General features: G+C 36.5%; 52 protein-coding genes, 4 tRNA genes, 3 rRNA genes and 1 riboswitch (2 of these 60 running past the window's edge). Of the genes, 2 read left to right on the plus strand and 57 right to left on the minus strand.

Annotated elements, in window-relative coordinates; genetic code table 11:
• The 19 genes from JC2156_RS06265 to JC2156_RS06355 all read right to left on the minus strand — a co-directional run.
• A protein-coding gene (locus JC2156_RS06265; RefSeq protein WP_006845794.1) for a DUF1002 domain-containing protein crosses the window boundary here: on the minus strand, positions 1–554 show its 5' portion. The gene continues 394 nt to the left of window position 1, outside the view; 554 of the gene's 948 nt are visible here — the first part of the coding sequence; the start codon lies at positions 552–554; its stop codon lies off the left edge, out of view.
• Between the two features lie 225 nt (positions 555–779).
• The gene (gene pyk, locus JC2156_RS06270) at positions 780–2198 is read right to left on the minus strand and encodes a pyruvate kinase (RefSeq protein WP_006845795.1); all 1419 of its coding nucleotides are present in this window, start codon (positions 2196–2198) and stop codon (positions 780–782) included.
• 289 nt (positions 2199–2487) lie between these two features.
• Entirely contained in the window at positions 2488–3267 is a 780-nt protein-coding gene (locus JC2156_RS06275) for an ABC transporter ATP-binding protein (protein ID WP_006845796.1), read from the minus strand.
• Positions 3264–4163 (minus strand): ABC transporter permease, encoded by a 900-nt coding sequence (locus JC2156_RS06280; RefSeq protein ID WP_006845797.1) that lies wholly within the window; start codon positions 4161–4163, stop codon positions 3264–3266. The genes JC2156_RS06275 and JC2156_RS06280 overlap by 4 nt, the downstream gene beginning before the upstream one ends.
• A 4-nt stretch (positions 4164–4167) precedes the next feature.
• Positions 4168–5166, minus strand: a complete 999-nt coding sequence (gene trpX, locus JC2156_RS06285; protein ID WP_006845798.1) for a tryptophan ABC transporter substrate-binding protein — start codon at positions 5164–5166, stop codon at positions 4168–4170.
• Between the two features lie 272 nt (positions 5167–5438).
• On the minus strand, positions 5439–5999 hold the full coding sequence (locus JC2156_RS06290) for a folate family ECF transporter S component (RefSeq protein WP_006845799.1): 561 nt from the start codon (positions 5997–5999) through the stop codon (positions 5439–5441).
• A gap of 39 nt (positions 6000–6038) precedes the next feature.
• Positions 6039–6166: riboswitch (THF riboswitch) on the minus strand.
• A 281-nt stretch (positions 6167–6447) separates the two neighbouring features.
• On the minus strand, positions 6448–7071 hold the full coding sequence (locus tag JC2156_RS06295) for a DUF4811 domain-containing protein (protein ID WP_006845800.1): 624 nt from the start codon (positions 7069–7071) through the stop codon (positions 6448–6450).
• A 2-nt stretch (positions 7072–7073) separates the two neighbouring features.
• Positions 7074–8609, minus strand: coding sequence for an MDR family MFS transporter (locus tag JC2156_RS06300; protein WP_006845801.1), 1536 nt, complete (start codon positions 8607–8609; stop codon positions 7074–7076).
• A gap of 215 nt (positions 8610–8824) precedes the next feature.
• Positions 8825–9604: a CAP domain-containing protein gene (locus tag JC2156_RS06305; protein WP_006845802.1), complete on the minus strand. Its 780-nt coding sequence runs from the start codon at positions 9602–9604 to the stop codon at positions 8825–8827.
• A gap of 151 nt (positions 9605–9755) precedes the next feature.
• Positions 9756–10118: a fluoride efflux transporter FluC gene (locus JC2156_RS06310; RefSeq protein WP_006845803.1), complete on the minus strand. Its 363-nt coding sequence runs from the start codon at positions 10116–10118 to the stop codon at positions 9756–9758.
• Positions 10115–10501, minus strand: coding sequence for a fluoride efflux transporter FluC (locus JC2156_RS06315; RefSeq protein WP_006845804.1), 387 nt, complete (start codon positions 10499–10501; stop codon positions 10115–10117). The genes JC2156_RS06310 and JC2156_RS06315 overlap by 4 nt, the downstream gene beginning before the upstream one ends.
• Positions 10502–10524: 23 nt before the next feature.
• Positions 10525–11421 carry a cation diffusion facilitator family transporter gene (locus tag JC2156_RS06320; RefSeq protein WP_006845805.1) on the minus strand — a complete coding sequence of 299 codons (897 nt, stop codon included), beginning with the start codon at positions 11419–11421 and terminating at the stop codon, positions 10525–10527.
• A 133-nt stretch (positions 11422–11554) separates the two neighbouring features.
• Positions 11555–12280: a LysM peptidoglycan-binding domain-containing protein gene (locus tag JC2156_RS06325; protein ID WP_006845806.1), complete on the minus strand. Its 726-nt coding sequence runs from the start codon at positions 12278–12280 to the stop codon at positions 11555–11557.
• A gap of 367 nt (positions 12281–12647) precedes the next feature.
• Entirely contained in the window at positions 12648–13592 is a 945-nt protein-coding gene (coaA, locus tag JC2156_RS06330) for a type I pantothenate kinase (RefSeq protein ID WP_006845807.1), read from the minus strand.
• 12 nt (positions 13593–13604) lie between these two features.
• Complete coding sequence (gene helD, locus JC2156_RS06335; RefSeq protein ID WP_006845808.1) at positions 13605–15884, minus strand: RNA polymerase recycling motor HelD; 2280 nt, start codon at positions 15882–15884, stop codon at positions 13605–13607.
• 213 nt (positions 15885–16097) lie between these two features.
• Positions 16098–16475 carry a DUF956 family protein gene (locus JC2156_RS06340; protein WP_006845809.1) on the minus strand — a complete coding sequence of 126 codons (378 nt, stop codon included), beginning with the start codon at positions 16473–16475 and terminating at the stop codon, positions 16098–16100.
• Positions 16476–16608: 133 nt separating this feature from the next.
• A complete protein-coding gene (locus tag JC2156_RS06345; RefSeq protein WP_006845810.1) occupies positions 16609–17523 on the minus strand; it encodes a PTS system mannose/fructose/sorbose family transporter subunit IID in 915 nt (304 codons plus the stop codon).
• Between the two features lie 16 nt (positions 17524–17539).
• Positions 17540–18349: a PTS mannose/fructose/sorbose transporter subunit IIC gene (locus tag JC2156_RS06350; RefSeq protein WP_006845811.1), complete on the minus strand. Its 810-nt coding sequence runs from the start codon at positions 18347–18349 to the stop codon at positions 17540–17542.
• Positions 18350–18380: 31 nt separating this feature from the next.
• Positions 18381–19340, minus strand: a complete 960-nt coding sequence (locus JC2156_RS06355) for a mannose/fructose/sorbose PTS transporter subunit IIA (RefSeq protein ID WP_006845812.1) — start codon at positions 19338–19340, stop codon at positions 18381–18383.
• A 259-nt stretch (positions 19341–19599) separates the two neighbouring features.
• Between JC2156_RS06355 and JC2156_RS06360 the strand changes: the two genes are divergently transcribed.
• Positions 19600–22383 carry a YfhO family protein gene (locus JC2156_RS06360; RefSeq protein ID WP_038241221.1) on the plus strand — a complete coding sequence of 928 codons (2784 nt, stop codon included), beginning with the start codon at positions 19600–19602 and terminating at the stop codon, positions 22381–22383.
• Positions 22384–22435: 52 nt separating this feature from the next.
• Here JC2156_RS06360 and JC2156_RS06365 read toward each other — a convergent pair whose 3' ends face one another.
• The 35 genes from JC2156_RS06365 to JC2156_RS06535 form a co-directional block, all read right to left on the minus strand.
• Positions 22436–22750 (minus strand): hypothetical protein, encoded by a 315-nt coding sequence (locus JC2156_RS06365; RefSeq protein ID WP_006845814.1) that lies wholly within the window; start codon positions 22748–22750, stop codon positions 22436–22438.
• A 70-nt stretch (positions 22751–22820) separates the two neighbouring features.
• A tRNA-Pro gene (locus JC2156_RS06370) sits at positions 22821–22894 on the minus strand.
• Between the two features lie 84 nt (positions 22895–22978).
• Positions 22979–23614, minus strand: a complete 636-nt coding sequence (locus JC2156_RS06375) for a copper homeostasis protein CutC (protein WP_006845815.1) — start codon at positions 23612–23614, stop codon at positions 22979–22981.
• A gap of 230 nt (positions 23615–23844) precedes the next feature.
• On the minus strand, positions 23845–24201 hold the full coding sequence (locus tag JC2156_RS06380) for a hypothetical protein (protein ID WP_006845816.1): 357 nt from the start codon (positions 24199–24201) through the stop codon (positions 23845–23847).
• Between the two features lie 11 nt (positions 24202–24212).
• Entirely contained in the window at positions 24213–24584 is a 372-nt protein-coding gene (locus JC2156_RS06385) for a 6-carboxytetrahydropterin synthase (RefSeq protein WP_006845817.1), read from the minus strand.
• Positions 24585–24619: 35 nt separating this feature from the next.
• Positions 24620–26149, minus strand: coding sequence for a TIGR03766 family XrtG-associated glycosyltransferase (locus tag JC2156_RS06390; RefSeq protein ID WP_006845818.1), 1530 nt, complete (start codon positions 26147–26149; stop codon positions 24620–24622).
• Positions 26150–26175: 26 nt separating this feature from the next.
• Positions 26176–27567 carry a TIGR03111 family XrtG-associated glycosyltransferase gene (locus tag JC2156_RS06395; RefSeq protein ID WP_006845819.1) on the minus strand — a complete coding sequence of 464 codons (1392 nt, stop codon included), beginning with the start codon at positions 27565–27567 and terminating at the stop codon, positions 26176–26178.
• The gene (gene xrtG, locus JC2156_RS06400) at positions 27567–28166 is read right to left on the minus strand and encodes an exosortase family protein XrtG (protein WP_013989264.1); all 600 of its coding nucleotides are present in this window, start codon (positions 28164–28166) and stop codon (positions 27567–27569) included. The genes JC2156_RS06395 and xrtG overlap by 1 nt, the downstream gene beginning before the upstream one ends.
• 1 nt (position 28167) lies before the next feature.
• On the minus strand, positions 28168–28740 hold the full coding sequence (locus JC2156_RS06405; RefSeq protein WP_238530593.1) for a Firmicu-CTERM sorting domain-containing protein: 573 nt from the start codon (positions 28738–28740) through the stop codon (positions 28168–28170).
• Positions 28741–28985: 245 nt separating this feature from the next.
• Complete coding sequence (locus tag JC2156_RS06410; RefSeq protein ID WP_155815930.1) at positions 28986–29987, minus strand: family 20 glycosylhydrolase; 1002 nt, start codon at positions 29985–29987, stop codon at positions 28986–28988.
• 115 nt (positions 29988–30102) lie between these two features.
• Positions 30103–30915 (minus strand): hypothetical protein, encoded by an 813-nt coding sequence (locus JC2156_RS06415; protein WP_006845823.1) that lies wholly within the window; start codon positions 30913–30915, stop codon positions 30103–30105.
• Between the two features lie 19 nt (positions 30916–30934).
• Entirely contained in the window at positions 30935–32260 is a 1326-nt protein-coding gene (locus JC2156_RS06420) for a glycosyltransferase family 2 protein (protein WP_038241224.1), read from the minus strand.
• Between the two features lie 24 nt (positions 32261–32284).
• Positions 32285–33151 (minus strand): hypothetical protein, encoded by an 867-nt coding sequence (locus JC2156_RS09100; protein WP_238530594.1) that lies wholly within the window; start codon positions 33149–33151, stop codon positions 32285–32287.
• Between the two features lie 398 nt (positions 33152–33549).
• Positions 33550–33633 (minus strand) — tRNA-Leu (locus tag JC2156_RS06430).
• A 20-nt stretch (positions 33634–33653) separates the two neighbouring features.
• A tRNA-Val gene (locus JC2156_RS06435) sits at positions 33654–33726 on the minus strand.
• Positions 33727–33732: 6 nt separating this feature from the next.
• Positions 33733–33849 (minus strand): 5S ribosomal RNA (gene rrf / locus JC2156_RS06440).
• A 95-nt stretch (positions 33850–33944) separates the two neighbouring features.
• Positions 33945–36859 (minus strand): 23S ribosomal RNA (locus tag JC2156_RS06445).
• Positions 36860–37115: 256 nt separating this feature from the next.
• Positions 37116–37188: transfer RNA gene (locus JC2156_RS06450), tRNA-Ala, on the minus strand.
• A gap of 78 nt (positions 37189–37266) precedes the next feature.
• Positions 37267–38847: ribosomal RNA gene (locus JC2156_RS06455) — 16S ribosomal RNA — on the minus strand.
• The 16S, 23S and 5S rRNA genes sit together here with 3 tRNA genes alongside, the layout of an rRNA operon.
• Before the next feature lie 611 nt (positions 38848–39458).
• Complete coding sequence (locus JC2156_RS06460; protein ID WP_006845824.1) at positions 39459–41630, minus strand: LTA synthase family protein; 2172 nt, start codon at positions 41628–41630, stop codon at positions 39459–39461.
• Between the two features lie 75 nt (positions 41631–41705).
• On the minus strand, positions 41706–41957 hold the full coding sequence (locus tag JC2156_RS06465; protein ID WP_006845825.1) for a YkuJ family protein: 252 nt from the start codon (positions 41955–41957) through the stop codon (positions 41706–41708).
• On the minus strand, positions 41954–42964 hold the full coding sequence (locus JC2156_RS06470) for a lysylphosphatidylglycerol synthase transmembrane domain-containing protein (protein ID WP_006845826.1): 1011 nt from the start codon (positions 42962–42964) through the stop codon (positions 41954–41956). Before JC2156_RS06470 ends, JC2156_RS06465 begins: the two co-directional genes overlap by 4 nt.
• 1 nt (position 42965) lies before the next feature.
• Complete coding sequence (locus tag JC2156_RS06475; RefSeq protein WP_006845827.1) at positions 42966–43988, minus strand: glycosyltransferase family 4 protein; 1023 nt, start codon at positions 43986–43988, stop codon at positions 42966–42968.
• The gene (locus JC2156_RS06480; RefSeq protein ID WP_006845828.1) at positions 43988–45232 is read right to left on the minus strand and encodes a glycosyltransferase family 4 protein; all 1245 of its coding nucleotides are present in this window, start codon (positions 45230–45232) and stop codon (positions 43988–43990) included. Before JC2156_RS06480 ends, JC2156_RS06475 begins: the two co-directional genes overlap by 1 nt.
• 334 nt (positions 45233–45566) lie before the next feature.
• Positions 45567–45878 carry a hypothetical protein gene (locus JC2156_RS06485; RefSeq protein WP_006845829.1) on the minus strand — a complete coding sequence of 104 codons (312 nt, stop codon included), beginning with the start codon at positions 45876–45878 and terminating at the stop codon, positions 45567–45569.
• 2 nt (positions 45879–45880) lie between these two features.
• Entirely contained in the window at positions 45881–47242 is a 1362-nt protein-coding gene (gene glmM, locus JC2156_RS06490; RefSeq protein WP_006845830.1) for a phosphoglucosamine mutase, read from the minus strand.
• 38 nt (positions 47243–47280) lie between these two features.
• Positions 47281–48246 carry a CdaR family protein gene (locus tag JC2156_RS06495; protein ID WP_006845831.1) on the minus strand — a complete coding sequence of 322 codons (966 nt, stop codon included), beginning with the start codon at positions 48244–48246 and terminating at the stop codon, positions 47281–47283.
• Position 48247: 1 nt separating this feature from the next.
• The gene (gene cdaA / locus JC2156_RS06500; RefSeq protein WP_006845832.1) at positions 48248–49072 is read right to left on the minus strand and encodes a diadenylate cyclase CdaA; all 825 of its coding nucleotides are present in this window, start codon (positions 49070–49072) and stop codon (positions 48248–48250) included.
• A gap of 12 nt (positions 49073–49084) precedes the next feature.
• Entirely contained in the window at positions 49085–51145 is a 2061-nt protein-coding gene (locus JC2156_RS06505; protein WP_006845833.1) for a Na+/H+ antiporter, read from the minus strand.
• A gap of 38 nt (positions 51146–51183) precedes the next feature.
• Positions 51184–52074 (minus strand): UDP-N-acetylmuramate dehydrogenase, encoded by an 891-nt coding sequence (gene murB, locus JC2156_RS06510; protein WP_006845834.1) that lies wholly within the window; start codon positions 52072–52074, stop codon positions 51184–51186.
• An 11-nt stretch (positions 52075–52085) separates the two neighbouring features.
• Complete coding sequence (locus JC2156_RS06515; protein ID WP_006845835.1) at positions 52086–52619, minus strand: 3'-5' exonuclease; 534 nt, start codon at positions 52617–52619, stop codon at positions 52086–52088.
• A gap of 2 nt (positions 52620–52621) precedes the next feature.
• Positions 52622–53125 carry a GNAT family N-acetyltransferase gene (locus JC2156_RS06520; RefSeq protein WP_006845836.1) on the minus strand — a complete coding sequence of 168 codons (504 nt, stop codon included), beginning with the start codon at positions 53123–53125 and terminating at the stop codon, positions 52622–52624.
• Position 53126: 1 nt separating this feature from the next.
• Entirely contained in the window at positions 53127–53594 is a 468-nt protein-coding gene (gene tsaE / locus JC2156_RS06525; protein ID WP_013989277.1) for a tRNA (adenosine(37)-N6)-threonylcarbamoyltransferase complex ATPase subunit type 1 TsaE, read from the minus strand.
• A 166-nt stretch (positions 53595–53760) separates the two neighbouring features.
• Positions 53761–54744: a phosphate acetyltransferase gene (gene pta / locus JC2156_RS06530; protein ID WP_006845838.1), complete on the minus strand. Its 984-nt coding sequence runs from the start codon at positions 54742–54744 to the stop codon at positions 53761–53763.
• Between the two features lie 110 nt (positions 54745–54854).
• The gene (locus JC2156_RS06535) at positions 54855–55544 is read right to left on the minus strand and encodes a uracil-DNA glycosylase (RefSeq protein WP_006845839.1); all 690 of its coding nucleotides are present in this window, start codon (positions 55542–55544) and stop codon (positions 54855–54857) included.
• Between the two features lie 35 nt (positions 55545–55579).
• On the opposite strand from JC2156_RS06535, the gene JC2156_RS06540 reads away from it, so the two are divergent.
• The gene (locus tag JC2156_RS06540; RefSeq protein ID WP_006845840.1) at positions 55580–56152 is read left to right on the plus strand and encodes an LURP-one-related/scramblase family protein; all 573 of its coding nucleotides are present in this window, start codon (positions 55580–55582) and stop codon (positions 56150–56152) included.
• Between the two features lie 106 nt (positions 56153–56258).
• On the opposite strand, the gene JC2156_RS06545 is transcribed toward JC2156_RS06540, so the two are convergent.
• The 3 genes in view from JC2156_RS06545 to JC2156_RS06555 are tightly spaced (at most 15 nt apart) and all read right to left on the minus strand, a layout consistent with a single transcriptional unit that may run on beyond the window.
• Complete coding sequence (locus JC2156_RS06545) at positions 56259–56459, minus strand: PspC domain-containing protein (RefSeq protein ID WP_006845841.1); 201 nt, start codon at positions 56457–56459, stop codon at positions 56259–56261.
• Positions 56460–56474: 15 nt separating this feature from the next.
• Positions 56475–57551, minus strand: a complete 1077-nt coding sequence (locus JC2156_RS06550) for a DUF4097 family beta strand repeat-containing protein (protein WP_006845842.1) — start codon at positions 57549–57551, stop codon at positions 56475–56477.
• On the minus strand, positions 57548–57671 hold the 3' portion of the coding sequence (locus JC2156_RS06555; RefSeq protein ID WP_006845843.1) for a PadR family transcriptional regulator. 215 nt of this gene lie beyond the right edge of the window; 124 of the gene's 339 nt are visible here — the last part of the coding sequence; its start codon lies off the right edge, out of view; its stop codon occupies positions 57548–57550. The genes JC2156_RS06550 and JC2156_RS06555 overlap by 4 nt, the downstream gene beginning before the upstream one ends.

A 57671-nucleotide genomic window follows, 5' to 3' on the forward strand; every position in this document is an offset into this window, starting at 1 on the left:
TCTTCTTGTGCCTTGCTAGTAGCTGACAACAAGTTATTAGCTGCAGAAGTATTATCAGCATCCAAATTAGTACCATCACTAGCTAACGCCTTATAAACTCCAGCTAGAGCTGATTCACCTGAGACCGATTGATTAGAAGAAACCGTAATAATTACATCATTAACTCCCGCCATGGTAGCTGCCATGGCATATTGTTGAGAGGTTACCTTAGTAATATTGTTGTTACCATCATATTTTTCAATATTAACCAAAGTTCCAGAACCCGGTTCAGCTGGCGCCACTGAGACTGAACTGATCATGGCACTATCACTGACACCTTGTAAATTCAAATATTGATCACCATCGGCTCCGTTCACCGTCAATTGCTTAGCCTTGCTATTTGGATCCAATAGATCTAACATACCAGACTTATCAGAATTTCCTGAACCAATGACTACATACGGTTGACTTAATTGTTTAGTTTGAGTTTGTGTAGCTGCACTAATCGGCATGCTAGTTGCTCCAAGCAAGACTGTCCCAATGATCAATGAACTAGTTAATTTTATAAATTTCATCTTTTTCCTCCATGCAACTTGATAGTCACGTGATTCTTACCTATTAATTTATAGTAACCTAATTGAAATGTATTTGCAACATTTACGAATAATATAAAATATATTTGGGTTATCATTTTAACATTTAATTTTAACTATTTAAAAAATATATACAAAAACAGGCTGTCAAATTTGACAGCCTGCTTATTTTAAATTTTACCAAAAATGGTAATCTTTAAATTTAAATTAGATAGTTTGGATAGTCATCAAGTTAGTTGATCCAGCTTCAGCAGCTACACCAGCAACAACGATGATTGAATCACCCTTTTGGGCCAAACCTTGCTCAACAGCAGCCTTCTTTGATGCTTCGATAATAGCATCAGTGTTAGCTGGAGTTTCAGCAATAACTGGTTGAACTCCCCAGTAAACTTTCAAAGCACGTTCAACGCGTTCGTCATAAGTCAATGCCAAGATGTCTGCATTTGGACGATACTTTGAGATCAACTTAGCAGTGTAACCTGACTTAGTTGAGGCAACGATAGCCTTGATATCCAACTTGCTTGCTGCTTCAGCAACAGCAGCAGCGATTGATTCAGTGTTATCATCTGAAGTTACAAAGTTGTTAACATGACGACCATTCAATGCCAAAGCAGTTTCTGCCTTTTCATCGATACGAGCCATAGTTTGAACAGCTTCAACTGGGTAATCACCATTAGCTGATTCTCCAGAAAGCATAGTTGCATCTGTACCGTCAAAGACAGCATTGGCAACGTCAGAAGCTTCGGCACGTGTAGGACGTGGGTTTTCTTGCATTGAATCCAACATGTCAGTAGCAGTAATAACTGGCTTACCAGCAGCGTTCATCTTACGGATCAAATCCTTTTGTACCAATGGTACATTTTCGGCAGGAATTTCAACTCCCATGTCTCCACGAGCAACCATTAATCCATCTGAAACTTCCAAGATAGCATCGAAGTTATCGATACCTTCTTGTGATTCGATCTTAGGGAAGATCATAACGTCTTCTTTTCCGGCTTCCTTCAACAAAGCGCGGATATCGTTAACGTCTTCAGGCTTACGAACGAATGAAGCAGCGATAAAGTTGATATCATGTTGCAAACCGAAACGGATATCATCAGCATCCTTTTCAGTAATTCCAGGTAAGTTAATTGAAACACCAGGGGCGTTAACACCCTTACGTGATCCCAACAAACCATGGTTTTGAACAGTTGTGATCAATTCTTTGTTAGCTTCGTCCTTGTCAGTGATCAAGAAGTCAAGCTTCCCGTCATCAAACAAAACGTGTCCGCCAACCAAAACGTCATCAAACAAACCAGGATAAGTTACAGCAACCTTTTCCTTAGTTCCTTCTAATGAATCATCCATTGAGATACGAACAACATCCCCGATGTTGAATTCGATCTTATTAGTTGATTGAACCGTAGTACGGATCTCGGCACCCTTGGTATCAAGCAAAAATCCAACTTTAATTCCAGTAAGCTTTTCAGCTTCGTGGACAGCATTCATACGTCCCAAATGTTCTTCGTGATCTCCATGTGAGAAGTTGAAGCGCACAACGTTTGCTCCACCTTGAATCAATTTAGAAATTGTCTCGACATCGCTTGAGGCGGGGCCAAGAGTTGATACGATTTTAGTCTTCTTCATTGTAAGAAAAATCTCCTTTTGTTAACTAGGTTCTATTACTTAATTCTTCTATATTTTAACCGTTTTAGATTTAATTGTAAAATCAATTTACACCCTATAATTTGCATTAAAACTGTTTTTTGCGGTTATGTGACATTAAACACAAAACCCTAAAAATTAATGCAATTCTAAGAAAGCGATTACATTTACATTAGATCAACACTTGTCTAGAATCATTTTACTATAATTATACGAATATATATTTTATATGAACAAATATTACATTTATGTTGTATTTACATTACAATGATTAATATTTCTTAAAATGATCTAAAAGATCATTCAAATGTAATCGTTCTTTATCCTGATCACGTGCCTCAAATTCAATTCGACCAGCATTAATAATAATTAACCGATTCCCAAATTTCAAAGCATCTTCTAAATTATGAGTTATCATCAATGCAGTTAATTGGTCTACATGAATTCGTTCATTTGTGACTTTTAATAATTGTGCACTAGTTTTTGGATCTAAGGCAGCTGTATGCTCATCTAACAATAATAGCGCTGGTTTTGTAATAGTTGCCATTACAAAGCTTAACGCTTGACGTTGACCACCAGAAAGTTGACCAGTCGCCACATCCAACCGTTGTCCTAATCCATTTCCCATTTGATCAACTAGAGTTTTAAATTGATCTTTTTTAGCCTTCGTTAACTTTCTTGAAACAAGCCGATGACGTTTTCCTCTTCGAGCTGATAACAATAAATTTTCAGCCACAGTCATCCGTGGAGCAGTTCCCATTTTAGGGTCTTGAAAGACTCGAGAAATTAAATGTGTTCGTTTAATCTCATTTAATTTAGTAACATCTTGCCCATTAATTAAAACTTGTCCGGACGACAAAGGCAAAGACCCCGCAATAACATTTAAAAAGGTTGATTTACCTGCTCCATTTGAGCCCAGTACGGTTACAAAATCACCGGCCTGCATTACAAAATTAACATGATCTAAAATTGTTTTTTCATTGGGTGTCCCCTGATTTACGATCACAGTGGCATCAATTAATTCTAAAATAGGTGAACTTGATTCTGTCATTCCTTTGATCCTTTCATATTAAATAGTGTTGCCAAATGCAATGACTGTCGCAATTTAGGTAATAGTAATGCTAATCCTAAAATAATAGCGCTAAATAAATTTAAATCATTCGCATCAAAACCTAATGCCAAGACAGCTACCAAAACAAAACGATACAAAATAGATCCGATCACCACCGTCACCAAACGTTCCATTAAGGTTAACTGATCTGTATAAACAACTTCACCAATAATAATGGATGCTAAAGCTACAACAATAATTCCAATTCCCATGTTCACGTCAGCAAACCCATTATTTTGCGCCACTAGAGCGCCCCCTAATGCAATTAAAGCATTAGAAATAATTAATCCAAGGGTAATCATTGCATCCGAATCAATTCCCATTGCTCGGGCCATATTTTGATTATCTCCTGTTGCGATGAAAGCTTGTCCTAATTCAGTTTGTAAAAACCAAGCTACACTAGCAACAACCACTATTGTAATAATCAAACCCACTACAATCGTAGAAAAATTACTAGGTAGCCAATTAAATAGTGAGTTATTAAAGAGTGTTTTGACCCCTAATAATGACTTATTTGCCTGACCCATAATTCTTAAATTAATCGAATAAGTGGCCGTCATAGTCAAAATTCCAGCCAATAAAATTGGGATTTGACCTTTTGTGTACAACAATCCCGTTACTAATCCGGCGACACCACCAATAATACCGGCAATTATAATAGTCAAAAATGGATTAACCCCTTGCGCTACTAATGTAACCGAAACTGCAGCCCCTAGCGGAAAAGTCCCCTCCACTGTCATATCTGGGAAATTTAAAATACGAAATGATAAATATAGACCAATTCCCAACAAGGACCAGATAATTCCTTGCCCAATCGCTGATACAATTACTCCCATGTGCTTACTCCTTTGAGTTAATAATTTTTGCTTTTTGCATTAATTCATTAGGAATTGATATCCCTAATTTTTCGGCTTGTTTTTGATTAATCACCAAATGTCCTTGTTGCATAAATTCAACCGATTGATCTTGTACTGACTTACCAGACAAGATCCGTCCAATCATACGTCCTGTCTTAATTCCAATTTCTTTCTGATTGATTGCTTCAGCAGCAAGTCCACCTTGTTGTACCATCGTATCAACCGTTGGAAAAACAGGAACTTTAGCAGCATTAGTATTTTTAATGACCGTATTCATAGCTCCTGCAATATTATTATCAGTGGGAATAAACAATGCATCAACTTGATGATTACTAATCAATTGTAAAACCGTTTGATTAATATCATTTGAAGATGCAACTGAAGCCACTTTAGTTGCCAATCCCTTTTGTTGAGCTAATTTTTGAAATTTATGTGCCTCAATGGTTGCCGAATCATCTGAGGAGGTATATAAAACTCCCACAGTATTCAAATTAGGTAGTATTTTTTTCATCATTTCAATTTGATCGGATAACGGTGCCTGATCTGAAACCCCAGTCACATTCCCCGTGGGATGGTCATAATTTGTTACTAATTTGGACCCAATGGGATTGGTAGACCCCGCAAATATAACCGGTTGCTTTTGTATTGTATTCGCTAAACTAATCGCAGCAGGTGTCGCAATTCCAACCGCTAAATCAACTTTTTTACTAGCAAAACGAGTCGACATGGTTTTTAAGTTCGACTGATCGCCTTGTGCATTTTGAAAATCTATTTTAATATTTTTCCCATCCTGATAACCTTCATCAGCTAGCCCCTCTTCAATCCCTGTATAAATTTGGTGTAATGCTGGATGTGTCATAAATTGCAAAACTCCTACAGTTGGAATTGTTTTTTTAGTATCGGCCTTATAATGTTCTTGAATGGCCGTTCCTCCTAAGAAAAGAGCCAAGCCTAATATTGTTAATTTAATTTTTATATTCATAATTTAATCCATTCCTCATGTTAAATTCCAAAAAAAATCTACCTAGGCAAACAAACCCAGGTAGATTTCCTCATTTTTTGAGAAATACATTCCACGGATTCGGTTGCACTAGAAAAGTGCACGTCCGAATCCGCAAAATAATGCAATTCGGTCGCGTTAGAAACGCCACCAACTATTTGATTGTAAACTATTAAAATGCATTTTATTTCTCCATCTACTAATTAATAATATTTATTTTATCAAAATTAAATTACAAAGACAAGTGATCATTTTTAATTGAAAATTTGTTTAGCCATCTTAACTAACTGCTTATTGTTTAAAATCAGATAACTAATAATAACTTCAATCGGCCACATGACAAGGCTTTTAAGAGCCCGCGCCCACACAATTGGTGAATTTAAAGCGGCTTGAATAGAATGGACCGGAATAAAGTTATACATTCCCAATAAAGCCGTATTAAGAATCACATTCGCCAATAGTAGTTGTAATCCAATCGCAATCGTCAAACGCCACCATGATAGATATTCCCGCTGATAATAAGCATATCCAAAGATAAATGCGGATAGCAATTTAACTAAGGCAAAGGCAATAATATATGGCTGACCTCCTAATAAATTAGTCAAAAAATCAATCAAAAACGCCACTGGTAAGCCCCACATTGGCCCATACCATTTAGCAATTAGCCCACCGGTAATAAAAGTAAAACCGATTTGAAAAAACGAATTTCCAATAGTAAATCGGGAAATAATAATATCAAGAGCCATTAAGACTCCTAATAATGCCAACGTTTGGGTCCGCAACCTGGGTGCCCGAAAATATTCTAATGTCTTCATTTGAAAACACCTCCTTAATTAATGGAGGGTTTCACTGATGTCAGTGAATGCGAAACCTACATCGCAAACTTATTCTTTAATAACTCCAAAGAGCTTTTGAATAAATTTTTCAATCACAACCCACATTCCGTTTTTGTGATCCTTAACGCATAGACTTCTACCCTGTGAAATTCATTATCTGAACTCAATTTTTAATTATAGTCTTTCCTAGTCATTGTGTACATAGAAAAGGTAGTGCTCTTTATTTTAATTTCAGTTAAGCAAAGCATTATAAATAAACTAAAATATAAAAGAGCTGGGACAAAAATTGTCCCAGCCCTTTTATAAAACATGTACCAAAATTCAAAAAGCCTAATTTAAATAGCTTTATTTTGTAATATTCCAAAATAAGATGTGTTAAAATTCATAAATTATGACATTCTATATAATCAGATTTGTTGTATTAATGTTAGTTTTGTCCTTGAGCTTGTGCCAAAGCAGCTTGCTGTTTTTGCATTGCAGCTAACTTTTTAGCCGTTGCTTGAGCTTCCTCAGGAGTCATTGCTTTCCAACCATTCTTAGGAACGGTAACAATAGCTTCCTTCTTTTGTAAGCTACCATCCATACCTGCAAAGTTAAACAATAGCTTTGCTAGGTCTGAATCCCAACGCCAACGAGTTTCTTTAATTGTAACTGTGGCTTGATCAGTATCCTTCACTTGGTACTTAGCAGTACTGTGAATAAAGCTATTGATCTTCTTTTGGTTTGGTACAAAGTGTGCTGATGCTTCTTTATCGTTTTCATGATCACGATAAATAAACACATAATCGTCAGCTTTAGTTCCAATTTGCTTGGTAATAACCAACTTAACTGGTGACTCTGCTGGTCCAGCTGAGTAAATCTTTTTAGTTGTTGTAGTTGTAACTTTCTTCATTCCCCAGTGTTGATGGAAATTCAATGTAGTTAAGGCCACAGCACCAATTAACAAGATGATACCAATAAGACCGAATACCAAACGAGCCATTGGCTTTTTTAATACAACAAATGCATAAAATACAAATATTGCTAAAATAATTAAAATGAAAATCATCATAATTACTTCACCCCTTTCGTATAGTCTACATCAATATCTTTCTTTTCGTGCTTTCCAGCTAAGAAATTAGCAACAATAAATCCAGCGATCGCAAACATCATTCCAATTCCAAATGAAACATGGAATCCCTGAAGAGAAGCGTCAGCCATCTTAGATGCATACTGAATTGGATTTTCAGTCATAAGATGATGAGCTGGAGTATTATTGTTAATAATATTTTGAGTAACTGAAGTCAAAAGTGCAACAACTACCGCTGAAGCAACTTGACGTGCCGTATTATTAGCTGCAGTTCCGTCGGCAGCATCTTTAACTGGTAATGCTGACATAGCTGATGCTGTCAAAGGCATCATAACCATGGCGATTCCGAACATACGTAGAGCATACAAAACAGTTACATAGTGAATTGGTGTATCAATTCCCAAGAAGATGAATGGGAAGGTTGCGATCGTTAAGATAGCAAATCCGATTCGTGACAAACGCTTTGCCCCAACCTTGTCGTAAGCAATTCCAGAAATTGGTGACATAAGTCCCATCATCAAAGCTCCTGGTAACAAGGCTAATCCTGAATCCAATGGTGAAAGTCCGTGCACATTTTGCATGTACAAAGGCAACATCATTTCAACACCCATCATCGCCATCATTGCTAAGGCAACCAAAATGGTTGTAATTGTAAATTGCTTATTCTTAAAGACCCGCACATTCAAGAATGGTCGGTCCAACTTCAATTGGCGATAACCAAATAATAGAATAAAGGCAATCCCTATAACGATTGGTAAGATAACATTCATCATGTCACCCCATCCATCAGTGGCAACATTAGTGAAGCCCCAAAGGAATGAACCAAATCCAATTGTAGAAAGAATTAATGATAACCATTCTAGATTAGCTTTACGATTAGGAATAACGTCCTTAAAGAAGAAAAGTCCTAAGACAATTGAAATTCCCAAAACAATCATTGGGAATACGAAGATTGAACGCCATGAATCACTTAACGTCAATCCTAAGATGACGTGGTCTTTTTCCAAAATCCAACCTGAAAGGGTTGGACCAATGGCTGGTGCCATTCCAACGACCAGACCACTCAATCCCATAGCAATTCCACGTTGCTTTTCAGGGAAAATATTAACCATTACCAATTGCATCAAGGGCATGGTAATTCCAACTGACAGAGCTTGTAATGCTCGTCCAGCGATGAATAATGGCCAAAATTCAGACTTGGCTGGAGTAACAGCAGTTAACAACATTCCTAAAAATAGTAGGATATATGCTACTTCGTACAACCACTTAGTTCGAAAGCGGGTCATTAAGTAAGCTGACACAGGAATCATAATTCCGTTCACTAACAAGAACCAAGTTGTGGCCTGTTGTGCAGTTGCCATTGAAATGTCAAAGTCCTTCATTAAAGTTGGAATTGCTGTTCCTAATGACGTTTGGTTTAACGTACCGGCGAAAGTTGTGAATAAAATAATAAGTACTAATGCAACACGCGAATACGGCTTACCATGAATATCTAATGCTTTTGTTTGATCAGTTTCCATTTTTTCCTCCTTAACATCTCGATAGATGTTTTAATCATGTTGACTATTGTAAAGTTTCTTAACAAAAAAATCAACATATTTTATTTGACTTTTTTTGTGCAAACGATACCAAGTTAAACAGCTAGCCATTAAAAATTTCAAATTAAAAAGTCCAAAACAAAAATGTTTCAGACTTTTTTATAAGTTTTTATAGGTTAGATCGAGAACATTTAAAATTAATAAGCTTCACCAACGATAACACCGTTAACATAACCAAAACCAACATGAGTATATGAAGAATTCATTTCCCAATTACGATGACCATTAGCTGCCCCAACCATGTTAGTTTCATTATACCAAGCGGAAACAACTGTTGATCCAGCTCCAAATCCAATAGCAATAACTTCACCCTGTGTATGGAAGTGATCAGAAGGAATTCCTGAAGCGGCAACAATTGCAGCTCGTCCTTGAGCCTTAGCTGCCAAACCTGAATCCCAATTCAACTTACTCAAACCAGCACTAGCACGCATAGCGTTCAAGGCTGCCAAAGTTGCATCATTTGATGAAACTGCAGTTGAAGCAGTACTATTGGCTACATTAGCTTTTTGATTTGTAGCAGTTGAACGACTGGTTTTGCTGCTAGCTGCACTAGTAGAACTTGCTTGCTCACTGCTATCAGCATTAACTGATTCATCTTTTGCTTCAGCTGTATCGTCCCCAGATAATTTCAATTGTGATCCATTGATAATTACACTTGAACTATTCAAGTTATTGTATTTTTGTAAATCATCCGTTGAAACACCAGTAACATCAGAGATTGATGATAACGTATCTCCAGCTTGGACAGTATACATTGGTGTATTTTTAGCTTCATCTGCATTTTTTTGAACATCATCAACTGATGCATCCCGGAAAGTTTTAGTAGCTTGATCAGCAGAAGCATGCCCCCCCATAAATGGGATTGCTGAAGCGGCAGCTGCGATTGCGGTTCCAATAATTTTCTTCGTATTACTCATATTAATTAATCTCTCACCTTCACTTATTTTTATAATTTTTATTTGTATTTACATTAACCTTAAACAATATAACAAAAATACGTAACGAGAATATTACGAACAATCGAAATATTACATCTATTTCTTTACAAAACCTTTAAGTAGACCATTTTTATGCCAAATACATCCCTAAAATTAAAATCGGCAACCCTAAAATAAACATAATCCCAGTTTTAAGCAAAACTAAGTCAATCTGTTTTCGATTATCTTGATTCAACGATTGTGCTAATTCATTCATGGGTGTCGAAAAAGTTGAAAAACCTCCCATAATCCCTGATGTGACTAAGGTATGCCATGGGTAAGATAGGCTTAATCCACTTAAATATCCCATCCCAAAAGCCGCTAATAAATTAATTATCACAACCATCCAACTATTTGAAAGATTACTTACTTTCGTTAACCGATCAAGCATATAAAAACGTAACATTGATCCAATTGCCGCACCCATTCCAACTATTAATATTTTTAGAATCATTTTTGAATAACCTTTCCCCCAACCCACTCAGCTGCATAGACCATCAAAACACCGCCGATGATACTAATAGACCAATAAAGGAGCGCTGGAAAAATCGTTAATTTGGTTAATTCTAACATTAACGTAGAATAAGTTGTATAGGCTCCCATAATACCAACAAAAATAAAATCACTTTGAATTTGATTTAATAAGCTTAACTTTTTGATTAAAATTTCCGTTAGTAAAACTGTCAAAAATGTTCCCGTTAAATTAATCACAAGAGTTCCTAACGGATTCATATTCTGAAAAATTAGTTCTACACTTTCGCGCAGTGCGCCACCGATGAATCCCCCAATACCAATCATCGCTATTTGACCAAGCCAATGATTTTGATCCTGTTTCATTTTCTAATTACTCCCCCTCTATGTCAATTTTCTGACTGACATTCATTTAGATCGACTATTTGATCATTAAGATGATTAACTTCAGGTTGAACCGTTACATGATCAATTTGATAATTTTCCAAAATAACCTGTTGAATTTCATGAATACTTTGTTCCACTTGAATTAATGGCTGATTTTCCATTGTCACATGAAAGGTTAACAACGTCTGATCTTCGTCTATTTGCCAAATATGAAAATGATGTGCGCCTTTCACGTAAGGGCATTCCAAAATCAATTTTCTAACATCGTTTAAATCTACATTTGGATTTGATTCCATTAAAATATTTGTAGCTTCTTTTAGTACCGACCAAGTTTCATGCATAATATAGATTGCCACCACCAAAGTAATAAGCGGATCCAACCATAACCAGTTTACCCAAGTAATCATCACTGCTGCAAAAATAACACCAACTGACGATAACGCATCTCCAATCACATGCAACAAGGCAGCCCGTTGATTTAAATTACCTTCTCCTTGCGCTAATACCATTCCGGTTATAACATTAGCGATCAATCCGATCACCGAAATGATCAACATTAAATTTCCTTGAATTGGATGAGGATTAAAAAAGCCTTTTATGGATTCAAAAATTAAGAACAATGAAACCATAATCATAAAAGTAGAATTGACAAAAGCTGCTATAATCTGAGCACGACGATAGCCAAAAGTATTTTTAGCATTCATTCCTCGACCAGAAATTAATTGTGCCATCCATGCAATCACTAAAGAAACCACATCTGTTAAATTATGTATTGCATCAGAAACTAGTGCTAACGAACCAGAAATTAATCCGCCCATTAATTCTGCCACCGTTATAATAATATTCATTATGGTCGAAATTAAATAACGTCGATTATTCATATTATGTTCATGCTTCATATTAATCCACACTCCTTATCCCTTCATTTTAGCATAGACTAGTCAGGGTATAAATCAAATATACAAACAAAAGGTTGATGGTTGATATCTAAATATCAACCATCAACCTTTTGTTTTAATTTAAGATTTAATCTTACCACCAACCATGTGATGAACGGAATGCAATTGCACTATCAATAGATCCGTAACGAGAAACTGCATAGCTAATCATTCCAGAAGTTTGATTTGCAACTGAGCCATAACCCCATGAGTTCATAGTTTGACCCAAACCGTGATACCCATTTGGTGAAACGGCATTAGGATTACCACCAGATTCAGGCATAACAACACTTTGCCATAGTGAGGCAGTTCCACCAGCAGCAATAAATTGATCGTAAACTGATCCAGAACCAGTAGCTGCAGTAGCTACGGCAGCAGGTGATGATGCAGCTACTTGCTTAGTATCAGTATTAGCAGCTGTTGATGCAACAGCTGAAGCTGATGATGCAGCGGCTTCGGAAGCTGCGGCTGATGATGCAGCGGCCTCTGAGGCTGAAGCTGATGATTCAGCAGCAAGTGATGTAGTTGCATCGTCAGCTGCTTGAGCAGCAACGTCAGTAGCAGTAGCTGTTGATGCAGCTACTTGAGTATCATCATCTGATACTACTAATTCTTGATCTTTAATGATCAAGTTAGCATCTTTTAAATTATTAGCTTGTACTAAATCGTTAACGGTTGTATTGAACTTTGTTGCAATATCGCTCAAAGTATCTCCACCTTCAACGGTATAAGTAGTAGCGGCGTGAATAGCAGTTTGACCAGCCCCAAATACGGCAGTCAATCCAGCAACTGTTAAAGCTGTTTCTTTTACTTTATTCATTATTTAAAACTCTCCTAGACTTCAGAAATCCATCTACTGCGCTCCAAGCATTATTACTGGGCGCTTCTTTACGACGTATCCGCCGTAATCAACATATATAAGTTTACCAAGCTGAGCCGATTTTATATTAAGTTAGCTTTACAATCTGTTACCAGGTTCCAAAATACATTCAGTTTAATGTCACACTTCTGTAATAAAATCTCTTTTTAGGCTATTCAAGGCTGATATACAGCCATTTTAATTCAATTTAATTGATTTGATTTTTTCTTTACTAATGTAATTTAAAATCTTTTTTTTTATAAATATGCTTATGATTTATAGATATACAGCCATTTGTAATATTATCGTAACATTGATAAGTTACATTTTAGAAATTACGTAACCAAACTTCAGTGATTTGATGCCCTTTTTCCTTCTTCAAAACTATATCAGCCCGACTTCTAGTTGGCAAAATATACTGTTCTAAGTTAGGTATATTAACACTTTGCCAAATTGTACGACCAATTTTGATCGCCTCATCTTTTGATAAACTCGTCCATTGCCAAAAGTAATTAGTAATATCATGCTCGCGTTTAGTTTTTTCCAGCAGCGCTAAGAAGCGATCTAAATACCAAGTTTCTATTAACAACTTTGGAGCATCTACATAAATCGAAAGATCAAAAAAATCAGATAACGAAACCGAGAATTGTTCTGAAAACTGTAAAGTATTGACGCCTTCAACAATTAAAATACTAGGTTGTTGAAATTCTTCATAGCTATCTGGAACCACATCAGATAATTCATGTGAATATATAGGTACCTTCAAACTGTTTTCTCCTGCTTTGACCGTATTTAAAAATTTGATCATATCAGCCGTATTATATGATTCTGGGAATCCTTTACGTTTCATCAGATGGCGTTGTTCTAATTCTAAGTTTGAATACAGGAAACCATCCGTCGTAGTTAACGCCACCTGTTCTTCACCATATTCCACCTGCAACATATTTTGAAGTAATCTTGCTGTTGTTGATTTGCCTACTGCCACCGAACCCGCAATTCCAACAATAAAAGGAATTTTTCTAGTAACTTGTTGCGAAAACTGTTGCCGTTCAACTAAATCTAAATCATATTGTCTTTTTCTTAAAATAATATAATTTACCAATGGTTCATAAATTTTACTGACATCATCCATCGATATTTCATCATTAAAGGCCTTAATTTGATTCAATAATTGAGGTGTAATTAATTCTCCAGCTCGTTGAGCAACCGAAGTATTCAACTTTTGCCAAGCTTCTCGGGGATATTTAGAAAATATTCTTTCATTATCTTCCATGATTAATAGCCATTACTTTCTATCGTAAAGATTAGGATCCACATTTAACAATGGGCTAAGTTGTTGTTTAGCCACAATTGTTAATTGATGCATAGCTCTTGAAGCAATCGTATAAACCAATTGACGCTCATCATCACCATTATAATTAATAGCTGAAGCATCCCACATAATGACAGCATCAAATTCAAGCCCCTTAGCTAAGTAAGCCGGAACAATTATTACGCCTGGCACTAATCGCTGGTTTTCCGTGCGTATTACTGTCACAGGATGGCTTTCATTTAAGTAAACATAAACTTGTTCTGCCTCTTTGAGTGTTTTCGTAATAATCGCCGTTGTCTCATCAATTTGATCATTTTGTGTTAATTGCGTCAAGACTGCTTCTGTCATCGCTGTGTCATTTGGCAAAATTTCAATCGTTGGCTTAGCACCAGTTCGTTCAAATGCATCAATTTGAACCCCATTGATTAGGGTAGCTTTAGCAAAATCAGTAATCTGCTGTGTTGAACGATATGTTTGTGTTAATTGAATAAATTCAGTCTTTTCGGCTCCAAATAGCTCTTTTAACTCATCTTGTAAGGTGACTGCATTCGCCTTGGTAAAGATAGCTTGATTCAAATCACCTAACATCGTAAAGCGAGCTTTTGGAAAACTGAATTTCAAAAATGCTAACTGGAAAGGAGTATAATCTTGAATTTCATCAATAAAGACAAATCTAATATCACGCTCCCCATGACTTCCTTTAATTACATCAAATAAGTACATAAATGGTGTCATATCAGCCAAATTTAATTCTTTTTGTTTTAACTCCTCAATTGTGAGCGCTAAACTCTTTTCCCATTCCTCATCATTAATCCCAACTTGAGTTAAATCAGTTAATTTAGGAACAAATCGTAATAAGTCCAAAAATTGGGCGTTAATATTCAAGAACCGAGTCCGACTAATTTGTTGCAAAACTGGGCGCATTTCGTTTTGTACAATAATTTTGGCTAGTGCGTTATACTCAGCTTTTTCATCTTTAAATTCACGAACTTGATCACCTAAAATTGAATCATATTCTTCCTTTGAAAGATTTTGAATGGCATATTCCACCCAATCAGCCTTCATTTCGGCCCCAATTATCCCTCTAACTTTACTTAATAAACGTTCCTTGGTCACTTCCAAACGTTGCCCTAATTTATAGTTTTCATTGAATGAATAATAAATATCAGCAATTTGTTCTTTGGAAATCATCTCCTTACCTCGGAATTTAATTGATCGGAAGCGAATTCCTGTCTGATTTAATTGATCAGTATAAACTTTAATAAGATCGAAATATAATTTAGTTCCTTTAAATTGATTAATTTTTTGGCGCCAAGCAGGTTGACTCTCTTCAAATCGGGCTTGTAGCGTCTCTAACTTCAATTTTGGTAGTCGTCGTGAAGCATACTGATAGAAGGTCATCTGAATCATATTTTGCTCACCCATTTCGGGTAGCACTTGATCAATATAATCATTAAACAATTGATTTGGTGAGAACATTACCACCTGACCAGCTGTTAAATTACCTCGATAACGATACAAAAGATATGCCACTCGTTGTAAGACAGCTGAAGTTTTACCTGATCCGGCTGCCCCTTGAACAAACAATAGTTCAGCATGAGTATTCCGGATAATTTTATTTTGTTCTCGTTGAATCGTTGTTACAATCGATTTCATCTTCGTTGATGATTCACCAGCAACGGCATCTAACAACATTTGATCACCAACAACTTCATCTGTGTCAAATAGGGTTACAATTTTTTTATCTTCAATTTGAAATTGTCGTTTTAAACTGACATTTGCCGCCTGTGGTCCAACAGGTGTCTCATATGTAACAGATCCTAACCCTGCATCATAATAAATAGATGAAATTGGCGCCCGCCAATCATATACCAAAAAATTATCGGGTTGATCTGAAAAAGAAGCCAAACCAATATAAATGGGTTCTATTTTATCAGATCCTTCATCTTGGACATCAATTCGTGCAAAATAAGGATTTTTTGCCAAACGGGCTAAAGTTTGAGCTTGATGTTGAGCTGAAGTTTGGGCCATTTCCCGTTCTTGTAACATCTGTTGTTGTTGTCGAACTGACATCGCGGTTTCGAATAATCCCGAATAAGTGGATGATTTAAATCGAACATCATTCCACCCTTTTTCTACTTCTACTTGGCCCTCCTCAGCACGAACCAGTTGAGCATTATTATCTTGTTGGGCTTGTTCAATCTTGTCTAAAACATGATCTAGACGTTTTTGTTCATATTCAAATTCATTCATCGATGAGCCTGCTTTCAAAAAATTGGTTATTCTATATTATCATATATATCATTAATATTAAAGTTTCTAACAAATTCTTTATATTTTCCTACCTATAATATATGCAACATTTTCAATTATAACTTTTAACTTATCTCCTATGCACTAGAATCTATTGTTATCGTAACTAAAAAGCGTCTGGCTCAATAATTATTGAGCCAGACGTTTTTTAGTTTATTTATTTTTAGTGAAAAATGATTTAAATGTAAGAGTCATTTGCTTCCAAAAACTTTGTCGCCTTAGAACTTTTTCATTCCCAATATGCTGGCGAATTGTTTTTAAAACAGCACCAACCTCTTTGGATGAAAAATCAAGATCACCAATTGAAGTAATAACCTTAAAGCGACGACCTAATTTTTTATTATAATGTAATTGAGCATAAACAACTTTCATTTCTTCCCACGGTATCTGAATAAAATCATTAACATTATTCGTATTAAAGAATTCAAAGCCATTATCACCAATTAAAAAATCACCATATTTAGCCCCAATTCCTAAATATGAAATTCCTGGTGCTTTCAATTCCACTCGTGTATTAATTGATTCAACCATTTGCTATCCCCCTAAATTTTATAAAATTTTTCGCAAAAGTCTCGAAATTTGATTGCTTTGTAGCATTATAATATTTTCTAATAAAAAGAGTCCGGACTAAAAATCTGGTCCAGACCCGCCTGTGATAATCTTTTTACATAATGTGTAGGACGTGTAATACAATTCCAATTACGAAAAGTCCAATAATCAAAACAATTGGTGAAACCTTCTTCTTAAGTAACCACATGCAAGCAAATGTCAAAAGCAATCCCATCAAACCAGGAATCAACAAATCAATATTGTTTTGCAAAGTATTTGGTGCTTCCTTAACAAGGCTAAGGCCATCAGCTTGTTGGCTCAAAATTTGTTGCAACTTTGATCCAGTAACATCTCCCTTAGGGAAGTTAATATAGGCACCTTCAGCTAATTTATTAGATGGTAGTTCAAGGGTGAACTTAACGTTAACCCATCGCTCAACCAAGACTGCTAAGATGAACATTCCTAAGATTGAAGCACCTTTTGTAATGTCTTTTAGCAAACCACCAGATAAGTCTTTAGTGATTTCATTTCCAGCACGATATCCAAATTCTTGTGTATACCACATAAAGGCCCAACGAATTATATTCCAAGCCACGAAGAACAAAATTGGCCCCAAAATATTTCCGCTCATGGCTAGTGATGCACCTAGAGCTCCCAAAATTGGTCGAACCGTGAACCAGAAGACTGGATCTCCGACCCCAGCAAGTGGTCCCATCATTCCAATCTTAACACCTTGGATGGCCGCATCATCAATTGCAGCCCCATTAGCTCGTTCTTCTTCCAAAGCCAATGTAACTCCCAAAACAGGCGAAGCTAAATATGGATGAGTATTAAAGAACTCCATGTGCCGCTTCAAAGCTTGCGCACGATCGTCTTTTTTCGGATAAAGCTTTTTGATGGCTGGCATCAATGAATAAGCGAACCCCAAATTCTGCATTCGCTCATAATTCCATGAACCTTGCAAAATTGTTGAACGAAGGGCAACAGAAAATCGATCTTTTTTAGTAAGTGTAATTCTTTCTTCAGTCATAATTTCGTTCCCCTTCCTAATACTCATTCAAAATGTCGCCAACCGGATCGCCTGATCCACCACCGTTGGAACCATTATTAGATCCACCACCCATCTTTGATAGGTTAAGATAAATCAATGCGATTGCAACTCCAATTGCACCCATGGCAATCAAAGTTAATTGTGTGACAGCTGCTAAAGCAAACCCAATGGCAAAGAATGGCCATACTTCACGTGTTGCCATCATGTTAATAACCATAGCGTAACCAACGGCAACCACCATTCCACCACCGATTGCCATTCCATCTGACAACCAAGTTGGGACAGCATTCAAAGCGTCTTGAACAGCTGATGTAGGGATCAAAAGTAACAAAACAGCTGGGATGGCAATTCGCAATCCTTGCATCATCAATGTTGTGACATGAATTCGCTCCATCGCCTTCATGTCACCCTTTTCAGCGGCTTTATCAGCTCCGTGAACCATGGCGACCGCCAAGGTACGAACGATCATTGTTAAGAACAAACCAGCAACGGCCAACGGAATTGCAGCTCCGTATGCCAAAGTGATGTGAGCTGAATCAAAATGCCCACTTTTAACTAAAATAATAGCTGAAGCAACTGATGCCAAGGCCACATCGGGAGCCACAGCGGCCCCAATATTAGCCCAACCTAAGGCCATCATCTGTAAAGTTCCTCCCAAAATAACACATGGGATTAAGTGGCCAGTAACCAGCCCAATTAACGTACAAGCAATCAGCGGTTGGTGAATTTCGAATTGATCCAAAATCCCTTCCATCCCGGCGAAGAATGCCACTACAACTACCAATACCATTGAAATTATTGTCATGATATTCTACCTTTCCAAATTTAAATAATAGCTACTTAACGTCGGCTTTTTTAATTAAATTAAATAAATCAGCCTTTGAATCTGATGGTACCTTACGGACATCAAATTTAACCCCTAAATCACTCATTTTTTCAAAAGTTTGAACATCATTTTTGTCCATTGACAAAACCTTGTTCACCATTGTCTTACCAGTTGAATGAGCCATTGAACCAACGTTAATTGATGTCAAGGGAACTCCTCCTTCAACGGCACGGAGTGCATCTTGAGGATTTTCAAATAGTAAGAAGGCTTCTACGCCACCCATCCGATCATCCTTCATTACTTCAATCATCTTATCGACCGGAATAACATTAGCGTTTATTCCATTAGGTGCGGCTTGAATGATCAAATTCTTACGCATATCATCCTTAGCAACATTATCTGATACTACGATAATACGATTGGCTTTTGAATCAGGTGTCCATGCTGTTGCAACTTGACCGTGCAACAAACGTGTATCGATTCGGGCTAAATTAATTTTCATCTTACCCTTTTTCAAGCCTTGCATGGAATCATTCCCTGCTTTTTTAACTGAATTAGTTTCCAATTCGGCTTCTGGAATGGATCTAACTCCTTCACGAGCCGTTGGTACTAATGACTTTGCAATATCAGCTGCTTTATCCTGAGTAAATCTAGCACTGTAGGCCTCAATCAACATTGGCAAATTCAAACCTGCTATCATTGCCATATTTTCTGGATGTTCTGCAACAATTAAATTAGCTTGATTAAATGGTGATCCCCCCCACAAATCAACAAGGAATAATACTTGACTCTTATCCCCATCTTCAAAGCGATTAATTGCATCAACAAATTTTTGATGCAAATCATCTGGACCTTCATTTGGCATAAAGGTTATAACTTCGACATTTTCCTGGTCGCCAAAGATCATCTGTCCCGACATCTTAATTCCGGAAGCAAACTCACCGTGACTGGCAATAATAAAATTAACCATTTCGCGGAGCTCCTTTTTAATTTATTCATACCCTTATTAATCTAAGTACTTTATTATAATAACCCACGTTGATACAAAAGTAAACGTTTTCATTAGCCAAAGGGCAATCTTTGTAAAATTTTTACTATTTATTGTAATTTATTTAAAATATATACATTCCTGATGTATAATTCCTAACACGATTAAGATTAAAAGCAAAATTTCCATCATGTTATAATAAGGAAAATTATTAACACTAAATTAAAGGATCAAAAATTCAATGAAACGGTTAATCAAGCATCCCCTAAGTATCTATACCATTCTATTCTTCATCATTATACTCATCGTTTTCGTCCCATTTCTCATTGGTGGTGGTTCATTAATTTGGAACGCTGATGGTATCACCCAGCATTTTCCTGCCTTGATCCAATGGCATCATGATTTAAGAAATCTATTTTTAAATCATAAATTACCGTCCGCATGGGATTGGAATATAAGTCTAGGACAAGACTACTTACAGACTTTTTCCTACTATGTTATGGGTGATATTTTTACTTATCCATTAATATTAGTAAAATCAACTCACCTGATTGAATATTATAATCTAATGATTTTAATTAGACTCTGGTTGGCAGGAGCTGCTTTAATTTTTGTAGCACCTCGTTTAACTAAGCATACTTTTTCTAACTGGGTTTTAAGTGCCGGAGGAATAATTTATACTTTTTCCGGTTTTACAGCCTTTATCGCCTTTGAACACCCTTTCTTTATTAACCCTCTGATCATTTTTCCATTGCTTTGCTGGAGTTTAATCCGTTTTATTCGGACTGGTCGTTGGAAATTATTAACCATCATGGTCGCTTGGACCCTTTGGAATAATTTTTATTTTGCTTTTATGCTGGCTTTAGCCACATTTCTCATTTGGTTATGGTTCCTATTAACCCAACCTCAACTAAGAAAAAGGACACTTCAAGTCTTCGGACCCGTTATTATCGGGGCTTTAATCAGTGCCCCGCTCTTTTTACCTTCAGTACTAGCCACGATGAATGCCGTTCGAACCAATACGGTCATTGCTAATGGTATGTGGTTATATCCGATCAACTATTATTTAGCGCTTCCAGGTAATATCATCGGAAATGAATCACTTCCGCTATTTTGGCTCAACGGTGGTATGAGTTTCATTAGCGTTACCGCTATTATTTTTAGTTTTCGTCGTTTTAAAAAATATATAAATTACAACTTAATTTGGATCATCACGATGGTAGGACTATGTTTTCCAATCTTTTCTGCCGTCTTTAATGGAGGAACTTCTCCATCAAATCGCTGGTTATTACTAATTTGTCTCCCAGTCGCATTAATCTCAATGGAACTATTAGAAAACCTGGATCAATTAGCGATTCGTGACTTACAAATTACCGGAATATTAGGAGGAATTGCTACCTTATCTCTTTTTATTAGCCATAATCTAAATGTTAACCTGAATTTCGGATTACTAATTGCTGCTTTTTTTAGTGGATTGTTAACCCTTGCCTTGCTCATTAATCATCCCTTACAAAAAAAGACTAAAATTTGGCTCTTAATAATTATCAGCTTAGGTCTTAGTATTTTGATGATCCGTAACCATTCCAAGGATTATAATCCCGATTCAACCAGCCTAGTACCAAAACAAACTATTCAAGCATTACTTAAAAATCAAAAAACATTCAAAACGCTAGATCAAGATCAACCTCGAATCTACGTTGATCAACAGCTAGGTAATATTAATGGTATTGCACCTGCTAGCAATTTACCCATAGCTGCTGGTTTAAACAACATTGAAAGCTACTGGTCTCTTCAAAATAAAAGTACTAATCAATTTCTAGCCGGTTTGCAAATTCAAAGCTCTAACCCTAATGATGTCATCGGTAATTTAGATCATCGTAATTTAATCTTTAATATTTTAGGCGTTAAAAATATTTGGACCAATACTGAACAAAATGTACCTAAATCATATTTAGTCAATGAACAAGCGACTACCAAGGGGCTAATAAAAGGCGAAACGCAAAATAGTTATCCTCGTTTATACTTACCAAAATATTCGGTCAACCCTAAGACATATCAGAAACTCTCACCTACCGAAAAAGAAGCGACATTAGTCGACTCTGTAGTAGTTAAAGGTGGAACTCAACATTCTGATTTTGCTAAAAAGGTACAAACAATACCTATTGCATTAAATGGGAGTGAAAACTGGAAATCATCAATTACAACGACCTATAAAACCCATCCTAGCCTATTACCAGATGGGATTAATATAAAAGCTAATCCAAAACTAAAAGGAATGGAATTACATTTAGAAATTACTAATCTATCCTATAAAGCGGCAACATGGGGCCAAAGAAAGCAAATTGCATATACCAATTATGTTTTCAATAATCATCAAAATCATCAAAATCCACAAAAAGATTCTGATTTAAGAATTAACCCCACAGGATTTAAATTAAATTGGTACAAAAATAATCTTAACAATTTTGGACGAAAAGTTGGTGGTTACAATATCGACACAACTTACCAAAAACAAATTAATTCAGTCTACCAATCAGGCGCTAATAACCTCTCTTTCTATCAACATCGTTCAGCATTGACTATTAATTTAGGCCCTGCTAAACAATATAAAAAAGATCAATTTATTCCCTTGGAGTTTTCACAGGATGGAACCTATCACTACACAATCACAATGAAGGCAGTCCCGATTGATAATCGATTTGATCAAGTTGCTAAACAAATTCAAAAAAATGCTCCTATTATTTCATACAAAGATAATCAGTTAACTAGCAAAATCACAGTTTCAAAAAGTCAATGGTTAACAAGTACCATTCCTTGGAGCAATGGTTGGACCAGCTCTACGCATAAGATTAAAGCTGTGAACCAAGGTATGATTGGAATTAAACTCCATCAAGGTGTTAACTATATCAAGTTAGAGTACAAAACTCCTGGCTTAAACATTGGGATCATTCTTGGTATAATTGGAACAATTAGCTTAATAATATTAATCATTTTCACTGCTTTCTTTCATAATAAAAAGGCGTAGAAATTATTTTAGCATATAATAAAAAAGGTCGATGAATCCTCGACCTTTTTTATTAATTTTCAGTATCAGTGTCCTGCATGTACCACTCAATAATAGGAATCCAATTTTCATTAATTAAAATTTCAAAATCAGTCACATTATAAACCGTTTTACGATCACCATCTAGTGGTGACCAATATGATTCATCTGCGCGACGTAAAATATCCCAATATGGCAATTGATACTCTACTTGCTGTTTTGGATCACGGACTTTAAACCCAGGTTCCGTATGCATCGTTTTCTCACCAACAATCGGACTTTTAAATCCTAATTGATTAATTAAATCAATAAAAGTTGATGCTGTAATTTTTTCCATTTCACCTGACATCAGATCCCTCCTATGTTAATTTTATTAAAAAATAAAAAGGCAATAACATTAAGTCATTGCCTTTTTTGAATCGGGACGACAGGATTCGAACCTGCGACCCCCTGGTCCCAAACCAGGTGCTCTACCAAGCTGAGCTACGTCCCGTTAAGATTAGTTTGCTAACCCAACAAAGATTAATTATACAGTTTCCTCAGCCATTTTGCAAGACTTTATATTTAAATATAATAATTATTCAACCACATTTAACTTAATAATCTGACTACCATGTACTTGCTCAACTCCTAATTGTCGAGCAATCTGCTCATAATTTTGATAATTAATTCCACCACCAGGTAAAATTTCAATCTTACCCTGAGCTTGTTCAATTGTAATCTTAATTTGTTTTAAACTTTGTTCAATCGGCTGATTCAACGGACCACCATGCGTTAAAATTCGCTCTACCTGGTGTTGGGATAACCAATTAATTGCTGCTGCTTGATGATCCAACGGAATTGAATCAAATGCCATATGCATCACTACTCGCATAGGTGAAGCTACTTTAATTAAGCGTTCCATGACTATCGTATCCAGTTGTTTTTGCGCCGTTAGCACTCCAAAGGTAACGATTTTGATCCCATCATTTTTTAACGCAATTAGGGTCCTTTCCATCTCAATCACTTCATCATTACTATAGTTAAAATCGCCACCACGAGGACGTACCATTACTACAACTGGTCGCCCTAATTTTAAAACAGCCTGCCAAGTTATTCTGCTTGGGGTCAAACCACCCAATTCAAGTTGCTGATTTAATTCAATTCGATCAACTCCTTTTTCAACCGCAATCCGTGCCGTTACTAAGTCTCCAGCAGCAATTTCTTTTAGCATCGCTTCACCCCTTTTTATCAACACTTAATAATATTATTGGAATTTATTATAACATTCTTATTTACATAACGCTTTAATTACAACTTTCATGATATTCATTAAAATTTAAATAAAATAAAAAAGCATCTTCCATTTTGAAGATGCTCCTTAATCTCTAAATGTAGGTAAAATATCTTCTATAACTACTTGTCAGTCCAAGTTTTATCATGTAAAATCCATTGGCCATTTGGTTAATATTTATAAAATCCCATATATATGTTGGCATCCTTTTGTCGCCAAGTAATTACTAAATGTTTAACCTCGGCTTTTTTAGATCCCGAAGTATCTTGAGACTCTAGACGACGTTCATCACCTGGTCCGAACACTTTAACAATATTACTATATTGACTATCAGAGCCATCATCCCAATCCTGCGGTGTTAGGACATTAAACTCCTTCTTAGTCCAATTGCGTACATGACCGGTATCTTTAATCGCACTAACATCATTTTCTTTAAATCCACCACCTAGATGTGCTAGTGCTCCGACTCCCCAAACTAATCCTAATAAGCATAATAAAGTAAAAATAAATATCATAAATTTTTTCATAATCTATTCTCTTATATATCATCATTCACAATGATATAAGTACGGGTAGGTCCCTCACTAACTTCTAGTTTTTGCAAAATAATTTTATTTTCAATCAATTTAGAATGATAACGCAAATCGTTAAAAACAACTTCTGCAAAGTTTTCTACAGTTGGGTTAAGTTTGTCAAAAGGCTTAACTTCATTCAAAGTGCTATCTTCGTAACGTTTTAAATAATCCATAATGTCTTTTTCATATTCATTAAATTGAATATTAGCATCAGAGCTAGTTGAAAAATCACTAATAATTTCCCAAGTATGTGGATGAAGTTGTCCCATTTTTCCATTCCATTCCACTGCATGATATGCATTGATATAAAATTTTAACCGATACATTGTTTGCATAATAAAATTTCTTCCATTTCTTTAAATTATTTATTCTAATCATCAATACTAAACGTTTCTTTCGCCCAACGGAACCCCCGATTTAAAAAGTTCCAAGATAGATCTGAGTTATACGCGGCTAACAAGAAAATTAATGGCAAAAATTGAATTAGGTACCTAGTACGACCGCCTTCAAAAATAAGAAGATAGAATAAACCACCCAAAATCGCAATTCGCAAAATTTGAACCCACTCATCATTATGAGATCTTGCAAATATTAAAGTAAATAACAATAAAAGCCAAATTAACTGCGCCAAAAATTGATAATTTTTAAGATTTTTACCATCTTTATACACAAAACTTTGCAAAAGATTGGTTGGTTTAGGGTTTTTAGCAAAGAAATGTCCCTCTTTCAACCAAGCAAAAGATCCATCAGTAGTATTATTTGATTGTTTCATAATTAGGAACTTTCCATAACCAATCGGTCCCATTTTATGCAACCTTTGCTTTAAAATCCGAACTGAGTAATCAACCTTATCTTGTCGATCAGGTAGTAAAGCCATAGCCAACGCGTCTTTCTCGTTATATCCTCCATCACCAGAAGTTCCCATACTAATAAAGTGGATAGCTGGAACTGATAATCCAGGATTAACGGGAATATAACTCTGTTTATTAATTGTTTGTTGAATCGCCTTAAAACTACCATACCCAGCTCCCCCTATCAGGCAAACAACCAGTATAAAGATCAAAGACTGTTTTAGCTTAATAGTGTGGTCAATAAACAATGCGATATAGATCCTTTTCATCTCAATTAATCCAATCGCAATAATCGGAATAATTGATGAAGGTTTAATATAGTAAGTCAAAATAACAGTCAAAATTAGAGCAACATCCATTATTAAGCGTAGCCATAGCTTACTCCTGAATTTAACGACTAGCGTATAAAACAAAATAATCAATGATACTAAAGGAATTACCCAAATATCTGAATATGAAATAATAATCCAAGGAAACACCATTAGTAAAGTTGATTCTAAAAATATCAAATTAATGGTGTTTTTACGTTTTATCAACCAAATTGTTAATATGTTGATCAAGGCTGATAAATCAACTAAGATCAAACCAATATAATCAAAGAATAACCATGATGTATTATGAAAAGTATCCGCTAGCCAATGTTGAATTAACAATAACGATAAATTATTGATATATTGACTATAATATCCTCGAGTATTTACATCAGTGGGATTAAACAATGCTGAATGAATAGCTCCAGCATCAAACCCAATTGCTGGATGAACATAAGAAATAAAGACAATTTGAAAAATAACCACTGAGACAAAAAAAGCCACCGCAAAAATCCATTGTTTATGCTTAAGTCGTTCAAATCGATCAATAAAACTTGTATTAATCAGTACATACATCAATACTACAAACACAATTACCAATAGTGCATACCATGTTACGCTTTCAAGTGAAAGATTTGTTGATGATCCTGAAAAATACAACATTTGAACTAGAAAAAAATAAAAAATGATTGTTATTGCTAAGTTAATAAATTGTATAAATTTATGGTTAAAATTCATCGAATCTCCTTGTCTAAATTAAAGCTTTAATTTTTTAAATTATTTTTCATATCCTTTAGCATATGTGCAAACCGCTTAGCATCATTTTTTAATAAATTTCCAGTAGTACTTAATTCATCGATGATGGATCGAACCCGCCATTGCATGTGATTAGTTCCGTTCAATAAAGCTGCTAATAAGACCCATGACAATATAAACTTATATATCGGCATCAATAAAAGCACAACCCCACTTCGGACAAAAAATTTATATTCTTTTTGAAATTTATGTAAATAAATTTGCGCTAATAGAAAAAACAGGCCGCTAATAAACACATATAAAAAATACATTGATAGATAAATAACAATTAAAGTTTTACCAGAGAAATTTTTAGCTACTAAGACCGCTGGTGCAAAGAACCAAATTAGTCTCGGAAACACAAAGGTATGATCCAACATTAATTTACGGACCATGAAATTAGTGAAAAATTTCCAAATCGATATATCACCTGTCTTTTCAAACATATGAATAACTTGCATTTCACCCATTTGCCAACGTTGACGTTGACGGTACAAAGTATCAAAACTATCTATTGGTTCTACATAAAAAATGGCATCTTTAGCTAAACGAACTTGTCCTTTATCACGCATTTGAAAAGTCATATGCGTATCTTCACCAACTGTTTCACTACTAAACATAAAGGTACTAGATAATTCCGAACGCCTAAAACCAGAAAATGCTCCTGACATAGTAAACATATTATTACTAAGAGCTTCTGAGTTTCGAGCAACTAAAAAAGCACTTGAATATTCATGATACTCTAATAGATCCATTATTTTAATAAACTTACTCTTTTGTTGTTTAATCAGCTCTTTTTGCGTTAAAATAATTCCCGTCAAAGCAACAGTATCAATGTCACGTTCGAATTGCTTAACCATGTTTAATAAGGCATTTTCTTCTAGTTGTCCATCACTATCCACATGAATAAAATATTTATTATGCGTATTATACATTGCCATATTCAAAGCTTTAGATTTTCCTTGAGCTGCATCTAGCCATGAAATCATCGTATGGTTATATTTGCTTTGAATCTCTTGGAATTTTTTAAAACTGTCATCTGTACTTTTGTTATTCACCAAAGTTATTTTTATTTTATCAATAGGATAAGTAGAGTTAATTACTGAAAGAATACAAGCTTCTAAAGTGTCTGCTGAATTATAGACCGGAATAACTACATCTATTTCCGGTAAATAAAAATCATTATTATTATTAATGGTTTTATTTTTATTTATTAAATTAATAATCCAATTCCAAAATATTCCCAATGATAGTCTAATATAAACATATAATGTTGGCACTACTTCGATAATAATTGGAATTAACAACCAGATTCCCACAAAAAGGTATTGTGAGGCTACCGAGTTTAAAAGACCAGCCATTAGCTTTCTCCTGATTTAAATGTAAATTTACCAACTGATATATTTAAAACTTGAACCCGCGTAAATGCCACATAATATAAAATAATTGTTAGAACATAAAATATAATTCTTCCAATAATAACATGAGCCCATACTAACGAATTAATACCAAGATAGTGAATAATCGTAGCTGTAATAATTAACCTTATTATATTAGTAATAAAAATATAAGGCACTCCAATAATTAACCAATGTCTGCGTTCCTTAGCACTTTGAAAAAAAGGATAAAAAACCGCTAAAGAGATGAATGCTCCTAATTCAATCACAGCCGAGCATTCATAGGTCAAAAAAAGATTAATTGTATCTGCACCACTTGTAATTTGAATCAAGCTATACTGTAACGAAATGTCATAAAATCCTGTTATTGATCCAAAAATCCCAGTTCCAAATGTAGCAGTTTTCATTAAAAAAGATGTAACACTGAAATTGGATATATAGATTAAAATGAAGAATAATCCAACTGATCCAATCACACTGTACATCGCTGCCCATTTAGCCTTCTTCATAATGCTCAACAAATAAACCCATAAAAATATGGCTAATACTATCAGCCAATACATCTTATGCTACCCGACGCTTCTTACGATATACGAAGAAGCCAATAACCAGAACTGCGATTACCGCAATTGAGACTGATAAGACTGGTGATGTTGACGCCCCGTCACTAACTAATGTTCCACCACCTAGGTTAGGATTATTTAGTTCCACTTTATTGACCAATGATGGATCTTTTACCAAAGTTGACATCGGAATTTTAATATGTAAAATCTGTGCCGGTTTATCCGAATTACCGTTATCTGAAACTAAGATAGTACCCGTAATTTTTTCCTGAATATTACTAGAATAATTGTTCGTTTGGAATTTAATACTTCTTGTATCACCTAATTTTGTGGGAATATTACCAGAATCTGAAGAATCGATATTCATAACAGCCTGTTGATCGCCAAGTTTAAAATTAAATCCATACCCCTGAAATGTTGTAGTCCCCTGTCCTTTAGGATCATTATTGTAATTTAAATAAATCGCATTATCTTGAACAATCATTCCCCATGTGTGAATTGTTGAATCACTGTATGAAATTTGCGTCATTGGGATACTATCGTAATTAATCTCATCTGCATGTGCTGTTTTCATATTTGTAAAAATAAGTGATGTTAGAATAACCACCATTATCATATATATTCTTTTTATCATTGTATTTCCCCTCTAACATATAACATTTGATATTCTTTTGTGTATAGATTATGATAACACTTTATTAAATTTTTTCCATATTAATCAGCAATATATTGCAATTAAATAAGAAATATCGAATTAAATTAAAATACACATATTTAAAACTTAATCAATTATAGTTATAAAATAATATTTATCTAATTTCAAACCAACTTAAGCTTATTAATAAAATTAATAATAGATTTAAATGAAATTAGCTTATAATTTTCTCCCCATAACGAAAATTCATAACCTTGTAATTTAACTTCTGGCTCAACTGTCCAATTTTGATTATTCCCTTTTTGATCAATTTCATTAAATATATTTGGCTCCCATTTGTTATTTAAAATGTCTAATACATATCGATCCTGCTGTTTATTGCCTATGTTTTTCATTTGATAATATAATACATAACTATTGGAATTAATTATTTTTCGATCAAGTTTAAATGCATCGTTCACCGAAATATAATTTTTATTTCGATTCATCAATAATTTGGCTTGATTTGGTGCATCATGATTACCTGAATGTGACCAATAATTAATAATTAAATTGTAATCTAAATTTTTAAGTTCTTTCTTTAAAATTTGATCATTCCAAATTACGTTAGTAAAACCAGCTTGATTTTGATACCGATTGATTTGATTTATAAATTCAACTAAATTCTTGTGTAATACAATATTACCAGGTACCTCATCTGCCCCAATCACAAAATTCAAATTGGTTTGTTTTGAAAATATTGGATTAAGTTCACCATATATTTTTTTAACTAATTCAATCGATTTAGGATTAGTATAATCAATCGTTTCTTCATCTAACTTTACCTGATGATAAATTTCAGGATGACTTACCTTTAATTGTTTTAAAATGGCTCCCATATGTGAGGGAACATCAACATCAGGTACTAATTGAATGTTATGTTCTTCAGCATATTGTACTAGCTGCTTTAGTTCTTTTTTTGACAATGCTGATGAATCCTTAGTATTTCCTAAATAATCAGACTGAAAAGCGATATGTTCATTATCACTAAGATGCAGTTGTAAATAATCAAATTTTTTTTGTTTTGCAGTTTTAATAATTAATTTTAAATCACGCTCAGACAATGGATGCCTTGCTATGTCAATATTAAGTCCTTTTTTATTTTCCAAGTGATTTTTTGAAGCCATATTACTTATTTTGAATATTACTAAACTTGCACAAAATAGTGTTACAAATATCAATGCAATAATCCGTTTTGACATGCTATCACCTTTAATATATTTTTATAAAATAACATCTATATTATTTAAAATCACTTTCTCCATAATTAGGCTTATCAATAAGATATCCTTGACGATATTTCAATTTTAAATTATCTGCTAGTTCAATATCATCTGAGTTTTCTAGTTCTGTCACATCAATTTCAAATCCATAGCTTGTAGCAATTCGTTTCCACTCACCCATATTTATATCAACCCACTGATCATCACCAGTTTTACGATATTGTGAAAATGGAATTTTAATTCCCGAAATATCTTTAAACATCCATTTAACCTTTTTTAAAAAAACATTGGTTGATTCAATTTTTTCTAAAATCACATCGACATCCAATTCTTTACTCTTTTTCAAATTTTTAATAATATTTCTTTTAACTAATAAATTTGGTTTATAGTCATCCGTAATACTAATTTCAATTCTTAATTTCATTGGGTAGATTGTTCCTCGCGCCCAACGAATAAACCACTCATAACGAAGATCATACATCTGATTTAAAGTTATATTAATCGATAAAAAGCCACTCTCTTCATTTAATCGAGGTAAAACGTCCTTTAATAGAGGAATTATTTCTCGTAATGAAAAATCTTTAAAATTAGTAGGAAACTTCCATTTTTGATCAACTGGATCGTAATAACGCAAAAGCGCTTCATATCCTGCCTTATTACCATTTTCGTCAATAATAGATTGAATAAAATATCCATATCTATAACTCATATCTATATCGCCTGTAGAATAAATTCCATTTTGATGTTTTGCCCAAAATAAGTTAATTGTAATTAATACACCAAATATAATAAATAAAGATAAAATAATAAGCATAGCAATATTTAATATCATACATTCATCTCCATATTTATTATTTTTTAAGTGATTTTCGAGTAGGGCTCACCCAAGTTCCTTCTCCCATACCTAATAATGATTTAATAGCTGGAATAAATGTCGCCACGATTGTAAGCGGATTTACCATCCAAAAAAACATCATGTATAAAGGAGCAAATAAAAAATATTTGAATTTTGCCGCACTTTGATCTAAAAGGAGTGCAGCTAATAATTGTAATATCCCTGAAAACAACTCAAAAGTTACAAAAATAAAACTCATGGCGAAACCATGCCAAATACGTTCAAAATTTCCGGTAAATAAGAAATACAACATTGATAGAATAAATATAATACTGGTAATAAAAAAGAAAAAAGACCAAACGATTGAAAACGTCGTATCAACAAACATTGATAAAACGTATCTATATTTAAAAGGATGTAATAAAAACAAATGTGCATTGGTTAACCAAACCTCAGTTCCACCCTGTGCCCAACGCTTACGTTGCTTATACAGTTCACCTAAAGTTTCAGGAACATTCATATGAAAAATAATATCTGGTGCAAATCGAGGAGTTACTCCAAATAATAAATGGTCCCATGCAATACTAATATCTTCGGTGGCCCGATCTTGTCTAAAACCACCAACGTCAATTAAAAATTGTTTGCTATACATGGTGTTAGCACCACTATAAGAATACATTGAATCATTAATAGCGGTTTGGCTACGCTTAATAACCCCAACGATACTCGAAAACTCAACTGTTTGCGATTTACCCAATATCTTAGTTCTGTTTTGAACATCCATATTCGCTGTTACCGCAGCTGTATTAACATCTTCTGCATTGATAAAATAATTCATATACTTCATCAATGCATTGGGCTCAGGTAGCGTATCGGCATCATTACTCAATATATAGTCGCCCTTAGCGAAATACATTCCAATATTAAATGCATGTGCTTTACCTTTGTTTTTAATGACACGAATAACCCTTAAGTTATCATATTTCATTTGCAATCTACGCAAAATTTTATTTGTATCATCACGACTACCGTCATCCATAACTAATATCTCATAGTTTTCATAGTTCATTTGAGTGCTCAAATAATGAATTGTTTCTTCAATCATAACCTCTTCATTATGTGCAGGAATCATAATGGTTATCATGGGCTGTACCGCCGGAGGAATAGCTCTAAAATTAACTTCTTTTCGGTCTTTCTTCAGCCAACGATAACTTAAAGAACCAAAAAACCAAAACATTGCTCCGATCACCGGATATAAGCAAAGAATGATCAAAATTATTCTTTTAATAATATCCCAAATGCTCCCACTAGTGAACATTTCATTAAAAATATCGCTTACCATATTTTTTATCCTAACTGGTTAATCCTAGCCACGATCAACATGCAAATAATTAGGAAGCTCGTTATCTTCCAAATTTTGCTCAGGTTGAACATCAAAATATCTGATATTATGTCGTAAGGCCTGACTACCGAATCGTTTGTTCATAAACCCATCTGATAATTTCTTTTTGTTAATATCATCAATTGAATCAAATGTCGGCCATTTTTCGATGGTACCTTCTCTACGGAAATTTTGAATAATTGTCATGGATGTCGCATAAATAAATGTTACAGTTGCAGCAAACAACAATAGATAGATCAAAAACCAAATTTCATCAATTCCCTCACTATACTTCCAAAAGGCATGCCCGTACTTTCCTTTGGTTAAATGAGAAGTAAACGTTGCTATCGTAATATAACTTGGTACAATTACGCAGATCCAACTAAATAGGGCTATAATCGTTTGCCGTATTTTTAATAGCCATTTACCTTTAGAAAAATATTCATCAGTAAATCCATATTGCTGATCAGCCTTAGCTGAATAAAGCAGTTTAGTTTCAACTACATTCATGCCATTCATTTTAGTAATTTTTGGCAACAGTATCTGAGCCTCTATTTTATTAGCTTGTGGTAACAATATCTGGGCTTCTATTTTACTAGATCGTGGTAATAGTATCTGGGCTTCTATTTTGGAATTTGCCTTTAAAAGAATAGCTTCAAACTTTTTTGGATTTGATGCTGACTTCACAATTTTAATTTCCACATCTTCAGGTAAATTAACTAATTCAAATTCTAATTTAGACCCCGAAGCAGATAATTTCATTCCAACATTTGATATAGGCACTAACAAATCTACATTTATTTCAGTTTCCGACCTAGAATAATCTATATTATCATGAACATAATTTTGCATATTTATATACACCCTATGTATAAATTTAAGTATTATTATGATCACTTAAAAATAAAGTAAATAAATCTACTTTTCATACTCTAAGAGCATGTGATATTCATTATAAATAAAACCATTTCTCATTTAATTTAAATGCAATAATGCTCATTTATAATGATATCACTCATTTTTTAATCATTTCGCCAACTTTTGCGTTTAAATATTAAAATATTGGTGATATATTTATTCATTTTTTTAATTTATTATTCATATTACAAATGTAATAAATAAATGTATAATATTACCCATATTTTAGTGATAATATGAAAATAATTAAATATAAATTATTTGTAATAAATAAAAAAATTCTTACAATTGAATTTTAATATCAATCATAAGAATTTATTTTTTATTTAATATGCCGTCGGTGGGAATCGAACCCACACTCTCTTGCGAGAACGGGATTTTGAGTCCCGCGCGTCTACCTATTCCGCCACAACGGCAAGTTATTTAACTAACTAAATGGACGTTACAGGGATCGAACCTGTGACCCCCTGCTTGTAAGGCAGGTGCTCTCCCAGCTGAGCTAAACGTCCAAGATTGCGTCGCAACTTCCTATCCTCGCAGGAGGCGATCCTCCAACTACTTTCGGCGTGACTGAGCTTAACTTCTGTGTTCGGGATGGGAACAGGTGTGACCTCAGTGCTATCGTCACGACACGTATTAAATTGTTGAGAGTTAGTTCCCTCAAAACTGAATCATATATATTTATAAATTTTAACAATACACCTTGAACCACCACGTCGTATTCAACTTGGTTAAGTCCTCGAACCATTAGTACTAGTCCGCTCCATACCTCACGGTACTTCCACTTCTAGCCTATCTACCTCATCATCTATAAGGGGTCTTACTTCTTTCGAATGGGAAATCTCATCTCGAGGCGAGTTTCACACTTAGATGCTTTCAGCGTTTATCTCATCCGTACATAGCTACTCAGCGATGCTCCTGGCGGAACAACTGATACACCAGTGGTACGTCCACCCCGGTCCTCTCGTACTAAGGGCAGCTCCTCTCAAATTTCCTACGCCCGCGACGGATAGGGACCGAACTGTCTCACGACGTTCTGAACCCAGCTCGCGTACCGCTTTAATGGGCGAACAGCCCAACCCTTGGGACCGACTACAGCCCCAGGATGCGATGAGCCGACATCGAGGTGCCAAACCTCCCCGTCGATGTGGACTCTTGGGGGAGATAAGCCTGTTATCCCCAGGGTAGCTTTTATCCGTTGAGCGATGGCCCTTCCATGCGGAACCACCGGATCACTAAGTCCTACTTTCGTACCTGCTCGACCTGTTAGTCTCGCAGTCAAGCTCGCTTATGCCTTTACACTCTGCGAATGATTTCCAACCATTCTGAGCGAACCTTTGAGCGCCTCCGTTACCTTTTAGGAGGCGACCGCCCCAGTCAAACTGCCTGCCAGACACTGTCTTCCACCACGATTAGTGGTGTGAGTTAGAGTGATCATACAACGAGGGTAGTATCCCACTATTGCCTCCATCGAAACTAGCGTTCCGATTTCTACGGCTCCTACCTATTCTGTACAAGCTGCACAAGCACTCAATATCAAGCTACAGTAAAGCTCCATGGGGTCTTTCCGTCCTGTCGCGGGTAACCCGCATCTTCACGGGTATTTAAATTTCACCGAGTCTCTCGTTGAGACAGTGCCCAGATCGTTACGCCTTTCGTGCGGGTCGGAACTTACCCGACAAGGAATTTCGCTACCTTAGGACCGTTATAGTTACGGCCGCCGTTTACTGGGGCTTCAATTCGCACCTTCGCCGAAGCTAAGCACTCCTTTTAACCTTCCAGCACCGGGCAGGCGTCAGCCCCTATACGTCATCTTTCGATTTTGCAGAAACCTGTGTTTTTGATAAACAGTCGCCTGGGCCTATTCACTGCGGCTCAGCTTGCGCTGAGCACCCCTTCTCCCGAAGTTACGGGGTCATTTTGCCGAGTTCCTTAACGAGAGTTCACTCGCACACCTTAGGATTCTCTCCTCGACTACCTGTGTCGGTTTGCGGTACGGGCAGGTAAACACTAACTAGAAGCTTTTCTCGGCAGCGTGACATCATGGACTTCTCTACTTTATTTCGATCCTCATCATCACTTGTTCTTAAAGGGATAAGCATTTAACTACTCCCAAAACTTGTGATTTAACCCAGCACTTCCAGTCGCTGGGATCCATTAGCCTTCTGCGTCCCTCCATCGTTCAAACATGTTCACCTGGTACTGTAATCTCAACCAGTTATCCATCGACTACGCCTTTCGGCCTCGCCTTAGGTCCCGACTAACCCTGGGAGGACGAGCCTTCCCCAGGAAACCTTAGTCATTCGGTGGACAGGATTCTCACCTGTCTTTCGCTACTCATACCGGCATTCTCACTTCTATGCGCTCCACCAGTCCTCACGGTCTGACTTCATTGCCCATAGAACGCTCTCCTATCGCGCCACTTACGTGGCACCCGTAGTTTCGGTGGTGTGTTTAGCCCCGGTACATTTTCGGCGCAGAATCACTCGACTAGTGAGCTATTACGCACTCTTTAAATGGTGGCTGCTTCTGAGCCAACATCCTAGTTGTCTATGCAACTCCACATCCTTTTCCACTTAACACACACTTAGGGACCTTAACTGACGATCTGGGCTGTTCCCCTTTCGACAATGGATCTTATCACTCACTGTCTGACTCCCGGACATACGTAATTGGCATTCGGAGTTTATCTTAATTTGGTAACCCGAGATGGGCCCCGCACCAAAACAGTGCTCTACCTCCAATACGCTACATTCCGAGGCTAGCCCTAAAGCTATTTCGGAGAGAACCAGCTATCTCCAAGTTCGATTGGAATTTCACCTCTACCCACACCTCATCCTAGCATTTTTCAACATGCACAGGTTCGGGCCTCCAGTGCGTCTTACCACACCTTCACCCTGGACATGGGTAGGTCACCTGGTTTCGGGTTTACAACTACATACTATGTCGCCCATTTCAGACTCGCTTTCGCTACGGCTCCGGTCTTTCCACCTTAACCTTGCATGTAATCATAACTCGCCGGTTCATTCTACAAAAGGCACGCCATCACCCATTAACGGGCTCTGACTTCTTGTAGGCACATGGTTTCAGGAACTTTTTCACTCCCCTTCCGGGGTGCTTTTCACCTTTCCCTCACGGTACTGGTTCACTATCGGTCACTAGGTAGTATTTAGCCTTGGGAGATGGTCCTCCCAGATTCCGACCGGATTTCACGTGTCCGGCCGTACTCAGGATCCTACACGGGAGATTGTACGTTTTCGTCTACAGGGCTATCACCTTGTTTCGCGTGGTTTCCCAACCACTTCGACTAACATACAATTTTGTAACTCCACAACGGTAGTCCTACAACCCCAAAGTGCAAGCACTTTGGTTTGGGCTCTTCCGGGTTCGCTCGCCGCTACTGACGGAATCGATATTTCTTTCTACTCCTGTTGCTAATGAGATGTTTCAGTTCACAACGTCTACCTTCAACTAGTCTATATATTCAACTAGTGATAACTTGCATAACAAGTTGGGTTCCCCCATTCGGAAATCTCCGGATCAAAGCTTACTTACAGCTCCCCGAAGCATATCGGTGTTAGTACCGTCCTTCATCGGCTCCTAGTGCCAAGGCATTCACCATGCGCCCTTAATAACTTAACCGATCAACTTTCGTTGATGATTCAAGCTTGAGTATGCGACCTAACGGTCGCTTGCGATTACCACAATATAAATATTGTGATGAACTAATTAAAAAACTCAAAAAATAACGCGGTGTAATTCACTGTCAATCATCATTGCGATGATCAACTATTGATTTACTCGGTTCAATTTATATTGTATTCAATAAAATTGAAATTTTTAAAATTTATATATATGATTCAGTTTTCAAAGAACTAATTTAACACCGAAGTGTTAATGGAGAATAGCGGGATCGAACCGCTGACCTCCTGCTTGCAAAGCAGGCGCTCTCCCAGCTGAGCTAATTCCCCAATAAAATTAAATTGAGTGTAGAACACTCAAAACTAAATAACGTTTCAATGAATATGCAGGTTTCCGATTTTCCTTAGAAAGGAGGTGATCCAGCCGCAGGTTCTCCTACGGCTACCTTGTTACGACTTCACCCTAATCATCTGTCCCACCTTAGGCGGCTGGCTCCTAATAAAAGGTTACCTCACCGACTTTGGGTGTTACAAACTCTCATGGTGTGACGGGCGGTGTGTACAAGACCCGGGAACGTATTCACCGCGGCGTGCTGATCCGCGATTACTAGCGATTCCGACTTCGTGTAGGCGAGTTGCAGCCTACAGTCCGAACTGAGACAAGCTTTAAGAGATTTGCGCACCCTCGCGGGTTGGCGACTCGTTGTACTTGCCATTGTAGCACGTGTGTAGCCCAGGTCATAAGGGGCATGATGATTTGACGTCATCCCCGCCTTCCTCCGGTTTGTCACCGGCAGTCTTGCTAGAGTGCCCAACTAAATGCTGGCAACTAACAATAAGGGTTGCGCTCGTTGCGGGACTTAACCCAACATCTCACGACACGAGCTGACGACAACCATGCACCACCTGTCACTTTGTCCCCGAAGGGAAAGCTCCATCTCTGGAGTGGTCAAAGGATGTCAAGACCTGGTAAGGTTCTTCGCGTTGCTTCGAATTAAACCACATGCTCCACCGCTTGTGCGGGTCCCCGTCAATTCCTTTGAGTTTCAACCTTGCGGTCGTACTCCCCAGGCGGAGTGCTTAATGCGTTAGCTTCGTCACTCAAGGGCGGAAACCCTCGAACAACTAGCACTCATCGTTTACAGTGTGGACTACCAGGGTATCTAATCCTGTTTGCTACCCACACTTTCGAGCCTCAACGTCAGTTACAGTCCAGAAAGCCGCCTTCGCCACTGGTGTTCTTCCATATATCTACGCATTTCACCGCTACACATGGAGTTCCACTTTCCTCTACTGCACTCAAGTTATCCAGTTTCCAAAGCAATTCCTCGGTTGAGCCGAGGGCTTTCACTTCAGACTTAAATAACCGTCTGCGCTCGCTTTACGCCCAATAAATCCGGATAACGCTTGGAACATACGTATTACCGCGGCTGCTGGCACGTATTTAGCCGTTCCTTTCTGGTAAGATACCGTCACACATTGAACAGTTACTCTCAATGTCATTCTTCTCTTACAACAGTGTTTTACGAGCCGAAACCCTTCATCACACACGCGGCGTTGCTCCATCAGACTTTCGTCCATTGTGGAAGATTCCCTACTGCTGCCTCCCGTAGGAGTATGGGCCGTGTCTCAGTCCCATTGTGGCCGGTCAGTCTCTCAACTCGGCTATGTATCATTGTCTTGGTGAGCCATTACCTCACCAACTAACTAATACACCGCGGGACCATCTCTTAGTGATAGCAAGACCATCTTTTAAACTAAAACCATGCGGTTTTAATTATTATACGGTATTAGCATTTGTTTCCAAATGTTATCCCCTGCTAAGAGGTAGGTTTCCCACGTGTTACTCACCCGTTCGCCACTCATTGCAATGTTGAAAATCAAATCTGAACAAGTTCTTCATATCATTTCAACCACAATGCGTTCGACTTGCATGTATTAGGCACGCCGCCAGCGTTCATCCTGAGCCAGGATCAAACTCTCAATTTAAAATTGAAAAGCTTGAGTATAACTCAATCTTTTTTTGTTGTTGTTTAACAGTTGTTAAACGAATTTACTAGCGAAATTGACTTCGCAAATGTTTGTATCTTCCATATTATAAATATGAGACACACCTGCACATTTGTTTCATCGAAACGTTATTTAGTTTTCAATGTTCTACTCATTGCCTCTCACGAGACAACTTAATTAGTATATCAAGTGGCTGATTAAATGTCAACAACTTATTATATTTAATTTCATCAACTGAGAAACGAATTAATCGCTTGCCCTTAGCCGACTTAAATAATATACTCCATTTCACATTCAACGTCAATAAGTAATTTTAATATTTTTAAACATTACTGATCAGATACTTCTAACTTACCCTACATAAAAGCTGACTAGGTACCTTTTTTAGCATGTAATACATCGGCTAAGAATCAATGTTTTTTAAAATTTAAAGATGAAAATTCCATTCAATAATTATTATTATTAGTTTGAAAAATTAATTAACATAATTTAATTATCGTTTCCAATTACCCTAATGATCATTTTAAATAAAAAAGGCCAAGACAAAAATGTCTTAGTCTTCATAAATATATTTAACAAAATTAACTACATTAACGATCGCGCTCAGAACCATGACCACTTAAAATCGAGTTTACTGAAGCAATCTCATTTGAATTGGTCCCATCTTCACCATCAGTTTTCTCTTGCTTATCACCACCTAACTCCGGCGCATCAGTTTTATATTCCGTTGACTGATTATTATTAGCCCCTAAAATAGTTTTACTTGAATCAACTTTTTTAAGTTGTTTCAATGCGGTGCTCTTCTTATATGATATATTTTTATTCTTGCTTTTTGGTATATCGCTCTTTGGCAAGAAACGTAGTAAGTTACCTTGTACTACCTTATCAGAATAACCCAAAGACTTCTCTACATACTTATCAGCTTCGTCAATTGCTAATTTTGCACGTGGATCTTGTTTTGGATTAATTTTAGTTCCGGTTGAAGTCACATAGTAGTTTGATCCGACACGAGTATATTCACTTGTTACCCAATTTCCATTTCTAAATGGTACAATCTGCTTATTTTGACTTGAAAATAGATCTTGCCCAAATTTAATTTGGTTATCGTCATTAACCCCTAAAAGATCTAACAACGTTGGCATGACGTCGATTTCTCCGCCATAAGTATGATTAATACCACCTTCCATTCCTGGAATATGAATCATAAACGGCACCTTTTCCCAATTAGTCAAATCAGTATCAGTAACCTTATTAGTACCCAATAATTTAGCAATGGCACTCTTATGATTTTCAGAAATACCATAGTGATCTCCATACAAGACAATCATAGATTTATCCCAAAGACCATTATCTTTCAAATTCTGCTCAAACTCTCCAAAAGCTTGATCTAGGTAACGTGCCGTTTGAACGTAGCCATCAACAGTCGCATCATCGGTATCTGTTTTACTAATTGAAATATTCTTTTCATCCAAATCATATGGATAATGGTTAGTAACCGTAATAACTTTTGAATAGAATGGTTGTGGCAACTTTTCAAGATAATTAGCAGTTCCCTTCAAGAAAAGCTTATCCTTCATTCCATACCCAACATTATAATCTGGGCTGTCAGAATTTTTATAGTAAGACTTTGAAAAGAAGTAATCATATCCCCAATTTTTATAGGTATTATCCCGATTCCAAAATGACGGAACATCCCCGTGGAACGCAGCACTGGTATAACCTTGTTGACTCATCAATGCTGGCATCGCTTGGAAAGTATTGGTTCCACCATAATTAGACATAACTGATCCTGAAGATGTCCCATACAATGATGTTTCAAGAATCAATTCTGCATCAGCCGTCTTACCTTGTCCCACTTGGTTATAGAAATTATCAAAAGACGTGGTATTTTGATCATGATAAAATGCATTCAAATTAGGCGTAACCTCTTGTCCATCCCAACGATAGTCCAACATGAATTGTTGGAAAGATTCCAAATGGAAGATAATAACATTCTTACCCTTAGCCTTACCAAAAGTAGTACTGTTAGCTAGGGTTTTATTTTCATTCACAAATTTCTTAATTTCATCTAGGTCTGAAGACTTAGCTTTTTTCACTTCACTCGCTTGCTCTTTGGTCTTCACAGCGTTGTAAGCAGCATATTCATTCAATCCCAAATATTTAACAATATAATTATTATCAAAAGTTCGAGTTAACAACCCCGATCGATCAGAGGAAGCCATTCCAAAGACCGCTAACATAGAAGCAATCCCTAATGCCGTTGTCAAAAGGGCAAAGCGTTTTTGTACAACGCCTTGATCGACCTTAACTATTTTGAAGATTAATAATAAAATTAAAATAATAATGTCGACGAAAACAATAAAATCAATCGGATGAATAATCTCACCAATTGCTTTTCCTAAATTATTTTGTACTGAACCACCAGCCTTCATAATATTTAATGAAATAAAATCTGAAAATTCACGATAATACAAAATGTTTGAAAAGAGCCATAATGATTGAATGAAATTAATAATAATCATCAACCAATAAGATAATTTTCCTCGGAAATATAGAGCAATCCCCAACAAAAGGACTGCCGTTGGGATTGGATTAACAATTAATAGAAATTGTTGTAACAATCCTTTTGCACCTAAGCTAAACTCTATTTGATAAGCCCAGTAAGTTTTTATGGTTACTAAAAGTACCGATAAAATCAAGAAACCAATCGTAGAGTTGAAATCAGGCCACCATTTTTTTATTGCTGACATAACCCGTTGCATGCCATATTCCTCTATTTCTTTGTTTTATTTTTTACTGACTATTTCTAACAATATTGACTCAATCTAAAACGAGCCTTAAAAAGATAATTTAAATTCTGACAAACGTTCATAGATTTCAACAGCCAAAGCATCTAAATCATCAAAAGCAAATTGGCTTTTATTCCGTCCTTCAGCTAAAGCAAATAAATGTGATGGCTGATCATAGCGTACTGTCACTACATTTACTCCATATAAATCAAAATTACGCTCTTGTAACGCTCTATCAGTGCTCATTTGCATGGCTTGTAGACGCTGAACGATTGTTGTTAACTCACTTGTATCTCTCACGATTTACTCCTTTGTACCGGTATGTTAAAAGCAATAATACCTACAAATAATCCAAAATAATAGGTAATAATACGCCAAATTAGCATGGCCAGTACAAGTGCCCCTGCATTAGGTAAAAAGCTACTAAAAATCATACTAAAGCCAACTTCAGCTCCTCCAGCCCCACCTGGGATCGGGAAAAGTGAAATCACCATTACAATCAAAATATGTAGTGACATGACAAAAATTAATTTGACATGGCTTTGACCCAGCGCTAACAAAATAAAATATGGAATCGCGTAATAAAATAACAATTGTAAAAGTGTCAAAATAATCACTTTACCCAAAGTTTTTAAGTCACGGCCCATTCTTAAACTCTCTTCATGAAAATTATCAATTTTATCCTGAGCTTTTCCATTCCAATTCTGATAACGCTTTTCACTAAACCAACGCACTGGTTTTAAGCACAATTCCACTAATTGATGCGTAACCTTAGGTGAATACATTACCAATAATAATACAGTCACCACAATTAAATGAATGATAAAGCCTAAAACTACAATTAAAGTCATTTGATGTAATTTCGTAGTTAAATATTGAAACCCAATGATTAAAGCAAAAATAAAATTCACTACAATCATACTTTGATAAACGACAAACTTCATCAATAACACCGAGCTTGCCCGGCCGACATCCATCCCCGTTTGAGCTAAGGCAATCAATTGCATTGGTTGTCCTCCACTCGAAAAAGGAGTTATCCCATTACCTAATTGTTCAACTAATGGCACTCGTATGGCATTATACCAACTAATTTTTCCTTTTTTAGAATCTATCATAATTTTCACAATCACAGCTTCTAACAATAAATAAACGATCATGGCACCCAAAGCAATGCCAATCCAGCCCCAGTTAAGCATTTTTAATGAATCCTGGAGTTGTTGGCTATCCACTCGGCGCATCGACCACCAAAAAATTATACCACCCAGCAATAACATCCCTACAAAAACCAAAGTATTTTTTCGCGACATGTTATTTCCTTTCTGCTTGCTCCTGATAAAACTTTTCCCACAAGCCGGCCACATAATCCTTTGAATAACGTTTTGAAGCTTCAAGTGCTTGGTTAATCATTTCTTGCTGTAACTTTGGATCAGATTGTAATTGCTCCAATTGCTTTTGCATCGCATCTCGATCAGGTGCTGCCAAATAATAACCTGCCAAGATTTCTTTATATAGATCTAAATCTCTTAAAATAGTTGGAGTTCCTGCACTAAATGCTTCTAAAGCTGACATTGGAAACAACTCATTAAAACTAGGTAGCAAAAAAACATTCGCCAAATTATAATAATTATTCATTTGATCTCGATCAACAATCCCAGGAAACTTCAAATTAGCAGGTGGATTTGATACAACCTTTTTCAATTCTTCATATCCGGCTGTTATTCCACCAAATGAGAACCCACCTGCCCAAATGAATTGCCATTGTGGATTATCTCGGGCTAATTGAATAAAATCAAAAATTCCTTTTCGTTCTTGAACTTGACCAACGCCAAGGATAATAAAATCATCCGTTTTATACCCCTGGTCTTGTCTGAAAATTTGTTTGTCTGTATTTTCAAGAGGATAAAATTCATCTTTTGTTACAAAATTAGGGATGTAAGTTACATCCTTTGTGGGAATCCCTGCTGCTTCTAATTTAGGAATAAAGGTTGGATTCACGACCACAATATGATCCATTCGCCGATAAAAGGCAAGAACATATCGATAAAAAATTTGCTTAAAAGGCCAAATTAATTTAATCGATCCTTCTAAGGTTTCGGGTAAAAAATGGACATAACCAATTTTACGACCTCGTCCTGGTAGAAAAGTATTTAAATAAAAACTTAAATTAATTGTATGATAATGACTAATATCAGCTTTTCCTAGTTTATTAATCTTAATCTCAAATTGATCGGTAAAACGGTCCTTAAGTAAATTAACTAATTCGCGATATGCTGAGCCCACCCCTTGGCCAGGAACCGTTTCTGCTGATGAAAACATTGTAATTTTTAACATTAGTCGTTCCTCCTATTTTTAAATATTCGGCGACTAAAAATCCGTGCATACTCAGCATCAGCATTTTCAGCCTCTTCTATATCTTCTTCATGATAAACCGCAATTGCCTCTTGATAGAAAGCCTCCACCCGTTGACCAAAAGTTCGTTCATCAATCTCATGCAAAATATTTGTCCGAGAATTCGGATCACCAATCGTCTGTTCATTTTGTGCGGCAGTTAAATACTTTAACATTGGTTCAACCAACTCATCGGTATCACTCACTAATGTCCCTAAATTATCATTAGTAATGACCGTATCTAAATAAGGACTATGCATAGCCACCACTGGTGTATTTCCTGTCATAGCTTCAATATAAGTTAACCCTTGAGTTTCACTTTCTGAGGCTGAAACAAAAACATCTGCCAAGCAATAATAACTATATGCCTTTTCATGATCAACATAACCAGTGAAAATTACATTATCCATAATTTCTAACGCAGCCGCATGATCATGAATAGCTGATTCCGCCGGGCCATCCCCTGCAATAATCAAACGAGCCTCTGGCATTTCTTCCAAAATTTCAGCAAAACTTTCCAAAACTGCTTCAATATTTTTTTCAAACGCTATTCGACCAAGCGATAGTACTATTGGCGTATCTGATGATAGCCCCAATTCTTCTCGTAAAGCCACGCTCTGATCTTCTTCATCAGTATGCAAGACTTTAACCCCTGTGGGAATAATTTCAATTGGTACTTTAATGCCATAATCAATTAATTGCGACCGCGTTTGTTCAGAAGGAGCAATCATTCCCGTTAAGCCATGAGTATAGCCCCTCAATATCACTCCAACACTTCCTGGACGAATAATTCGGCCGTTAAAAATATAATGAGTGTAATCTTCATAATTTGTATGATAAGTATGAACCACCGGAATGTGCAAAGCACGAGCAACTGACTTTCCAAATAGTCCTAATGAAAATTCCGTTTGTGTGTGCACAATATCCAAATTAAGTTCTTTAGAAATTTCTTGGACTTGTAATCCACCACGATAAGTTACCCGACGTTCTTTAAATCCCACAAAAGGAATACTAGCAAAACGATAAACGTTTGGTTCATCAATCCGCTCAGGTGCATTGGGATCAGTTGAAGTAAAAATATACACATGATGGCCTTGTCGTTCTAATTGTTGCCGTAACGTTTCAATTGAGGTCGCCACTCCTGAAAGTTGTGGTAAGTATGTGTCTGTAAAAATACCAACATTCATCGGTTAGCTCCTTTCTAAATGTAAAAACAATATTCTTACATAATAACAAAATTTAAGAACAATTTCCCGCTATTGCACGTAAAAAGCTCCATAGCATGATTATTAAATCAAAAACTAACCTCAATAGCTCATAAATAAAAACCACGTTATTCATCAGCTCCAGCACTGAAAACGCCTGCCATACCATGGCAAAAGCGAGGCCACGTTCAGCTAATTTAAAGCTTTCACGTACTTTTAACCTTTGCTAAATAAAGATTAATTTAAATATAATAGACTAGCTTTTTATTAAAAAAGAAGCTGAAGATCATCTCCAACTTCTTTACCATTAATTTAATTAAGATAGTTGATTTTCTTGCATAATTTTGGCAATAATTTCGTCCATAGCAGGGGTCTTAACCCACTCGATCCATTCCGGAATGGCTACCATTTCATAAATACGGAAATTTTCATTAACATAATTTTCATATTTTTCCACACTAGCAGAGTGTGGAATATTAATTTTCATAATCCGAACTTCTTTTAGCATGCCATGTTCGACCGCATATTCTGCTTGTCCATTATGCAATAAATTACCAATCTCATGATATTTTGTACCATCATTTCGTGTGATTTCTTCAACCACATCTAAGGTTTGAAAATCTGCCATACTTACTTAATTCCCACTTCAGAAATTACAACATCGGTAATGCGCTTAACATAGTTTTCAACTTCAACTTGAGTTGGTGCTTCTGCCATAATTCGCAACAAATTTTGAGTCCCTGAAGCTCGGACTAAGACACGCCCGTTATTACCCATTTCACTCTCAACTTCAGTAATCACTGCTTGTATTGCTTCATTCTGTAAAGCAGCTTTTTTATCTTGAACTTGAACATTCTCTAATTTCTGAGGATAAATCGTAACTTCGGCTGCCAGTTCAGACAACTTCTTACCAGTATCCTTCATAACATAAAGTAATTGTAGAGCTGTCAACATCCCATCACCGGTTGTTGCCCAATCTAAGAAAACAACGTGTCCAGATTGTTCACCACCAACGTTATATCCTGTTTTCAACATCTCTTCAACCACATAACGATCACCAACTGCAGTCTTAATAGATTTCATACCATTTTCTTCCAAAGCTTTGTACATTCCGATATTTGACATAACCGTTGTCACGACCGTATCTTTTTTCAAACGACCGTTTTCATGCAAATATTTTCCGGTGATAAACATAATTTTATCACCATCGACAATAGCTCCAGTTTCATCAACTGCAATCAATCGATCACCATCACCGTCAAATGCCAATCCAACTTGCGCACCCTTTTCAACCACCAACTCAGCTAATTTTTCAGGATGTGTTGAGCCCACTCCCGCATTGATATTAAGGCCATCAGGACTTGTTGCCATCGTCTCAAATTCAACTTCTTCATCCGCAAATAAATTTGAAACTAATCCACTCGTTGCTCCATTTGCAGCATCTAAAACGGCATGAATGCCCGTCAATTTTGAAGGAATAGTAGTTTGTAAGAATTCCAAATACTTAGCCACTCCCACTGGGAATTCAGTGACTGAACCAAGTCCCTCCGCTGAAGGACGAGGCAATGTGTCTTCCGGAGCATCAAGTAAGGCTTCAATTTCAGCCTCAATCGCATCTGATAACTTAAATCCATCAGAACCAAATAATTTAATTCCATTATCTTCTGCAGGGTTATGCGAAGCCGTAATTTGTGCCCCAGCGTCAGCTTGATCAGCTCGCACTAAATAAGCAACTCCAGGCGTTGATATAACACCAAGCTTCAAGACCTCAATTCCAATTGATAGGAATCCAGCAACCAAAGCACTTTCAAGTAATTGACCTGAAATTCTTGTATCACGTCCAACTAGTACACGTGGACGACGACCCGCTTCGGCATGTTGCGTCAAAATTGCTCCTGCAAAACGTCCTACACGAAAAGCCAATTCAGGCGTCAATTCTTTATTAGCAATTCCTCGTACGCCATCCGTTCCAAAATAATGTAAATCTGCCATTATACTTCTCCTAAATATATCTTTATTGTATTCATCAATTATTGTTTAGCTTCAATCTTGACCTGCACAGATTTATGATCTGCAGTCACTCCCTCAGGAATATCAAGATCAATCGTCTGTTGACTATTTTGAACTACATTACTCAAATCTACGGTTGCTGTTAAGCTCGAAACTTCAGCTAACTTTTCAGCATCACCAGAAAGCTTCAAAGAATTAATATCAGCAGTGATATCAAACTGACTGGCATCCCCATTTTTAGTCTCAATTTTTATGGGAACATCTTTCGTCCCTGTCCCTGCTTTAACGGGAATGCTAACAACTGCAGTTGCTGGAGAGATAGTCACATTGACCGCATTTCCGTTAACATCTACTGCTTGTAAGGCAACCTCTTTATTAGTACTTTCCTTAGTGTTGCGATTAAGTTGCACACTAGCCACAACTCGATTGACCGAAGCAACTGCAGTTTGTGAACCAACAATTTGGGCCGTAGTAACGCTTGATGTCACATCACCAACTTGATACCCATCTGCAATAGCCTCTTTATTATAGACAGTTTGTACTTTAAAGTTCTGAGTTGCACGTTTAGCAATATTTATATTAAACGTTTTCTCATTCAATTTATATGTTAATTCATGATTCAATCCGCTAACATTCAACGAAATTTGATGACTACCTTCTGAAAGGCCTTTTAAGTTTGCATAGACCTGAAAATTTTTCGTATTCATAGCTGCTGTAACTAAAGCAGATGGGCCAGTAATTTTCACGTCCACTGTTTCAGGCAAGCCCGTCACAATATAATTATCTGTGCTAATTCCCGAAATTTGTATAGGCATCGTTGATGTATCAGTTTTCTGCAATCCCAACCCGACTAACCCCGTCGAATTCTGTTTTTGCACCGCCGATGACCGACTCAGGGTTGTACCATCTACATAAATAGCTAACAAAACGGCCATTAATAGGGAAAGAATTAGATATACAATCTTACTAAAAGTCATTTTAAACATCTTAATTCTCCCCTCTTTTAAACCAATTCATGAAAAAGAGATTTTTGATCCAATCTTTCTTACCTTCTTGATTTACCAAATTTACCGTTAAGTATTTAATAAAATCATCGTGCGTTAGATCTTGCATCAACTCTGAATTACGCGTTAATGTAATCCCCCCCGTCTCTTCAGAAACAATGATCGTTAATGCATCGGTCACTTCAGAGATACCTACACCAGCACGATGCCTAGTTCCTAATGACTTAGGAATGGTCGTATTATCTGACAATGGTAAGTACGCTGCTGCAACCGCTAGCCGTTCGTCTTTAATAATCACGGCTCCATCATGTAGAGGAGTATTGGGAATGAAGGTATTAATCAACAATGCACCTGAAACAGAGGCATCAATTTTGATTCCAGTTTCGATGTATTCCTCCAGTCCCGTTTCCATTTCAATGGTAATTAAAGCACCAATCTTACGTTTTGCCATATATTGAACAGCTTCATCAAGTTGTTCAACTAATTTTTCCCCAACTTGATGATTTTGTTTCTTAAAAATTTGTGATCGTCCTAAATGTTCCAAGCCTCGTCGAATTTCAGGTTGGAAGACAATGACTAACATGATGACTCCCCAATTGATTAATTGGTCAGTTAACCATGAAATCACCGTCAAGCCAACATAAACAGCCACTAATTTAACCACGATTACAATGGCGACTCCACGGATCAATGTAATGGCTTTAGTTCCTTGCATTAACCGCATCAATTGATAAATAATAAACCAAACTAAAATAATATCAATTACGCGGACAAAATTAATACTCGTTAAAGATGCCACCCAATTCATGCAAAATTCCCCCTATCTTGTTTCATTCATAAGTAGTGCGGTCTCAGAATAGTTAACATCTTGACGTAACTTAACATCCGTTTCCAATGAAATAAAGTGTGCCGCAAAGAGATGTTGGATGGCTTCTCTTTGTGCTTTTAAACCAGCTAATTCCAAATTCAAACGCATCAATTGTTCACTCTTTTCCAGTTGTTCCGTTGACTGACGAGCTTTTCTAATTCGATTACGATATGAAATAATTAAGTTATGTGCCGTTTGATATTCACGTTTCATCTGTCTATCATTCATTGTTTCGAGTTGTATTTCTAAAGCCTTAATCGCAGCTTCGCAACTCGCAGTTCGTGCTAAATCAGATTCATCGCGAATTTGTTGATTTTCTTCATTCGTCAACCAAATTTTGATTGCACGCCAAGCCATTCGAGACCAATATTTAATTCGTTGTAAGTATTGAACTTGACCTGGCTTTTGCACAATATAATTTAAATTATTTTCCAAACGTTCAATCCGTTGAATCTCATTATTATAGACAAACTCCGAAATGGTATGTGCCTTCAATAACTGTTTCAAAGGAGTTAATTCAGCTTCTAAGGCAATTTTTCGCAAACGAACTTCTGATTCCAAAATTGGATTTAAGGCTTCACTGTTCATGTTTTCCAACTGTAATTGGCGAATTTGATGTTGATAATTCAAAACAATTTCATATATTAATGCTGCGTTTTCTTCACGATATTGTTGTTCCAGCATACGCATCGCCGACTGCAAGATATAAACCTGCGCACGTGGTTCAGACATGTGTTGAGCGACTTTTTTAGCTTTTTTAGCTTGTTTTTGAGTTGGTCTTGAAACCAACGGTAGCAATATAATCGCCGCTAACAATGAAATAATAATAACCGTTGCAGAAATAAACAGCATTAATCCCCGAGCTGGGAACGGAGTGTGACCGTCCGATAAGACAAGCGGAACTGATAAAATACCAGCCATTGTAACGGCCCCACGAACCCCACTTAATCCTGAAATAACTGCCGTCTTCCATGTTGGTGATTCTTCTTTATGTCGGTAAAATCGCCAATACTGATTTCCATAGGTCCATATAACTCGAATTCCAAAAATAATGAGCCAAGTTAATACTGCATACAAAAATACCATGGGAAGTGCAAGCCTTCCTGTATTATCAGCAAAGTCACTCATTGCAACTGGTAATTCAACTCCAAGGAGCACAAAGATTGCTCCATTAAATAAATAACCTAAGACATCCCAAGTTTGTAAACCAACTACGTGTAATTCACCGGTATAATTTACATTATTCTTGGTATGCAAATTTGAAATAACAGCGCCCACTACTACCGCAATAACACCAGAAGTATGGAAATGTTCCGCAATCAAATAAATTATAAAAGGACTAAATAGTTGAAGTACAACGACGAAGACGACATCGTGAATGCCACGACTACCAATAAAATCTAAAATCAAATTAATTAACGATATAATAATCGCCCCAATCAAAGCCCCCACTAAAGCCGTATATAAAAACTCCGTGGTCGCTTGCCAAGGTGAGAACGTTCCAGTTACCGCTGCTGCTAAAGCAAATTTAAAGGCAACCAACCCACTTGCATCATTAATTAAACTTTCTCCAGAAACCAAATGTAAAATTTTGCTAGGTAACTTCACGCTTTTAGCAATGGCTTGAACCGCAACTGGATCCGTAGGTGACAAGATTGCCGCTAAGGCAAAAGAAACCGGTAAGGATAATTCCGGTACAAACGTGTAAATCAAGAACCCACCCAAAACCGTTGTTAAGATCACTAAGATAATGGCATTTCCAAAAATCGGTCCTCTTAAGGCCCATAGTTCTCGTTTTGGAAACCGCCAAGCATCAGAATACAATAATGGTGCAATGAATAATAACAAAAACCAACTAGTATCTAAGTTAATTTGTACATTGAAACCTACTGCAACAATTAACCCCAAGGCAATTTCAATTAAACTAACTGGTAATTTAGGTAAAAGATGTGAAATTAGGTTACTTATTAAGACAATTCCCAGTAAGGCAACTCCAGTTTCAATTAATTCCATGGCAGCTCCTTTCTAGTATGGTGTGAAAAATACTATGCTCAGTTTAAGATTCGAACTTCAGTTTCAAGTTGCACTTCAAATTTTTGTGCTACTACCTCTTGAACATGGCGGATAACCCCAATATAGTCATCTGCCGTTGCTTGATTGACATTAACAATGAACCCAGCATGTTTGGTTGAAACTTGCGCTCCACCAATGGTAAAGCCTTGTAATCCAGCATCCATAATTAAGCGTCCCGCATAGTATCCTTCAGGGCGCTTAAAAGTTGACCCACATGAGGGATATTCTAAGGGTTGCCGCAAGGCACGTCTTGTATTGAAATCTTCCATCAACATCTCAATCGACTTAAATTCGCCTGGCTTTAATTGGAAAGTTGCATCTAGGATCACATCCCCTGTTCTTTGAACCAGGCTATGTCGATAACCAAATTCAAGTTCAGCTTGTTGATAAACTTTAATTTCATTGTCAGGAGTTAGGACAGTAATCGAACTAATCCAATCAGCTGACTCGCCACCATAAGCTCCAGCGTTCATGTAAACTGCCCCGCCGACAGAACCCGGAATGCCAGCGGCCCACTCGATTCCGGACAAATTGGCCTCTAAGGCAGCCTGAGTAACATCAATAAGGGCCGCTCCTGCTCCGGCTTTAATCAATTGATCAGTTACCTCAATTTTATTCAAATGACTTAAAAAAATGACAATTCCTTTTAAGCCAGCATCCCCAATTACTAAATTAGAGGCATTGCCTAGAACCGTGATGGGCAAATTTTCACTATGGGCAAATTCCAAGACATTCATTAATTCTTGAACATGGTGGGGCCAAAACGCCCACTCAGCGGGTCCTCCAACTTGGGTGTTCGTATAGTTAGCTAGCTTTTCTTGGCTTTTAATATCAAATCCAGGAAACTTAGCTTGTAAATTAACACTCATCTCTTGTCCTCCTAAATTACTTTTACTAAACTCTTAAGTGGATCAACCCCAAATTCTTGAGATTGTTTCAATAAGATTTGTGCTGCCGCCAAAGTATCGTCTAAGGCGTGGTGATGGTGATGCAATGGAATTTCCAATGCTTCGGCCACAGTGTTTAATTTATGATTAGTTAGTTGTGGGTACAACCGACGTGACGTTTTAACCGTATCAAGTGACAAATAATGTGGTGTAGGTAAGTGATAATATTCCAAAGTTGCTTTTAAAACACTGTTATCAAACGCCGCGTTATGGGCAACTACTAATTGTTCACCAGTATAAAATTGTTGTATTTTCTGCCACACTAACGGGAATTGAGGCGCATCTTCTACATCTTGTGGATGAATCCCATGGATGTTAATGTTTTGCTGACTAAAATCAGTCGGTGGTTTTAGTAAAGAATAAAACTCATCCACAACTTGATCATCACGGACTACCACCACCGCAATTGACACGGCACTATATCTTTTGGCATTTGCCGTTTCAAAATCCATGGCAATAAAATTCATAATTATTTTCCTTCTAAAATCATATCAATAGTTTCTACTAATTCACCATGCGCATTCACAATCTTTTGATTAGAATCTTCGATGTATTTAAAATTCATTTTCTCATAGAGATGACGCGCCCGTGAATTTTGCACCTGAACAGACAAGAAAAGTTGTTGACTAGAACTAAAATTAAAGAACCAGTCTAAGACTGTTTCCATTAATGCTTTTCCAAGGCCTAAACCTTGAACTTGATTTAAAATTGCAACTCCGATTTCAGTAGTTAATTCTTGATTTGGTAAGGCTGTTAAAATACCATATAAATGATCTTGTTCATCAACAACTACCAACATTAATGCATCCGTGGAAACTTGAATTTCCGACAAACTATTTGCCAATTGATCAGGACTAACAGTATCTAAATGTTCAATCACCTCAAAAGTGGTTGACTCTTCTTGTAATTTCAATAATAAATCAATAATTGCTTGAGCATCCTCTGGTTGTGCCCCACGAATATATAATTCCATTTTAATCTTCCATGTCTTGAATCATGGCTGCTAATCGTGAATTAGGACTACTAATCTCAACGTTTCGTAGATCTCCGCTTTCATCATCAGTCAACCTTTTTAGTTCAACTTGAATTACGTCCTCGGGCAAAAGGTCTTGAATGTATTCTGCCCATTCAATCAAAACGACACTGTCTGGGCGGAAATATTCTTCCAATCCTAATTCATCCGCCCCACCCTCTTCACCTAACCGATAAACGTCAAAATGATAGAGTGGAAATTCAACAGTCTCATATTCACGTACTAAGGTAAAAGTCGGGCTTTTTAAAGGGCGCTTGATTCCGAGAGCACGCGCAAATCCTTGGGTAAAAGTTGTTTTACCCGCTCCTAAATCACCTTTCAATAAAATAATGGTTCCTGCTTTAATTTTTTTAGCTAGTTCTCCAGCCAATGCTTGGGTCTCTTCAACCGTTTTTACAATTCTTTTCATAATGGTAATTATATCATTTTTAAAGATATTGGTCTGCTCCCAGCCAAAAACTTGATGCAACCAAATCTCTGCATTGGTATTAAAAAAGGCTGGAATAAAAAATCCCAGTCTTTATAGACGCTTGAATCAAATCGTTCTAATAGTTTATCTTTTGTTCAACTAAAGCCTAACGATTTTCAACAGCTTGTGCGGCTGTAATAATAGCCGTCTTATAAACATCTTCTTCATTAGCTCCTCGTGAGAGATCAGAAACAGGAGCAGCCAAGCCTTGTAAGATCGGTCCTACAGCTTCAAAGCCACCCAAGCGTTGAGCAATTTTGTAACCAATATTTCCTGATTGTAAATCAGGGAATACAAAGACATTAGCATGCCCAGCTACCTTTGAATCAGGTGCTTTCGAAGCAGCCACGCTCTCAACGAAGGCTGCATCAAATTGTAATTCTCCATCTAAAGCTAAATCGGGATCCATTGAATGTGCAATTTCAGTAGCTTCTACCACTTTATTAACTTGTGGTGCTGCAGCTGAACCCTTTGTTGAAAATGATAACATAGCTACCTTAGGGTCAATCCCAAAGACTTGAGCTGTTCGAGCAGATTGAATTGCAATCTCGGCCATAGTTTGCGCATCTAAGTCAATATTGATGGCTGCATCAGCGAAAATGTAACGTTCGTCACCCTTTTGCATTACAAATGAGCCAGAAATACGCTTTGAACCAGGCATAGTTTTAATGATTTGCAATGCTGGTCGAACCGTATCACCTGTTGGATGTGCGGCTCCTGAAACCATTCCGTCGGCCTTATGCAAATAGACCAACATCGTTCCAAAATAATTAACGTCCTTCAACCATTTTGTTGCAGTATCTGCATCAGTTTTACCATTTCGACGTTCAACTAAAGCATTTACCATTGCTTCGTGCTCAGCTTCTGGATATTCAGCAGGATCAATAATCTCAATCCCTGTTAAATCAAAATTCTCAGCTTGCGCAACTGTTTCAATTTCTTTGCGATTTCCCAATAAAATTGGTTGAACCAAATGATCAGCCAAAAGTCGAACAGCAGCACCTTGAATGCGAACATCCTCTCCCTCAGGGAAAACTAAAGTTTGATGTTGATCTCGTACCTTATCAGCTAATTGTTCAAAAAGTTCCATGATTGACTCCTTTTTATTTAACATTATCTATAAATTGTGATGAGCGCGTTTACATTCCTATTATCGCAAATAATGAAGTGTTTTGACAAGTGAAACTTTGCACCAAGTTTTTAATGTATAGTTTGTTGGCTCCAATCAATAGGTTGCGTCTGATGATCAATCAAATATCGATTGATTTGTGAAAATGGTCGGCTACCAAAGAAGCCCCGATAAGCGGATAATGGGCTTGGATGCGGTGCCATTAAAATTAAATGGTTCGAATTATTAATGAAATCTACTTTTTGAGCGGCCTGCTTACCCCACAATAAATACACTAACGGCTGATTTCTTTCATTAATTACATTAATCACTGCATTAGTTAACCGTTCCCAAATTAAATTTGCATGCCCATTTCGTTTTCCAGCAGGAACTGTTAAAATCGTATTTAAAAGCAGAACCCCTTGCTTAGCCCAAGCCGTTAAATCACCATTCTTCGGGGCTGGTTGTGATAAATCATTTGTTAATTCTTTATAAATATTAATCAATGATTTCGGTAAGCCTTGCTCAGCGGGAACCGAAAAACTAAGTCCCATAGCTTGACCTGCATTTGGATAAGGGTCTTGACCGATAAGGATCACTTTAGTATTGGCTAAGGAAGTCAGGGTAAAAGCATTAAAAATTTGATCGCAGGCTGGATAAACGGTCTCATTTTTATAAACCTCTTCAATAAAGGCATCCAAATCCGCCCAATATTTAAGATCTAGTTTTTTATTTAAAGGTTCCCACCAATCGGTTCTTTGTAGGGCATCTAAATTTGACATTTTAATCTCGCTTTCTATCTCCAAGGGGGGCACATATGATTCATCTAATTTTACATCAAACTCAAGCTACTCAACAATATGGTTCTAGTTGGGTCACTGATCAAACTGATCAAATATTTTATTTTTTACGCGGACAACTTCATAAATATTATTATCAACTTCAAATTAATGATAATAAAAACATGTTTCTAGCGGAGATTAAACAAGCGTCTACCGGAATAATCCCACGCTTTAAAATTCAGGCTGGTCAGAAAAAAATTGGTTCATTTGGTTTAGCATTACCAATGCATGAAATTATATATATTCAACGAATTAATTGGATTGTTTTAGCTCATCCTAAAAAACGAGAATATTTTATTTTCCATGGTAAAAAACTCTTATTACATGGATATTTAAATAATAAAAAGCAACTACAAATGGATATCCACCAAACATCCGATCAAGCGCTCTTGGTTTTATTGACTGCCTTTTTAGACCGTTATCAACAAACAATTCTTCCTTTGAGCTTGCCACAAAAATTCAAATTAAACTATCATCAAAGATCATTCAATCCTGCCTTCAACCCTCAATTTAAAAATAATTATCAAACAAAGATTCGTCGGCGTTAAGCTAATTTTAGTTTGTAATGAAGAAAGCTTATTAATTAAAAAACAAAAAGAGGCCAAGACATATTCTTGACCTCTTTATTTATTTTATACATTCGTACATATCAAATTAATTTTGATAGGGGGATTGAGGAATTACTAACAAAAGCAATAAGTATAAAATCCCAAACGGGAAGAATCCCGTGAAAATTATCAACAGCAAGTAGATAATTCGTAAAATTTGAGGGTTCCAGCCAAAGTACTCAGCTACGCCCCCCAATATTCCAGCTAAAACTCGGTCTTGATTTGAACGATAAATTCTTTGTTTCATACTCCATACTCCTTTTTATTTGATGACAATATTGCCAAACGAGGTTTGGGCAATCACATTAAAGGTTGGTTTTTCACCAACTTGGGCTTTTAAATTATCTGAGCCCATTTGAACTTGATGATCTCGTAAAATTCGAATAGACCCCATTGTGGTATGCCCATTCAGATGATAACTGGTTTCCGGCTTAAAGCGAACATTAATATTTCCCAAAGCAGTTCCAAAATCAAGATCATTTAAAACTTGATCCCATTCTAAGGATAGGTTCCCAGCATTCACATCAAAGTCTCCACTACCACTAACATCAACACCATTGACATTTCCTGCAGCAATATTCATTTTGAAATCGGCATAAACCTGACGCAAAGTTAATTCACCAGCCGACACTGATCCTTGCAAAATCTTATTAACAGTGACATCTTTTAAATTAGCTTTTCCTGCACGCAGATCCAGCCGTACATCTTGACTATGTACACGATTCACATGTAACACGCCGGCTGAAACCGTCAAATTTAAATGTTGTTCTAAGGCTAGATCAGTGATAAAAACTTCACCAGCATTGAGTTTCAAATTTAGGTCACCTTGATAAGCCATGGGTAATTCAATTTTGATTACATTCCTAAAGCGACTACGCGTTGTTTCCTTAAAAATACTAAACAGTCCCCACCCTGATAAACGAGGTGTAGTTATATTATAACTCTTTAGACGATCATCAATTTTTACGGCTAACTCAGGATGTTCATGATTAAAAACTTGTTCTACCTTAGGAGTAGACCCTTGCCCTGCGACAATAAAAACCTGCCCTGCGAATACATTGACATTAATTTCTTCATATTCATTACCAGTTTTTAAAACACTAGGGAGATTTTTATTTTGTTCACCATTAATCATTTCAATGATTGGCGTCAAGTCACCCAAATCCTGCATCACATGTTCAATTGCTTTATCTTCTGCAATTTGTGGGTGAGCAATCCGGTAATCTCTTAAAGCTTCATTAGCATCAGCCAAGACTTCTTGTTTAAATTCTTGTAAAGGTAAAATCATTTCATAATCAGCAAAAATCCCATTAATCTTTTGTTCTAATTCTTGATTCATAGGCTTTCCCCCATTAATTCATCAATCGTTTTTTTAGCAAACGCCCACGCCGTTTTCTCAGCTTTTAATCGATCTTTGCCAGCATCCGTTAAAGTATAGTACTTTCGTCGGGCGCCCTGA

This window comes from Weissella koreensis KCTC 3621 (genome assembly GCF_000277645.1).

Excerpts from the sequence above, each read along its gene's own strand:
- pyk (WP_006845795.1), bottom strand. The coding sequence starts at position 2,198 with ATGAAGAAGACTAAAATCGTATCAACTCTTGGCCCCGCCTCAAGCGAT.
- JC2156_RS06275 (WP_006845796.1), bottom strand. The coding sequence starts at position 3,267 with ATGACAGAATCAAGTTCACCTATTTTAGAATTAATTGATGCCACTGTG.
- JC2156_RS06280 (WP_006845797.1), bottom strand. The coding sequence starts at position 4,163 with ATGGGAGTAATTGTATCAGCGATTGGGCAAGGAATTATCTGGTCCTTG.
- trpX (WP_006845798.1), bottom strand. The coding sequence starts at position 5,166 with ATGAATATAAAAATTAAATTAACAATATTAGGCTTGGCTCTTTTCTTA.
- JC2156_RS06290 (WP_006845799.1), bottom strand. The coding sequence starts at position 5,999 with ATGAAGACATTAGAATATTTTCGGGCACCCAGGTTGCGGACCCAAACG.
- JC2156_RS06295 (WP_006845800.1), bottom strand. The coding sequence starts at position 7,071 with ATGATGATTTTCATTTTAATTATTTTAGCAATATTTGTATTTTATGCA.
- JC2156_RS06300 (WP_006845801.1), bottom strand. The coding sequence starts at position 8,609 with ATGGAAACTGATCAAACAAAAGCATTAGATATTCATGGTAAGCCGTAT.
- JC2156_RS06305 (WP_006845802.1), bottom strand. The coding sequence starts at position 9,604 with ATGAGTAATACGAAGAAAATTATTGGAACCGCAATCGCAGCTGCCGCT.
- JC2156_RS06310 (WP_006845803.1), bottom strand. The coding sequence starts at position 10,118 with ATGATTCTAAAAATATTAATAGTTGGAATGGGTGCGGCAATTGGATCA.
- JC2156_RS06315 (WP_006845804.1), bottom strand. The coding sequence starts at position 10,501 with ATGAAACAGGATCAAAATCATTGGCTTGGTCAAATAGCGATGATTGGT.
- JC2156_RS06320 (WP_006845805.1), bottom strand. The coding sequence starts at position 11,421 with ATGAAGCATGAACATAATATGAATAATCGACGTTATTTAATTTCGACC.
- JC2156_RS06325 (WP_006845806.1), bottom strand. The coding sequence starts at position 12,280 with ATGAATAAAGTAAAAGAAACAGCTTTAACAGTTGCTGGATTGACTGCC.
- coaA (WP_006845807.1), bottom strand. The coding sequence starts at position 13,592 with ATGGAAGATAATGAAAGAATATTTTCTAAATATCCCCGAGAAGCTTGG.
- helD (WP_006845808.1), bottom strand. The coding sequence starts at position 15,884 with ATGAATGAATTTGAATATGAACAAAAACGTCTAGATCATGTTTTAGAC.
- JC2156_RS06340 (WP_006845809.1), bottom strand. The coding sequence starts at position 16,475 with ATGGTTGAATCAATTAATACACGAGTGGAATTGAAAGCACCAGGAATT.
- JC2156_RS06345 (WP_006845810.1), bottom strand. The coding sequence starts at position 17,523 with ATGACTGAAGAAAGAATTACACTTACTAAAAAAGATCGATTTTCTGTT.
- JC2156_RS06350 (WP_006845811.1), bottom strand. The coding sequence starts at position 18,349 with ATGACAATAATTTCAATGGTATTGGTAGTTGTAGTGGCATTCTTCGCC.
- JC2156_RS06355 (WP_006845812.1), bottom strand. The coding sequence starts at position 19,340 with ATGGTTAATTTTATTATTGCCAGTCACGGTGAGTTTGCTTCCGGAATT.
- JC2156_RS06360 (WP_038241221.1), top strand. The coding sequence starts at position 19,600 with ATGAAACGGTTAATCAAGCATCCCCTAAGTATCTATACCATTCTATTC.
- JC2156_RS06365 (WP_006845814.1), bottom strand. The coding sequence starts at position 22,750 with ATGTCAGGTGAAATGGAAAAAATTACAGCATCAACTTTTATTGATTTA.
- JC2156_RS06375 (WP_006845815.1), bottom strand. The coding sequence starts at position 23,614 with ATGCTAAAAGAAATTGCTGCTGGAGACTTAGTAACGGCACGGATTGCG.
- JC2156_RS06380 (WP_006845816.1), bottom strand. The coding sequence starts at position 24,201 with ATGAAAAAATTTATGATATTTATTTTTACTTTATTATGCTTATTAGGA.
- JC2156_RS06385 (WP_006845817.1), bottom strand. The coding sequence starts at position 24,584 with ATGCAAACAATGTATCGGTTAAAATTTTATATCAATGCATATCATGCA.
- JC2156_RS06390 (WP_006845818.1), bottom strand. The coding sequence starts at position 26,149 with ATGAATTTTAACCATAAATTTATACAATTTATTAACTTAGCAATAACA.
- JC2156_RS06395 (WP_006845819.1), bottom strand. The coding sequence starts at position 27,567 with ATGGCTGGTCTTTTAAACTCGGTAGCCTCACAATACCTTTTTGTGGGA.
- xrtG (WP_013989264.1), bottom strand. The coding sequence starts at position 28,166 with ATGTATTGGCTGATAGTATTAGCCATATTTTTATGGGTTTATTTGTTG.
- JC2156_RS06405 (WP_238530593.1), bottom strand. The coding sequence starts at position 28,740 with ATGAAAACAGCACATGCAGATGAGATTAATTACGATAGTATCCCAATG.
- JC2156_RS06410 (WP_155815930.1), bottom strand. The coding sequence starts at position 29,987 with ATGGCTTCAAAAAATCACTTGGAAAATAAAAAAGGACTTAATATTGAC.
- JC2156_RS06415 (WP_006845823.1), bottom strand. The coding sequence starts at position 30,915 with ATGATATTAAATATTGCTATGCTTATTATTTTATCTTTATTTATTATA.
- JC2156_RS06420 (WP_038241224.1), bottom strand. The coding sequence starts at position 32,260 with ATGGTAAGCGATATTTTTAATGAAATGTTCACTAGTGGGAGCATTTGG.
- JC2156_RS09100 (WP_238530594.1), bottom strand. The coding sequence starts at position 33,151 with ATGCAAAATTATGTTCATGATAATATAGATTATTCTAGGTCGGAAACT.
- JC2156_RS06460 (WP_006845824.1), bottom strand. The coding sequence starts at position 41,630 with ATGCAACGGGTTATGTCAGCAATAAAAAAATGGTGGCCTGATTTCAAC.
- JC2156_RS06470 (WP_006845826.1), bottom strand. The coding sequence starts at position 42,964 with ATGTCGCGAAAAAATACTTTGGTTTTTGTAGGGATGTTATTGCTGGGT.
- JC2156_RS06475 (WP_006845827.1), bottom strand. The coding sequence starts at position 43,988 with ATGTTAAAAATTACAATGTTTTCATCAGCAGAAACGGTTCCTGGCCAA.
- JC2156_RS06480 (WP_006845828.1), bottom strand. The coding sequence starts at position 45,232 with ATGAATGTTGGTATTTTTACAGACACATACTTACCACAACTTTCAGGA.
- JC2156_RS06485 (WP_006845829.1), bottom strand. The coding sequence starts at position 45,878 with ATGGCAGATTTTCAAACCTTAGATGTGGTTGAAGAAATCACACGAAAT.
- glmM (WP_006845830.1), bottom strand. The coding sequence starts at position 47,242 with ATGGCAGATTTACATTATTTTGGAACGGATGGCGTACGAGGAATTGCT.
- JC2156_RS06495 (WP_006845831.1), bottom strand. The coding sequence starts at position 48,246 with ATGTTTAAAATGACTTTTAGTAAGATTGTATATCTAATTCTTTCCCTA.
- cdaA (WP_006845832.1), bottom strand. The coding sequence starts at position 49,072 with ATGAATTGGGTGGCATCTTTAACGAGTATTAATTTTGTCCGCGTAATT.
- JC2156_RS06505 (WP_006845833.1), bottom strand. The coding sequence starts at position 51,145 with ATGGAATTAATTGAAACTGGAGTTGCCTTACTGGGAATTGTCTTAATA.
- murB (WP_006845834.1), bottom strand. The coding sequence starts at position 52,074 with ATGAGTGTTAATTTACAAGCTAAGTTTCCTGGATTTGATATTAAAAGC.
- JC2156_RS06515 (WP_006845835.1), bottom strand. The coding sequence starts at position 52,619 with ATGAATTTTATTGCCATGGATTTTGAAACGGCAAATGCCAAAAGATAT.
- JC2156_RS06520 (WP_006845836.1), bottom strand. The coding sequence starts at position 53,125 with ATGGAATTATATATTCGTGGGGCACAACCAGAGGATGCTCAAGCAATT.
- tsaE (WP_013989277.1), bottom strand. The coding sequence starts at position 53,594 with ATGAAAAGAATTGTAAAAACGGTTGAAGAGACCCAAGCATTGGCTGGA.
- pta (WP_006845838.1), bottom strand. The coding sequence starts at position 54,744 with ATGGAACTTTTTGAACAATTAGCTGATAAGGTACGAGATCAACATCAA.
- JC2156_RS06535 (WP_006845839.1), bottom strand. The coding sequence starts at position 55,544 with ATGTCAAATTTAGATGCCCTACAAAGAACCGATTGGTGGGAACCTTTA.
- JC2156_RS06540 (WP_006845840.1), top strand. The coding sequence starts at position 55,580 with ATGATTCATCTAATTTTACATCAAACTCAAGCTACTCAACAATATGGT.
- JC2156_RS06545 (WP_006845841.1), bottom strand. The coding sequence starts at position 56,459 with ATGAAACAAAGAATTTATCGTTCAAATCAAGACCGAGTTTTAGCTGGA.
- JC2156_RS06550 (WP_006845842.1), bottom strand. The coding sequence starts at position 57,551 with ATGAATCAAGAATTAGAACAAAAGATTAATGGGATTTTTGCTGATTAT.